At 67.7% G+C, this 56,770-nt stretch carries 54 protein-coding genes and 1 tRNA gene (2 of these 55 cut by a window edge); 32 read left to right on the top strand and 23 right to left on the bottom strand.

All coding sequences use genetic code 11. The annotated features are described in order from the left end of the window. The 3 genes from IRT45_RS17350 to IRT45_RS17340 all read left to right on the top strand — a co-directional run. Nucleotides 1–67: transfer RNA gene (locus tag IRT45_RS17350), tRNA-Leu, on the top strand (it extends 7 nt beyond the left edge of the window). Between the two features lie 150 nt (nt 68–217). Next, nucleotides 218–721: a DUF3558 family protein gene (locus IRT45_RS17345; protein WP_309241018.1), complete on the top strand. Its 504-nt coding sequence runs from the start codon at nt 218–220 to the stop codon at nt 719–721. 12 nt (nt 722–733) lie between these two features. After that, nucleotides 734–1,129 carry a hypothetical protein gene (locus tag IRT45_RS17340; RefSeq protein ID WP_194806875.1) on the top strand — a complete coding sequence of 132 codons (396 nt, stop codon included), beginning with the start codon at nt 734–736 and terminating at the stop codon, nt 1,127–1,129. A gap of 42 nt (nt 1,130–1,171) precedes the next feature. On the opposite strand, the gene IRT45_RS17335 is transcribed toward IRT45_RS17340, so the two are convergent. Both IRT45_RS17335 and IRT45_RS17330 read right to left on the bottom strand, forming a co-directional pair. Then, nucleotides 1,172–1,654: a DUF3558 domain-containing protein gene (locus IRT45_RS17335; protein WP_309241017.1), complete on the bottom strand. Its 483-nt coding sequence runs from the start codon at nt 1,652–1,654 to the stop codon at nt 1,172–1,174. Nucleotides 1,655–3,227: 1,573 nt separating this feature from the next. Beyond that, the gene (locus IRT45_RS17330) at nt 3,228–4,490 is read right to left on the bottom strand and encodes a helix-turn-helix domain-containing protein (RefSeq protein WP_194806873.1); all 1,263 of its coding nucleotides are present in this window, start codon (nt 4,488–4,490) and stop codon (nt 3,228–3,230) included. A 374-nt stretch (nt 4,491–4,864) separates the two neighbouring features. On the opposite strand from IRT45_RS17330, the gene IRT45_RS17325 reads away from it, so the two are divergent. Next, the gene (locus IRT45_RS17325) at nt 4,865–5,599 is read left to right on the top strand and encodes a DUF559 domain-containing protein (RefSeq protein ID WP_194806872.1); all 735 of its coding nucleotides are present in this window, start codon (nt 4,865–4,867) and stop codon (nt 5,597–5,599) included. 218 nt (nt 5,600–5,817) lie between these two features. Here the strand turns inward: IRT45_RS17325 and IRT45_RS17320 are convergent, their stop codons facing one another. Next, nucleotides 5,818–6,393: a DUF308 domain-containing protein gene (locus tag IRT45_RS17320; protein ID WP_194806871.1), complete on the bottom strand. Its 576-nt coding sequence runs from the start codon at nt 6,391–6,393 to the stop codon at nt 5,818–5,820. Nucleotides 6,394–6,602: 209 nt separating this feature from the next. Here IRT45_RS17320 and IRT45_RS17315 point away from each other — a divergent pair, with 209 nt between their 5' ends. After that, entirely contained in the window at nt 6,603–7,454 is an 852-nt protein-coding gene (locus tag IRT45_RS17315; protein ID WP_194806870.1) for an alpha/beta fold hydrolase, read from the top strand. 552 nt (nt 7,455–8,006) lie between these two features. Here the strand turns inward: IRT45_RS17315 and IRT45_RS17310 are convergent. Then, the gene (locus tag IRT45_RS17310; RefSeq protein ID WP_194806869.1) at nt 8,007–8,723 is read right to left on the bottom strand and encodes a class I SAM-dependent methyltransferase; all 717 of its coding nucleotides are present in this window, start codon (nt 8,721–8,723) and stop codon (nt 8,007–8,009) included. Nucleotides 8,724–8,851: 128 nt separating this feature from the next. On the opposite strand from IRT45_RS17310, the gene IRT45_RS17305 reads away from it, so the two are divergent. After that, the gene (locus tag IRT45_RS17305) at nt 8,852–9,232 is read left to right on the top strand and encodes a DoxX family protein (protein ID WP_194806868.1); all 381 of its coding nucleotides are present in this window, start codon (nt 8,852–8,854) and stop codon (nt 9,230–9,232) included. A gap of 38 nt (nt 9,233–9,270) precedes the next feature. Here IRT45_RS17305 and IRT45_RS17300 read toward each other — a convergent pair whose 3' ends face one another. Continuing rightward, nucleotides 9,271–10,488: an acyl-CoA dehydrogenase family protein gene (locus IRT45_RS17300; RefSeq protein WP_194806867.1), complete on the bottom strand. Its 1,218-nt coding sequence runs from the start codon at nt 10,486–10,488 to the stop codon at nt 9,271–9,273. Nucleotides 10,489–10,725: 237 nt separating this feature from the next. On the opposite strand from IRT45_RS17300, the gene IRT45_RS17295 reads away from it, so the two are divergent. Continuing rightward, complete coding sequence (locus IRT45_RS17295) at nt 10,726–11,943, top strand: cytochrome P450 (protein ID WP_194806866.1); 1,218 nt, start codon at nt 10,726–10,728, stop codon at nt 11,941–11,943. A gap of 51 nt (nt 11,944–11,994) precedes the next feature. Here the strand turns inward: IRT45_RS17295 and IRT45_RS17290 are convergent, their stop codons facing one another. Both IRT45_RS17290 and IRT45_RS17285 read right to left on the bottom strand, forming a co-directional pair. Beyond that, nucleotides 11,995–13,464, bottom strand: coding sequence for an MDR family MFS transporter (locus IRT45_RS17290; RefSeq protein ID WP_194806865.1), 1,470 nt, complete (start codon nt 13,462–13,464; stop codon nt 11,995–11,997). Between the two features lie 288 nt (nt 13,465–13,752). Continuing rightward, complete coding sequence (locus IRT45_RS17285) at nt 13,753–14,826, bottom strand: phosphatase PAP2 family protein (RefSeq protein ID WP_228534492.1); 1,074 nt, start codon at nt 14,824–14,826, stop codon at nt 13,753–13,755. Nucleotides 14,827–15,236: 410 nt separating this feature from the next. Between IRT45_RS17285 and IRT45_RS17280 the strand changes: the two genes are divergently transcribed. Further along, entirely contained in the window at nt 15,237–16,118 is an 882-nt protein-coding gene (locus IRT45_RS17280; protein WP_194806864.1) for a hypothetical protein, read from the top strand. Nucleotides 16,119–16,125: 7 nt separating this feature from the next. On the opposite strand, the gene IRT45_RS17275 is transcribed toward IRT45_RS17280, so the two are convergent. Next, nucleotides 16,126–16,986 carry a DUF1266 domain-containing protein gene (locus tag IRT45_RS17275; RefSeq protein WP_063064420.1) on the bottom strand — a complete coding sequence of 287 codons (861 nt, stop codon included), beginning with the start codon at nt 16,984–16,986 and terminating at the stop codon, nt 16,126–16,128. 117 nt (nt 16,987–17,103) lie between these two features. Between IRT45_RS17275 and IRT45_RS17270 the strand changes: the two genes are divergently transcribed. Continuing rightward, entirely contained in the window at nt 17,104–17,928 is an 825-nt protein-coding gene (locus tag IRT45_RS17270) for an alpha/beta fold hydrolase (RefSeq protein WP_194806863.1), read from the top strand. 30 nt (nt 17,929–17,958) lie between these two features. Here the strand turns inward: IRT45_RS17270 and IRT45_RS17265 are convergent, their stop codons facing one another. Beyond that, complete coding sequence (locus tag IRT45_RS17265) at nt 17,959–18,822, bottom strand: hypothetical protein (RefSeq protein WP_194806862.1); 864 nt, start codon at nt 18,820–18,822, stop codon at nt 17,959–17,961. A 136-nt stretch (nt 18,823–18,958) separates the two neighbouring features. Continuing rightward, the gene (locus IRT45_RS17260) at nt 18,959–20,263 is read right to left on the bottom strand and encodes a glycosyltransferase 87 family protein (protein ID WP_228534491.1); all 1,305 of its coding nucleotides are present in this window, start codon (nt 20,261–20,263) and stop codon (nt 18,959–18,961) included. An 84-nt stretch (nt 20,264–20,347) separates the two neighbouring features. Between IRT45_RS17260 and IRT45_RS17255 the strand changes: the two genes are divergently transcribed. The 3 genes from IRT45_RS17255 to IRT45_RS17245 all read left to right on the top strand — a co-directional run bounded on the left by IRT45_RS17255 (nt 20,348) and on the right by IRT45_RS17245 (nt 24,513). Beyond that, entirely contained in the window at nt 20,348–21,712 is a 1,365-nt protein-coding gene (locus tag IRT45_RS17255; RefSeq protein ID WP_228534490.1) for a cytosine permease, read from the top strand. 13 nt (nt 21,713–21,725) lie between these two features. Then, nucleotides 21,726–22,913: a phosphotransferase gene (locus IRT45_RS17250; protein ID WP_194806860.1), complete on the top strand. Its 1,188-nt coding sequence runs from the start codon at nt 21,726–21,728 to the stop codon at nt 22,911–22,913. Between the two features lie 88 nt (nt 22,914–23,001). Beyond that, on the top strand, nt 23,002–24,513 hold the full coding sequence (locus tag IRT45_RS17245; RefSeq protein WP_194806895.1) for an amino acid permease: 1,512 nt from the start codon (nt 23,002–23,004) through the stop codon (nt 24,511–24,513). On the opposite strand, the gene IRT45_RS17240 is transcribed toward IRT45_RS17245, so the two are convergent. Genes IRT45_RS17240 through IRT45_RS17230 form a run of 3 tightly spaced genes read right to left on the bottom strand, consistent with a single transcriptional unit; the run spans nt 24,426 to nt 27,533 of the window. After that, nucleotides 24,426–25,034, bottom strand: coding sequence for a hypothetical protein (locus tag IRT45_RS17240; protein WP_194806859.1), 609 nt, complete (start codon nt 25,032–25,034; stop codon nt 24,426–24,428). The genes IRT45_RS17245 and IRT45_RS17240 overlap by 88 nt on opposite strands. Before the next feature lie 11 nt (nt 25,035–25,045). Continuing rightward, nucleotides 25,046–26,281, bottom strand: a complete 1,236-nt coding sequence (locus IRT45_RS17235) for a CdaR family transcriptional regulator (RefSeq protein WP_194806858.1) — start codon at nt 26,279–26,281, stop codon at nt 25,046–25,048. A gap of 22 nt (nt 26,282–26,303) precedes the next feature. Beyond that, nucleotides 26,304–27,533 (bottom strand): CdaR family transcriptional regulator, encoded by a 1,230-nt coding sequence (locus tag IRT45_RS17230; RefSeq protein ID WP_194806857.1) that lies wholly within the window; start codon nt 27,531–27,533, stop codon nt 26,304–26,306. A 187-nt stretch (nt 27,534–27,720) separates the two neighbouring features. On the opposite strand from IRT45_RS17230, the gene IRT45_RS17225 reads away from it, so the two are divergent. The 3 genes from IRT45_RS17225 to IRT45_RS17215 all read left to right on the top strand — a co-directional run bounded on the left by IRT45_RS17225 (nt 27,721) and on the right by IRT45_RS17215 (nt 30,667). Then, on the top strand, nt 27,721–28,848 hold the full coding sequence (locus tag IRT45_RS17225; protein ID WP_194806856.1) for a triacylglycerol lipase: 1,128 nt from the start codon (nt 27,721–27,723) through the stop codon (nt 28,846–28,848). Next, entirely contained in the window at nt 28,845–30,179 is a 1,335-nt protein-coding gene (locus IRT45_RS17220) for a lipase family protein (RefSeq protein ID WP_194806855.1), read from the top strand. Before IRT45_RS17225 ends, IRT45_RS17220 begins: the two co-directional genes overlap by 4 nt. A gap of 200 nt (nt 30,180–30,379) precedes the next feature. Then, nucleotides 30,380–30,667 (top strand): hypothetical protein, encoded by a 288-nt coding sequence (locus tag IRT45_RS17215; RefSeq protein ID WP_194806894.1) that lies wholly within the window; start codon nt 30,380–30,382, stop codon nt 30,665–30,667. 127 nt (nt 30,668–30,794) lie between these two features. Here the strand turns inward: IRT45_RS17215 and IRT45_RS17210 are convergent, their stop codons facing one another. The 3 genes from IRT45_RS17210 to IRT45_RS17200 form a co-directional block, all read right to left on the bottom strand. Next, nucleotides 30,795–31,436, bottom strand: a complete 642-nt coding sequence (locus IRT45_RS17210) for a DUF305 domain-containing protein (RefSeq protein WP_194806854.1) — start codon at nt 31,434–31,436, stop codon at nt 30,795–30,797. 82 nt (nt 31,437–31,518) lie between these two features. Next, nucleotides 31,519–32,121 (bottom strand): hypothetical protein, encoded by a 603-nt coding sequence (locus tag IRT45_RS17205; protein WP_194806853.1) that lies wholly within the window; start codon nt 32,119–32,121, stop codon nt 31,519–31,521. Nucleotides 32,122–32,175: 54 nt separating this feature from the next. Beyond that, on the bottom strand, nt 32,176–32,766 hold the full coding sequence (locus IRT45_RS17200) for a hypothetical protein (RefSeq protein WP_194806852.1): 591 nt from the start codon (nt 32,764–32,766) through the stop codon (nt 32,176–32,178). 72 nt (nt 32,767–32,838) lie between these two features. Here IRT45_RS17200 and IRT45_RS17195 point away from each other — a divergent pair, with 72 nt between their 5' ends. Together IRT45_RS17195 and IRT45_RS17190 are read left to right on the top strand one after the other, a co-directional pair. Further along, entirely contained in the window at nt 32,839–33,990 is a 1,152-nt protein-coding gene (locus tag IRT45_RS17195; protein WP_194806851.1) for a class I SAM-dependent methyltransferase, read from the top strand. 129 nt (nt 33,991–34,119) lie between these two features. After that, nucleotides 34,120–34,971, top strand: coding sequence for a Bax inhibitor-1/YccA family protein (locus tag IRT45_RS17190; protein WP_039780633.1), 852 nt, complete (start codon nt 34,120–34,122; stop codon nt 34,969–34,971). Between the two features lie 117 nt (nt 34,972–35,088). On the opposite strand, the gene IRT45_RS17185 is transcribed toward IRT45_RS17190, so the two are convergent. The 4 genes from IRT45_RS17185 to IRT45_RS17170 form a co-directional block, all read right to left on the bottom strand. Further along, complete coding sequence (locus tag IRT45_RS17185; protein ID WP_194806850.1) at nt 35,089–35,424, bottom strand: DUF1330 domain-containing protein; 336 nt, start codon at nt 35,422–35,424, stop codon at nt 35,089–35,091. Nucleotides 35,425–35,707: 283 nt separating this feature from the next. Beyond that, nucleotides 35,708–36,928, bottom strand: a complete 1,221-nt coding sequence (locus IRT45_RS17180) for an acetyl-CoA C-acetyltransferase (protein ID WP_194806849.1) — start codon at nt 36,926–36,928, stop codon at nt 35,708–35,710. Nucleotides 36,929–37,006: 78 nt separating this feature from the next. Then, entirely contained in the window at nt 37,007–37,879 is an 873-nt protein-coding gene (locus IRT45_RS17175) for an SGNH/GDSL hydrolase family protein (RefSeq protein ID WP_194806848.1), read from the bottom strand. Between the two features lie 170 nt (nt 37,880–38,049). Continuing rightward, entirely contained in the window at nt 38,050–38,502 is a 453-nt protein-coding gene (locus tag IRT45_RS17170) for a hypothetical protein (RefSeq protein ID WP_228534489.1), read from the bottom strand. Between the two features lie 106 nt (nt 38,503–38,608). Here IRT45_RS17170 and IRT45_RS17165 point away from each other — a divergent pair, with 106 nt between their 5' ends. The 3 genes from IRT45_RS17165 to IRT45_RS17155 all read left to right on the top strand — a co-directional run bounded on the left by IRT45_RS17165 (nt 38,609) and on the right by IRT45_RS17155 (nt 42,485). Further along, the gene (locus IRT45_RS17165; protein WP_194806847.1) at nt 38,609–40,003 is read left to right on the top strand and encodes a cystathionine beta-synthase; all 1,395 of its coding nucleotides are present in this window, start codon (nt 38,609–38,611) and stop codon (nt 40,001–40,003) included. A 593-nt stretch (nt 40,004–40,596) separates the two neighbouring features. Then, nucleotides 40,597–41,232, top strand: a complete 636-nt coding sequence (locus tag IRT45_RS17160; RefSeq protein ID WP_194806846.1) for a transglycosylase SLT domain-containing protein — start codon at nt 40,597–40,599, stop codon at nt 41,230–41,232. Between the two features lie 104 nt (nt 41,233–41,336). Then, nucleotides 41,337–42,485, top strand: coding sequence for a cystathionine gamma-synthase (locus IRT45_RS17155; protein ID WP_194806845.1), 1,149 nt, complete (start codon nt 41,337–41,339; stop codon nt 42,483–42,485). Between the two features lie 195 nt (nt 42,486–42,680). Here IRT45_RS17155 and greA read toward each other — a convergent pair whose 3' ends face one another. Beyond that, nucleotides 42,681–43,175, bottom strand: coding sequence for a transcription elongation factor GreA (greA, locus tag IRT45_RS17150; protein ID WP_030518168.1), 495 nt, complete (start codon nt 43,173–43,175; stop codon nt 42,681–42,683). Between the two features lie 276 nt (nt 43,176–43,451). Next, nucleotides 43,452–43,949: a DUF4307 domain-containing protein gene (locus IRT45_RS17145; RefSeq protein WP_194806844.1), complete on the bottom strand. Its 498-nt coding sequence runs from the start codon at nt 43,947–43,949 to the stop codon at nt 43,452–43,454. Between the two features lie 184 nt (nt 43,950–44,133). On the opposite strand from IRT45_RS17145, the gene mca reads away from it, so the two are divergent. From mca to IRT45_RS17125, 4 genes are all read left to right on the top strand, one after another. Beyond that, nucleotides 44,134–45,066: a mycothiol conjugate amidase Mca gene (gene mca / locus IRT45_RS17140; protein ID WP_194806893.1), complete on the top strand. Its 933-nt coding sequence runs from the start codon at nt 44,134–44,136 to the stop codon at nt 45,064–45,066. Beyond that, nucleotides 45,063–45,431 carry a hypothetical protein gene (locus IRT45_RS17135; RefSeq protein WP_228534488.1) on the top strand — a complete coding sequence of 123 codons (369 nt, stop codon included), beginning with the start codon at nt 45,063–45,065 and terminating at the stop codon, nt 45,429–45,431. The genes mca and IRT45_RS17135 overlap by 4 nt, the downstream gene beginning before the upstream one ends. Nucleotides 45,432–45,755: 324 nt before the next feature. Then, nucleotides 45,756–51,209, top strand: coding sequence for a carboxyl transferase domain-containing protein (locus IRT45_RS17130; RefSeq protein WP_194806843.1), 5,454 nt, complete (start codon nt 45,756–45,758; stop codon nt 51,207–51,209). Between the two features lie 108 nt (nt 51,210–51,317). Next, the gene (locus IRT45_RS17125) at nt 51,318–52,229 is read left to right on the top strand and encodes an alpha/beta hydrolase family protein (protein WP_194806891.1); all 912 of its coding nucleotides are present in this window, start codon (nt 51,318–51,320) and stop codon (nt 52,227–52,229) included. Nucleotides 52,230–52,564: 335 nt separating this feature from the next. Here the strand turns inward: IRT45_RS17125 and IRT45_RS17120 are convergent, their stop codons facing one another. Beyond that, nucleotides 52,565–52,729 carry a hypothetical protein gene (locus IRT45_RS17120; RefSeq protein WP_194806842.1) on the bottom strand — a complete coding sequence of 55 codons (165 nt, stop codon included), beginning with the start codon at nt 52,727–52,729 and terminating at the stop codon, nt 52,565–52,567. Between the two features lie 51 nt (nt 52,730–52,780). Here IRT45_RS17120 and IRT45_RS17115 point away from each other — a divergent pair, with 51 nt between their 5' ends. The 8 genes from IRT45_RS17115 to gvpJ (IRT45_RS17080) all read left to right on the top strand — a co-directional run. Further along, nucleotides 52,781–53,116 (top strand): hypothetical protein, encoded by a 336-nt coding sequence (locus IRT45_RS17115; protein ID WP_228534487.1) that lies wholly within the window; start codon nt 52,781–52,783, stop codon nt 53,114–53,116. A gap of 172 nt (nt 53,117–53,288) precedes the next feature. After that, nucleotides 53,289–53,903 (top strand): hypothetical protein, encoded by a 615-nt coding sequence (locus IRT45_RS17110; protein WP_194806841.1) that lies wholly within the window; start codon nt 53,289–53,291, stop codon nt 53,901–53,903. Between the two features lie 5 nt (nt 53,904–53,908). Next, nucleotides 53,909–55,006: an SRPBCC family protein gene (locus IRT45_RS17105; RefSeq protein WP_194806840.1), complete on the top strand. Its 1,098-nt coding sequence runs from the start codon at nt 53,909–53,911 to the stop codon at nt 55,004–55,006. Continuing rightward, nucleotides 55,003–55,416 (top strand): gas vesicle protein GvpJ, encoded by a 414-nt coding sequence (gene gvpJ, locus IRT45_RS17100; RefSeq protein ID WP_194806839.1) that lies wholly within the window; start codon nt 55,003–55,005, stop codon nt 55,414–55,416. The genes IRT45_RS17105 and gvpJ (IRT45_RS17100) overlap by 4 nt, the downstream gene beginning before the upstream one ends. Beyond that, nucleotides 55,416–56,177 carry a GvpL/GvpF family gas vesicle protein gene (locus IRT45_RS17095; RefSeq protein ID WP_194806838.1) on the top strand — a complete coding sequence of 254 codons (762 nt, stop codon included), beginning with the start codon at nt 55,416–55,418 and terminating at the stop codon, nt 56,175–56,177. Before gvpJ (IRT45_RS17100) ends, IRT45_RS17095 begins: the two co-directional genes overlap by 1 nt. A gap of 3 nt (nt 56,178–56,180) precedes the next feature. Then, entirely contained in the window at nt 56,181–56,408 is a 228-nt protein-coding gene (locus IRT45_RS17090; RefSeq protein WP_194806837.1) for a gas vesicle protein GvpG, read from the top strand. A gap of 28 nt (nt 56,409–56,436) precedes the next feature. Continuing rightward, nucleotides 56,437–56,760, top strand: a complete 324-nt coding sequence (locus IRT45_RS17085; protein WP_309241015.1) for a gas vesicle protein — start codon at nt 56,437–56,439, stop codon at nt 56,758–56,760. Beyond that, on the top strand, nt 56,757–56,770 hold the start of the coding sequence (gvpJ, locus tag IRT45_RS17080; RefSeq protein ID WP_194806836.1) for a gas vesicle protein. It continues 376 nt past the right edge of the window; 14 of the gene's 390 nt are visible here — the first part of the coding sequence; it begins with the start codon at nt 56,757–56,759; its stop codon lies beyond the right edge, outside the window. The genes IRT45_RS17085 and gvpJ (IRT45_RS17080) overlap by 4 nt, the downstream gene beginning before the upstream one ends.

Below are 56,770 nucleotides of genomic sequence, written 5' to 3'. Positions count from 1 at the left end.
TAGCCCAATTGGCAGAGGCAGCGGACTTAAAATCCGCACAGTGTCGGTTCGAGTCCGACCGGGGGCACCGAGATGGTGCCCGGTGGTCCCACACGGCGCCCTGGTCAGGGCCCTGCGGCCGGATAGGGAACCCCGTCGCGTGTCGCCGCGTCCTATAGTCCGTAGCGAAGTTGTCTGTCGAGCGGGAGGACGTCGGGTGCAGCGACGAGTAGCAGGGGTGGCGGTCGCTATCGGGGCGGTGCTGGCGGTGATGACAGCTGGGTGTAGCTCGACTACGGACGGCGCGGCTACTACGGCGAGTAGCGATGCTGCTGCGGCGCTGTGGGATCCGTGTACGCAGATTCCCGATTCGGCATTGACGGCCGCGCAGGTAGACCCGAGCACAAAGGATTCCGGCGTCGCCGGCGTTCACCAGCACGGTTGGGAGATTTGCGGATGGAAGGGCTCAAAGTACGCTATTACCGTCTACTCCACCGGCAAATCCGCCTCGGAGATCGCCAACAAGACGGGCAATACCGGCCAACAAAGTGTGACGATTGCTGGTCGTGTGGGCACAGAGTTCAGGCAGGGTAGCGATACCGAGTGCGACGTGGCTTTCGATGCGCAGCAGGGCGCGGTGCAGCTCCAGGTGATCGGACGGCTCGCCGAAGACCATCCGATTGACCCGTGCCAAACCGTGGCCAGCGTCGGGGAGTCGCTCGTTCCGGTGTTTCCGAAGTAGCAGGGGGGCGGTATGGCAAGTAGTGATCTTTCGGCATGGCAGCAACGCGTAGCGGAGGCCAGGTCCGGTGATCTGTACCTCGACAACGAACAGGTGGCCCGTGAGTGCCTGGCTGCCTGCAACAAGCGGATTGAGGATTTGCAGGACCTCCACATTTACGCTTTGCGAGCTCAAAGCGTCTCCGGCTTTGGCGATTTCGATATGGGCCACATGCTCGAGGGGCAGTTCAAACTTCAGGCCACGGGTGATGACAACTCCATCGACAAGATCGTGGAGGACCACATCGAGACCGTAAAGAATATGCGCGAGGTCATGGCGATTTCGTTGGCCCGGCTGACCGGTCAGGACTATACGAACTCGTCCACGCTGAGCGGGATCATCGACCAGAATCCCGCGCCGAAGAAGTAGTCGGACCGAGCCATTCGGGCCGGAATGAGCCTGTAGCCCAAGCTATTCGGGAAACCACGGGACGAGGTTCTCGCCGATTCGTGCGAGCAGCCCGCACGGCTCTGGCGGATTGTCCAACGCTGTCCGGATCAGCAGCTGCAGCTGGATGACACCCTGCTGCGCAGGGAACACGACGTTGCAGTTGAGATGCTTCGACGCTCCAGCGACCCTGAACCGACGACCGCTGCGGCCGGCGATCGTTGCGTCGGCGAAATCGACATTGCCGGGTTTGTTTTCGAACTGATCGACCGTGCGCGCGGTCGAGTACACGGTGATCGCATACTCGGGACCGCGCCATCCGCCGATCTTCCAGCCGCTCTGCTCGATACCGGCGATGCCGGATTCTTTACTCGCCACGTCGACGTTCGATGCGCGCAACGCTTCATCGGGTATGCCGGTGCAGGGGTCCCACAGATCGGCGTGCAATGTTCTCGTTCTCCTTGGAAAGGTGGGTTCGGGCAGTGTCAGCCCGAGGCGAGTAGGCACAACGGAGCTGGTTGCGTGGAGCGTGGTAGCGGCGACGTTCCGCGTCGGATCGTCGACCGCCTACGCCCGACATTCGCTGCGGGGCAGAAGTTTCGGCTACCGCCTGGTCGCCCAGCGGGCGAAGGAGAGCCTGGGGTGGACGGTTTCTACGTCGGCGATCATCATCAGCGCGTTCAGGGTGAGGAAGTCGAAATGTTGGGTGGACGGGGCGATTACGGCTTCGGCGCCGGTGGCGCGGGACTTGGTCGGGCAGGGGGATGCGGCTGGTTTCCGGGGGCCAGACCAGGCGGTAGCCGAGGCGGGTGGCCAGGCGGCGTACTTGGGCGGTGTCCCAGTCCGGGGCGGTGGATTCGGGATGGACCCAGCCGAGCGCGATCGGGTGGGCGGGCGTCACCGGTGGGAGTCCTTGCGGCGGCGTTCACCTCGCAGGGGTAGGCGCGCTAAGGCGAAGGTCAGTCCGAGCAGTGCTGCGATGAGCAGCAAAAGGATCCAGTCACAGCCTTTCATGACGCACCCCTCCATCCCCTCGGTCGGCAAGAGCGCCCACCGCCGAGGAGCCGGGGTTCGGCCGGCTACGGACCCGGCGATGGGGCCGTAGCCCAAGGTATGAGAGGAGCCACGCGCGATCTGTCCTGAAAGGACAAGCGCGACAGAGGAATGCGCGCAGGCCCGCGCTCGCGGGCAGCGTTCGGCCTCGGGTGCTCGGATTCGGTGCTCGGGTAAGTCGCGCGAAGTAGGCGGATTCGCCGGCGTCCGGGCAATGCCGATCCCTCATGCGGGCCCGTAGGTCGGACCGCTGCCATCGCGGCGGCCGGTGCGAAGTGTCGGCTACCCCCTCCCGCATGACGACGTCTGCGTGGACGGGTTGTGGCGCAGAGTGTTCGCTTACACGTGAGTAATTCTCGGCGTGTGGGCTCGGCGCTCGAACTTGGCGTGTGGCTCGGCGCTCGAATTCGGCGTGTCGGGTCGGCGTACGGACTCGTCACTCGGACCAGGCATGCGGGCTCGGCGTTCGAGCTCGATGGGCGCGGTCGCGCGTGGACTCGGCGTGCGGGGCCGCTGTCGGGCTTGATGGTCGGCTTCGGCGGGCGGGGTCAGCGGCGGGCCTCGCCGGAGCGCTGGGCGATGCCGATCCGCTGTGCTAGCTGCGTAGTTCGCGGCCGGCGGCATCGCGGCGGGCGGCGCACCTCGGATCGGCGCGGCCTTCCGCACGAAGACGTCTGTGTGTACGAGTTGGGCACAGAGCGTTCCACTCTCATGAAGTGGGGCCCTCGGCACTCGAATTCGGTGTGTCGCGTCGGCGTGCGGACGCAGCACTCGCGGGCAGCGCTCGGGCTCGGTGCTCGCTCGCGTTGGGCGCGCGGCGATCGTGACGCGGTGGTTTCGAAGCCGCGGGCACCACGGCTCCGGTTGTCCGGTACTAGGTGGTGATTTTTTCGTGCAAACCGGCCTTGATTCGGCGGTTTTCTCGCACTCGTGCGGAGGTTTGCACGATCTGTTCACCCCATCGACGCTCGGACCCGCTGTACAGACATAATGCGCGGACTCAACGTGTGGGTTCAGCTGTACGAGGTCAGCGGCGGGTCTCGGCGGAGTCCGGGGCGATGCCGATTCGCCATGCCAGGCCGCGTAGTTCGCGGCCGCCGGCATCGCGGCGGGCGGCGCGGAGTTGGTCGGCTACTGCCTCCCGCACGAAGACGTCTGCGTGGACGCGTTGGGGTGCAAGGCGTTCCGCTCGCATCAGGGTGGCGATTCCCTCGTCACGCCGACGCCGATCGGTCAGTAGTGCTCGGCCTATCTCCATGTGGAATTCGGCCTGTCTCGAAGCGCTCGGCACGGCAGCTACGTTCACGCGGTGCGCTTGCTCGACCACCTTCGCGCCGTCACCGAATTCGTTCCCGATCGTGGCTTGCCAGATGCCGACATTCGCGCGGCCGAAGAACATGTGGCCGAACGAGCCGACCTCGGTATCGAGGCGTCGAGCGATATCGTCGGCCTCGCCGAGGTGGGTCCTGGAGGTGTCGCGGTCGCCCTGCACCGCTGCCGCCAGGGCCGCGGACAGGTGAAGCATCCCATACACCTGCACGACATCATCGTCATTCAGATGAGGACGCAATTTGTCGGCCACGCGCACCGCGCGCCGATACTGTTCCGGCCGTGACAGTCCGCCTGTTGCGTCTCCGCGCAGCCACGCCGTGAATCCTTGCCACGCAGGCGATTCCAGCGCCTCGGCACAGTGCTGTGCTTCTTTGGCTGCCAAGAGAGGGAGGCCGCGGCCACCGAGACGCTTACTCGTCCACATCGCCGCCGCATAGCACCAGATCATCCCGATCAACGTTTCGTGTCGATGTGCGGGAGAACGGACATAAACGGCATGCAGTTCACCGAGCAGCTGCGGCATCAACTCCGCCTGGGCGGCGTAATCCGCTGTGGTTTGCGACAGTTCGATCAACTGCTGGATGTCCGCAGCGATAGCCGGCCACTCGCGCACCGGTAGCCCCGGGTCTTCGCCGAGTTCGTAGATGTCGAGCACGTTCTCGATCGCGACCAGTCCGGCATAGGCCGCATCGTTGGCGCTCGGGTGCTCGGCTTGCCATGGCACCGGTGAGAACTCGCTCGGCGCCACGCGTAGTGCGGCCGCGATCGCTTCGAGGGTGCGCCGGTTCTCCAGCGACTTCTCGCCTCGCTCGAGTTTTCCGAGGTATCCGTAGGAGATTCCGGCTAGTCCGGCGGCGGCTTCGAGGCTCAGGCCGCGCCAGGCGCGGATTTCGCGTAGGCGGCGGCCGAGGTCGTTCGGCGGGATGCCGCTGTCGTCGTATTTCTGCCCCACACCCATGGTTACCACGCTACGACCAGCGGCTCGTTCGTGCAGCGAGACTGCTGGTATGCGCCGTGATCGTGAGGCGGTGGTTTCGAAGCCACACGCGCACAACGGCTCCGGTTGTCCTGTACTGGGAGGTGAATTTTTCGTGCAAACCGCCCTTGATTCTGCGGTTTTCTCGCATTCGTGCCGAGGTTTGCACGATCTGTTCACCCCATCCACAGGCCCGCACTGATCCACAGGTCTGTCGTTCGCCCAGGTGAGCTCCTGAGCTCGCTGCCGACCGCCCGGAATCATCGGTATCCGTGATTCGAACCAGGGCGGAGTTGATGCGCGAAGTTTCGGCGGCCGCGATTGCCGCTCGCTGTCGCCGCGGGCAATATACGCGTGTGCTGCCGGGAATCTATGCGGTCGGGACGGTTACCCAGCGCACCAGGTGCGAGGCCGTGCTCGCGTGGTTGCCCGAGGCGGTGTTGAGCCATCGCACCGCGGCGTGGCTGTGGGATATGTTGCCGGAACCCGAGTCGGTCGAAGCGACTGTGCCCCGGGGCCGGTATCGAGCTACACCGGAGTGGCTTCGGTTGAGCCGCCGCGAATTACGGCCCGATTCGATCGATGAGGTCTGGGGACTTCCCGTGACCACCCGGGCTCGCACGTTGCTCGATTGTGTGCCGATCCTGCCGGACGCCGAGGCGGGCCGCATGGTGGACAATCATGCCCGCGCGGTGGCACCCGCATTGCCGGGCCTGACCACCGGCAAGTACGGCTCGACAAAGTTGCGCGAACACTTGCGTTGCGCCGCATTCGATGCCGCCTCGGAACCGGAACGGTTGTTCGCTCGCGCGCTGGCACGGCGAGGTCTTCATCTGCTGCTGAATCAGCCGATCGGACAGTACGTGGGTGATCTCGTCGATGAACGGTCGCGAATGATCATCGAGATCGACGGTCGTGAATTCCACAGTGATTCGCTGACGTTCCGTCGTGATCGGCGGCGTCAGAACGCGCTGTTGGACGCCGGGTGGTTCGTGTTGCGGTATGCGGCCGCCGATGTGAACTCGTACCTCGATGCGTGCGTCGAGGAGGCCGCGCGGGTGATTCGACGCCGGCGCAGAAGCCGCAGATAGGAGCGTCGACCGCACTACGCCTGCGCGTCACTTCGATACCGCTGGTGATCGCGTCCTTGCCGACACCGGTGCCGAGGCTCGTTCGCGCGCCGGACCGCGCTCACGATCCGCGCCGCTGTGCAAGATCTTTCCGCCCGCACCCGAGCGCACCACTGCCCACGTATCCGGGGCGTCGGCTGCGGATACGTGGGCAAGGGTGTGGCCGCTGTCGCGGAGGATCATCCGGTGACAAGCGAAGTCGAACGTCCTTTCCAGGCGAGCAGTCCGGCCTGGACGATGAAGAAGACGCCTCCACCTGTCGCGTAGACCGACAGCACGTCCAAACTAGGTGCGCCACCGAGAGATTGGCCGATGTAGAACAGGCCCACAAGGAACGACAGGCCGCCGGCGATGAGCATCGGCCACTGTCTGCCGAGTTCGGGTCCGCGACGGTACAGGCCGACGGCTACCTGGGCCGCACCGGAGAGGACCGCCCACGCGCCGAAGGTGGCGAGGATTGCGGCTACGCCGCCGGCGATCGCTGCGGTCCCGGCCGCGACGGCGGCCAGCGTGCTCAGCGTGGCGTTGCAGGCAGTGACGCGGCGGTCGGGGCCGGCGTCGGTCGCCTTGTAATCGATCAGCGAGGAGACCGCGTCGATCAACGGGTAGGCGACCAGCAGGCCGACGGCGAGGGCGTCGAGGGTTTCATGTGCTGTGGCGAAGACGGCCGCCCATGCGACGGCGAGGACGCCGCGGCCGAGGTACAGCCGAATCAGGGCGGCGCGTTCGGATTTCGTGACGGCAAGGTTGCTCATCGGATTCTCCTCCGTGGGGAACGAACAGAACTTCACTGTCGTGCGGGAATCCGGTCGCGACATCCGTCGCATGACGCTGATGACGACGTAATCGCTCGCGTCGGCACCGATTACGTCGCCGACAGCGTCATCTGACGGATGCCTGGCTACGGGCCCGCCTCGCACAGTGGAACCCGTATCCGCACCACTTGTTCGAAGGGCGTAATCACATGGTCGTAGTCGGACGTGGCCGCACGCGGCGGCGCGTTGTCCGCACGGTTTCGGCGGTCGCGGCGGTTGCCGTCGCGGGGAGTGTGGCCGTTGCCTGCGCTGCCGAAACGACGTCCCAGGCAGGGCCCGGCGAGGATGCGCCGAAGCCGACGATCGTGCTGGAGCACGGCGCGTTCGCGGACGCCTCCAGCTGGGACGATGTCATCGAGAAGCTGCGCGGTGACCACTATCCGGTTGTCGCCGCGGCGAATCCGCTGCGCGGGCCTGCGGCGGACGCCACCGGTTTGCGTGGCTTGATCAGCCATATCAACGGGCCCGTGATTCTGGTCGGGCATTCCTATGGTGGATCGGTGATCAGCGCGGCGGGTGCCGGGAATGATCAGGTCAAGGGGCTGGTCTATGTGGCGGCGTTCCTGCCGGCGCCGGGGGAGACGGCACTCGGGCTGACCAATCAGTTTCCGGGATCCACTTTGCCGGGCACAGTGAATCCGGTGCCGGTCACGAACATCGACGGCGGCACCGGCACCGACCTCTACATCCAGCGGGACAAGTTCCGCGACCAGTTCGCCGCCGACGTCACCCAGAACCGCGCCGCCCTGATGGCGACGACCCAACGGCCGATCGCGCAGTCCGCACTCGAGGAGAAGGCCACGGTCGCAGCGTGGACCGAGAAGCCCAGCTGGGACGTGATCACGACCGAGGACAAGAACATCCCGGTCGCGGCCCAGCGCTTCATGGCCGAACGCGCCCACGCCCATGTCACCGAGGTAGCCGCATCGCACTCCGTCGCGGTCTCCCACCCCGATGTGGTGGCCGGGGTGATCGAACAGGCGGCCCGGGACGCTCACTGAGCGGGGGTTCGGCATGGCAGCGGGAGTCGTCTCGGCTGCCTCGGCCCGGCTCCGCTGCTCACGAGAGTCGCTGGAGAAGGGGATAATTCGTCGCCTCGGGCCCGATGGCCCTTCGACCATTGCGGTCTCCCACCTGAGGTGGTGGCCGGGTGATCGAACAGATGACTCGGGACTTCCACTGAGCGAGGGGCGACATGGCAGCCGGGAGTCATCTCGGCTGCCCCGACTGGATTCCGTTGCTCGCGAGAGTCGTTCGGCTCGCTGATGGTCCTCCGACCACTTCGGGCCTCCGGCGATGGCCCGCCGGGAAGCTGACCGAGCGCGCCCTGGTGGTGGGCGTGCATCGGCGATGCTCGCCGGTAACTCGATCGAGCGTGCCATAGGGGGCGGCCGGTGGCGGAGGTCGGTCGTTCGGTGAGGCCGTCGGGGCGCCGACCGGATGTGCCGTGGTGGGGGGTGAGTGGGCGTTCGACGATCCCGCACGCGATCCGATCCTGCGGCTGCCGGATCGTGGACTACGCCTTGGTGCCGTGGTGTCGGCGAACGGATCGGCTATACCCGCTGAGCCTCCAGTAGGTGGACGGGCAGTCGGAGCCCACCGGTCTCGTCCGTCTCCGGATGAAAACCACTGGAAGCGAACACTTTTCGAATCACCTCCGGCGGATTCACTGCTTCGATGAACTCCGGCCTCAGGGTCGTGATGTTCCACTCCGGTGTGGTGAATTCGCTGCGCAGTTCGGGTTCGGACAGCGGGTAGGGCGCGTACAGGTGCGCGTGTGCTGTTGCGGCGAAGCTGAATTGGATGAGGTGGCCGCCGGGCTTCGTTACTCGGGCGAGGGCGGCGATATGGGAGCGGCGCTGGGTGGGGGAGAGGCAGTGGAGGAGGGCGCTGCTCACCACCGTGTCGAAGTGGTTGTCGTAGCCCGCGAGGATGGTGGCGTCGGCGACGGCGAAGGTGACCGGCAGGTCGCGGCCCGCGGCGCGGGTGCGGGCCTGGTCGATCGCGGTGGGGGCGATGTCGACACCTGTCACTCGATAACCGCGTTCGGCCAGGTGGACGGCGGTGTCCCCCGGGCCGCACCCGATGTCGAGCACCTGGCCGGTGATCCGGCCGGCGCGTTCCACGGCGATGAGGAGTGGTTGGGGGCGGCCGATGTCCCACGGTGGTTTGTCCAGGCGGAGGCCGGGGGCCAGGGCGGCGCCGCTGTAGAGCTGCTCGAAATCGACCGTCGTGGGGTCGATTCCGGATACGGAGAGGTCATCGGACATGTGTGGTCCTCTGCTCGGATGAGAGCGTCGCCACGGCGACTGCTCGGATACGGATCCACTCTATCTCGTATCGTATGAAAACGATATAGTTGGGAAGTCGTAATACTTCTAGATCGAGCGAGGCTCTGATGTATGTCGCCTATCTGACCGTCATGCTCGTCACCATCGCCGCCAACACCTTCTCCGGGGCCGCTGCCGTCACCCGATTCGCCCCGGTCATGGCCACGTTGGCGCCTGCGATGGAAACCGCCGGAATTCCGCAGTCGTGGCTCACCTTCCCGATCGGCACCTTGAAACTCGCGGGGGCGGCCGGGCTGCTGCTGGGTGTGCTCGGGGTGCCGTATGTGGGTACGGCCGCCGCGATCGGCCTGGTGCTCTACTTCGTCTGCGCGGCCTATACCCACGTCCGCGTCGCCGACTACGCCCAGACCTTCTATCTGGCTGTGGGGCTGTTCCTGCCCCTGGCCGTCGCCTGCCTGGTATTGCAGCTCGCGGATCAGCGCATCTGAACCGGACGGATCGGCCGGCGCGGACAGGGGCCTGCGGCCTAACCGTTCAACAAACCCTTGGCGATATGCGTCACCTGGATCTCGTTGCTGCCCGCGTAGATCATCAGCGACTTCGCGTCGCGCGCAAGCTGTTCCACCTTGTACTCGGCCATGTAGCCGTTGCCGCCGAACAACTGGACGGCTTCCATGGCGACTTCGGTGGCGGCGCGGGAGGAGTAGAGCTTCATCGCGGATGCCTCGGCGAGGGAGACGGATTCGCCGGCGGCGGTGCGTTCGATGGCGTTGAAGACCATGTTCTGCACATTGATCCGGGCGATCTCCACTTCGGCGAGCTTGAGCTGGATGAGCTGGAAGTGGCCGATCTCCTTACCCCACAGGGTGCGCGATTTCGCGTAATCGACACAGAGCCGGTGACATTCGTTGATGATCCCCAGTGCCAGGGAGGCGATGCCGATGCGTTCGGCGGCGAAGGATTCCTTCGCGCTGTCCTTGCCGTCGCCTTTGGCGGGATTCTCGGTCTCGCCGAGCAGGCGGTCGGGCGTCAGGCGGACGTTGTCGAAGACCAGCTCGCCGGTGGGCGATGAATTCATGCCCATCTTCTTGAACGGCGCGCTCTGCACGAAACCGGGCATGCCCTTGTCGAGGACGAAGGTCAGCACCTTGCGGTCGCGCCGGTCGGTGCCGTCCTCCTCGTCGAGTTTGGCGTAGACGACGGTCACGTCGGCGTACGGGCCGTTGGTGATGAAGGTTTTGCGGCCGTTGAGGATGTAGTCCTCGCCGTTGCGGCGGACGTAGGACTTCATACCGCCGAATGCGTCGGAGCCGGAATCGGGTTCGGTGATCGCCCAGGCTCCGACCTTCTCGAACGTCACCAGCTCCGGCAGCCAGCGATTCTTCTGTGCGAGGGTGCCGCGGCTGCGAATGGTGCCGACGGCCAGGCCCAGGCTCACGCCCATCGATGCGACCAGGCCCAGGCTCACTCCGGCCAGCTCGCTGTTGAGGATGACGCCCATACTGCCGGAGCCGCTGAACCCGCCGGACTTGCCCGGCGTTCCGGCTTCCTCGCGGGCCAGGGATTTCGCGAGCCCCTCGCGCGCCATCTCGTCGAGGCCGAAGGTGGCGTACAGCTTGCGGATGATGTCGAACGGCGGCAGTGCGCCGCTCTCGAGCCGGTCGACATGCGGTTCGATTTCCTTCTTGATGAAGCCGCGCACGGCGTCGCGAAGCATCAGATCTTCGTCGGACCACTTGTACATGTCGTCAACTCCCGAGGATGGCCGGAACGGTCCCCTGGAATATAGAACACGTTCTAATTCGGGACGGCTGCCGCGTCGCCTTCGCGGCGAGGTGCGCGCCATCGCGCCGCGGCGCACACTCTCCCCACGGCTGGTGCTCGACCCGGTCCGTCCGCGGCGGGACTCTGAGATGATTTCGCGGGCAACAGGTCTCATCCCGCGCGTGCGCAGTCACGTCGACAGTCGAAGGGTTCCGTGATGACGAACCGACCTGCTTTTCCCGATGCGAACGAACGTCCCCTCGATACCTGCCTCCGCCTACGCAAGACCGCTCCCGTGGTCGAAGTCGACTTCCCGGGCGGCGTTCCGGCCTACCTCGCGCTCTCCCATCGGGCGGTCGAGGAAATCCTCGCGGGCGACAACAAGACCTTCGCCCGGGATCCGAAACACTGGCCCGCGCTCTACGACGGGTCGATCCCCGAGGACTGGCCGTTCCGGGCGATCGTGCAGGGCGACCATCTGTCGACCAAGGACGGCGCCGATCATCGGCGCTTGCGCGGCTTGGTCGGCAAGGGCTTCACGCCGGCCCGGGTCCGGGCTCTGGAACCGCGGATCCAGGCGATCATCGACGGCCTGCTCGACGGTGTGGCGGCCGCGGGTGATCGGGTCGATCTGGTGCCCGCGTTCTGCGACGCGCTGCCGATGGCGGTGATCAGCGAGCTGTTCGGCGTACCCGAATCGGAGCGGGCGCAGCTGCGGCAGTGGACGTTGACCTCACTGTCGCAAGAGATTTCGGCCGAGGAGGCGTTCTCGACGCAGGTGGCGCTGCGCGGCTACCTCTACGAGCTGGTCGAACGCAAACAACGCGAACCCGGTGACGATCTGACCTCCGATCTGGTCCGGGCGCGCGACGAGGGCGACCGGCTCACCACCGACGAACTGGTCGCCGTGCTGTGGCTGATGCTGATCGCCGGCCACGAAACCACCGTCTACCTGCTCGGAAACGCGGTGGTTGCGCTGGGCCGGCATCCCGACCAGCTGGCCCTGGTGAAGGCGGAGGATCGGTGGGCCGATGTGGTGGAGGAAACGCTGCGCTATCGGCACTCGGTGATGATGACGAGTTTCCGATTCACACTGCAGGATGTGACGATCGACGGGGTCCCGATTCCGAAGGGGAACGCGGTCGGCGTCGTCTACCAAGCCACCGGAGTGGACACCGCGCAGCACGGTGAGACCGCCGACGAATTCGACATCACCCGCCTGTCGCGGCCACACCTCGGATTCGGGCACGGACCGCGCTACTGCATCGGCGCACCGCTGGCCCGGCTCGAGGGCCGGCTGGGGCTGGCGAGCCTGTACCGGCGGTTCCCGGACCTGACGCTCGCCGTGGATCCCGCTGAAATCCCTTATACGCCTTCGTTCTTCACCGTGGGTCCGGTGTCGATACCGGTTCGTCCGGGCGCCGATCGCGGCTGAATACGACAACGCCCGCGAGACCGGTTGTCTCGCGGGCGTTTCGGTCCGTGGTCAGCCGCGGACCATCTCGGTGTCCTCGACATCCTCGGAATCGAGCACGACCGCTTCCGACGAGGCCGAGCGATTGGGCAGCAGCACCGCCATCACGATCACGATCACCGCCAGGCCGGCGGATATCGCGAAGGCCAGCCGCATACCCGACAGATGGGCGACGAGCGGTTCGATCCCGCGGTCGGTGAGCGTGGTGGCGCGGGCGGTCATCACCGTGACCACCAGGGCGGTGCCGAAGGCCGCGGCCACCTGCTGCAGGGTGCCGAGCATCGAGCTGCCGTGCGAGTACAGATGCTGCGGCAGCGCGCCCAGGCCGAGGGTGAAGACCGGGGTGAAGGCCGCCGCCAGCGACACCATCAGCAGAATGTGCAGTGCCAGCAGCTGCCAGTACGGCATGGTCAGCGAGATCCGGGTGAAACCGGCCAGGGCCGCGGTGATGCCGACCGCGCCGGGAATCACCAGCATGCGCCCGCCGAAGCGGTCGAACAGCCGCCCGATCGTGGGCCCCAGCAGGCCCATCGCCAACCCGCCCGGCATCACCAGCAGACCGGTTTCCAGCGGCGAGAGCGACCGTAGGTTCTGCAGGTACAGCGGCAGCAGGATCATCGAGCCCATCATCGCCAGGAAGGCGACCGCCATCAGCACGAGTGCCTTGGTGTAGGTGCCGGACAACAGGATTCGCAGATCGAGCAGGGGAGAGCCGGTGCGCTGCAGGCGAATCTGCCGGGCCGCGAACACCGCGATGAAGGCCACACCGGCCGCCACGATCAGCGCCGGGATCACGATGTTGCCGACCTCGAACCGGCTGAGGCCGTAGACCAGGCTGCCGAAGCCCAGGGCCGCGAAAACGACACTGGCCCAATCGATCGCACCGCTCTCGGGTTCGCCGACGTTCTCCAGTTTGCGCAGGCCGAAGAAGGTCACCGCACCGGCGATGGGCAACACCAGCAGGAAAAGCCAACGCCAGGAACCGATCTGGAGCACCAGGCCGGAGATGACCGGACCCATGGCGGGAGCGACCGAGATGGCGAGGGTGACGTTACCCATGACGCGGCCGCGGTCGTGTTCGGGCACCACGGTCATCAGGGTCGTCATGAGCAGCGGCATCATCACGGCGGTGCCGCCGGCCTGCACGACGCGCCCGACCAGCAGAATCGCGAACGACGGCGCCGCGGCCGACAAGAGCGTGCCGGCGAGGAAGATGCCCATCGCGAGCGCATAGGCGCGGCGCGTGGTGACCCGTTGCAGGAACCATCCGGTGACGGGGATGACGGCCGCCATCGTGAGCATGAACGCGGTCGACACCCACTGCGCGGACCGCTCGGTGACGTGCAGATCGGTCATCAGGCGCGGGATCGCGTTGATCATGATGGTCTCGTTGAGGATCACCACGAAGGTCGCGAGGACCAGCAGCCGGATCACCGCGGGGGTTCTTCGTCCGGCCGGGCGATGGACTGGTTCGGCGGGCATCTGTACCTCCGGGTGTCGCGAACGCGGAATGTCTGACCGACGCCGAGTCACCCCTGTAGTGCCTCGAACGCCACACCAGACCTGACGACCGTGACCCACTCAACTCATCGGTGCCGCGCAAGTATTCCGGTGCATCGCGCACGCGAGCACCCGATTTTCCGTCCCGAAGTGCACTGATAGCCGCGAGAAACGAGTGCTCACCTGCGGCGGTTCCGTGCGGTGCACAGCGGAGAGACGCTCGTCACACCCGGCTCGTCGCGGCCGCGCGGGTGCGGGCGGACCGGTTCGTCAGGTGCGGTCGGCCTTGCGGGGCGCGGCCGCGTTCAGTGGACCGGCCGGCACCGCCACGGCCGGTCCGGTTCCGTCCGCCTCGGATGTCGCGGGCACCGCCGCCTCCGGCCCCTCACCGCGACCGACCGCGGGGAGCGGACCGAGCAGTGCCCGGCCGGCCCGCCAGTTCTCCCACACGCGGGTGATCAGGATCGTGAACGCGGTGTACACGCCGCCGAGCAGCACATCGAAGACCCAGTGCTCGCCGCCGTAGACGAGGGTGAAGCCCATCGCGCACGGGTAGATCACCAGGATCGCGCGCAGCCACCACTGCCGCGTCAGCGGCCACAGCGTCGCGGCCACCAGCACCGAGAACGCCGTATGGAGCGAGGGCACGGCCGCGACGTAGTTGCCGTGATCCTCGAGCCATTGCGCGCTCACATTGGGATCGACCACGCCGAGCCCGAAACCGGATATGCGGCGGACGTGTTCCGGGATGGCCCCTTCGCGCCCGGCGAACCAGGGCGGCGCCGCGGGCACCAGCACATAGGTGACCAGCGCCAGATACGACAGCAGCAGAATCCGGCGCATGTACCGGACCCACAGCGGCCGGGAGTAGACGTAGAAGATCGCCGCGACGGCCCAGGGCAGGATGAAGTGGGTCGTGTAGACCACACCGATGATCGGCGTCCACCAGGGCTGACCGTCGCCGGCCAGATGGTCCTGCAACCAGATCGTCGGCAGGGTGCCGCCGAACATCCAGCGGTCGATGTCGACGAGTTCGTGCATGCGCAGCGGCATGCCGAGTTTGTCGGCGAGGTCGCGGGTGTAGTCGTAGACCATGAGCGCCGCGATCAGCGGCAGCCAGTCGGTCAGTACCCGGATGTGCTGGCGCCAGGGCCGGTCGATGGTGAAGGCGAGGACCCCGCCGATCATCCACGCCGCCTCCTGGACGCGGCCACCGGGAAGTGCTCCGGTGATCAAGGCCACGGCCAGGGCCGCCAGGTAGGCGAAGCGCACGGCATAGCGGATCACCCGCCGTGGGACGGTCGGCTCCGCGATTTCGGTGGTCTCCGGATGTACACCGAGCATTCGGCCAGTGTGCCATTCCAGTTCACGGGCCGGACACGCTCATCCGGTTCGCGTGTCGCGCCGGGGCCGCGATCCCGGGCGCCACACCGCAACGCCGGCCTTGCTGGCAATGTGCTGTCAATCGGCACGGAGGTTGCCGTGAATGCCGCCCGCACCCTGGTGAAGGCCCTTGGGTCGCAGTACGTTTCGAGCGTATGCACCATATCGAAAGGTCGGGACCGTGATCATCGCACTTCTCATCGCCGCACTCAGCACGGGCAGCGCCGCCGTCGCGACCGCCACCGGACTCGCGAGCATGTTCGCCGGTAACCTCTGATCGGCATTCCCCGGATACCCGGAACGAGGGGGGTCTCTCGGTAGAATCCGTCCCCGATGAGGTCTCACCGGGTCGGAGTGGGGAGGATGCGGCAGTGCTGGAGGTGTGGGGGCGTCGGACCGCGGTCAGATATGCCGACGGGCGGATCACCACCACACCGCTGGGGGTCGACGACGATGTCGCCATGGATGTGCGGGTCTGCGATCTGCGCGACGCTTGCCTCGCCGAAGCCGACAGCGGTGACCTGCTGATCCTGCTGTATTTCCGGGCGCCGGACTATGTGATCAAAGGCGTTGCGACCCGGCGCAATCCGGCGACGATCTTCCTCGAACCCGAGGTGTTCACACAGGCGGCCACACTCGTCCGCGCGATCGGCGACGATCTGCTCGAGATGCGGCGGATCGTGCGGCAGCGGCCGAATCTGGCTCCGCCTCGGCCGGTTCCGGGACAGTACGGCCCGATCCGCCCCGATGTGTCGCGTGCGGCCGAACGGATGCGCACACCGGGACTGTGCGCGCGGGAGCTGGCGGCCCTGCACGCCTACGCCCGCCCGGACGAATACGTCCTCGAATGCGCGCCGTGCGGCCATCGCGGTGCGCCGGGCCTGGTCGTGATCACCACCCTGCGGCTGCTGTTCGTCTCGGCCGGGGCTACCTACGAGTTCCCGGTGGCCGCGCTGGATCGCACGGATGTCGCGGCGCCGCCCGGATCGGTGGCGACGCTGCGCATTTCGGATGGCAATACGGATCTGGAATTCGTCTCCACCGAGGCCGAGGATCTGCTGCGCGTCGACGGCGCCGTGCGGCTGGCCTGCGAGATCGAACATGTCGACGGCTCGATCGTGATGGCGCGCCCGTCCTCGCTGGATCTGTTCGGCGAATGGCAGTTGCTGGTGGAGCGGCGCAAACTCGGCATGGTCGACACCGAGCAGTTCAAATGGGAGGGCGTCGGCATTCTGCGCGCGATGCCGCAGTAACCGCCCGTCAGTGGAACGGGGAGAGGCCGAACACCGGCGCGCCCGGATGCAGCGCCACCCGCCGCCACGGACTCGACGGGCGCATCAGCAGTCCGCGAATCATCCAGCGGCGCTCGTCGACCTGCTCCTTGGCCGCGGCGAGGTCCTGGGTGGCCGCCCAGAAGATGGCGCCGGTGAGGAAGCCGGCCGCGAACTGCCGCCAATTGCGGTAGTGCTGCTGGGCTTTGGCGAGCGCGCGGCCCAGCAGGGTCCACGCCTCGTCCTCGTCCAGATATCCGGCGGTGTGCGCGGCCCGGGCGATGAACACGATGCGGGAGAGGTCCCAGGCGGTGGCGTCGGTGTTCAGCGGTTGCGGCAGCCGGTCGACGATGCCGAATTTGATGGCCTGCAACCAGGCGTCGTAGTCGCGGTCGATGCCGTTGACACCGCGATAGCCGCGCACCTCGGACACGGTGTGCAGGAATTCGCGGTGGCTGTCGGCGAGGCCGGTGCGGTCGACGCGGGTGGTGTCCTGCGCGGCCGCGGTGGCCAGCGGATGCACCATCGCGAACAGCGGGGCATGCATCCCGCTCAGCAGCCGGCCGATGGTGTCGCGCGCATCCTCGGCGTTGTCGACACCCCACGACTCGTGCAGGCCCTCGATGGTGGATTCGCGCCGGGTCTCCGAACTTCCGGGATGTTCGGGCTGGAAGGCGACGGTGTCGTTGTAGGAGCTCCAGCTGCGGCCGTAGTACGCGCCGATGGCCAGCGCCCGGATGCGATCCTCGCCGATGGCGACACCCGACCACTTGTCCGAGCCGGGATCGAAATCCGAACTCGGAAATCCGCTGATGCGCGGCAGTCCGTGCGGTCCGGCGATGATCGTCACCACTGCACCCCCTCGCCCGTGAATACTGTCCGTGCGAGCCTACCGACCGGCCCCGGCGGTGCTCGCGAACCCATCGCGTACTTTCGAACCGAACCCCGGCCCGCGAAGGAGTAGGACATGCAGACCGTGACGTCGCAGGACGGCACCACCATCGCCTTCGACCGGATCGGTTCCGGCAGTGCGGGAACCGTCGTGCTGATCAGCGGCGCGTTCGGTTATCGGCAGGTCCCCAACACCGTCGAGCTGGCGCAGGCGCTGGCCGAGAACTACGGCCTGCGCGTGCTCAACTACGACCGGCGCGGACGCGGCGACAGCGCGGACTCCCCGGGTGTCTACGACAGCGCCAACGAGATCGCCGACATTCGCGCGCTGGTCGAGGCCGAGGGCGGATCGGCCGCGCTGTTCGGCTGGGGTTCGGGCGCGATACTGGCGCTGCTGGCCGCACGTTCGGGCGCGATCACCGGGGTCACCGACGTCGTCGCCTTCGAACCGCCGTTCGTGGTCGATCCGAAGGATCACGTGCCGCCCAAGGACGCGGAGGAGAAGCTGCGCCAGCGCATCGCGGCGGGTAAGCGCGGCGGTGCGGTCCGGTACTACATGACCAAGGTGATGGGCGTGCCGGGCCTGGTCGTCGCGGTGATGCGGATGTCGTCGGTGTGGAAGAAGCTGGTCGCCACCGCCGATTCGACGGCCCACGATTTCGCTGTGCTGAAACCGTTTTCGCGCGCTGAGACCATCCAGCCGGAGGATTGGGCCATGCTCACCCAGCCGACGTTGCTGCTGATCGGCGATCGTTCCGCGCCGGCGCTGACCAAGGGAGCCAAGAGGATGGCCGAGGTACTCCCGAATGCCGAATTGCGGGAGCTGCCCGGCGTGAGCAACGATCCGGTCGCCGCCGAACTCGCTCCGGCGATCGGTGAATTCCTCACGCGCGCACGGTGATCGACGCGGGCCGGTGATCGCGATGGCCGGCTAGGAAATGCTGGCGGGGGCCCGTACGACCCGCCCGCCCAGCCGTTCGGTCACCTCGAAACCCTGTTCGCGGAACCAGCGCGCCAGAATCGGGACCGCCGAATCGTCGTCGCGGAAGGTGGGCACCAGCTGCGCGACGATATGCATACCGTGCGCGTCGGCGGTCCGGCACAGATGGCGCAGCGTCGCGGTGCCCAGGCCCATCCGGCGCAGCGGTGGGATCACGTCGATGTGATCGAGTTTGATCGTGCTCGCATAGATGTCGAACTGGACCGCTGCCGGTCCCTGCTTCTCGGCCAGCGCCGCCGGATCCGCGGGCACCGGCCGCACCTCCCCGGGCAGGTGGACGGTGAGCCGGCGCCGGGCCTCGTCGTCGGGCGCCATGCGGACGGCTTGCACCACACGCTCGGTGAGGTCGCTGACGGCCGAACGGTCCCCGTCGGCGGCGAGCGGCCGGATGTCGGTGGTCCGGCGGGCCGTCTCGCGCAGTGCGCGCACCCAGTGCGAATCGGTCTTGCCGTAGAGCTCGGCCAGCTGACCGATGGTGTGCTCGAGTCCGAAACAGCCGCCGAAGGTTCCGGTGTCGCCGCCCGACAACACGCCCCACGCATGATCGTCGGCCCCGACGCAATGGCGGGCCAGTTCGGCGCGGATCTCGTCGCGGCGGCGTTCGGCCTGATCGACCGCCGCGCCCGGCAGGATGCGCAGCCAGCGTTTCCATCCGTCGAGATTGGCGCGGATCCGGGTACCGGCGAGTTCGGCGCAGGCCCGCTGGTAGTTGCTCCACGCTTGCTCTCGCCGCTGGATCAGCTGCCGATCCGGGCGGGTGGCGTCACCTTCCGCGGTCGGCGTGTTGTCGTCCATATTTATCTACGGTACGACGGAAATACGGCGTGACCGGGGTGTTGTGGAATCACCGATGGTGTGTCGCCGTCACCGGGTCGCAGCTGGCGGACGGTGCCCCGCAGATTTACCGATCGATTGCGCCTGGCGTGTCGGCTCAGGACTCGGTGGGCACCTTGGTCCGCAGCGAACGCAGCGACGCGGGCAACAGCGGTTCCTGCGTCGTGGGCCGCGGTCCCGTGGCGACGTACAGGGCGACCAGCAGCACGCTCAGCCACACATAGGTGTCGCCGACCAGATGCTGCCACGGCGTCCAGGCCAGTTCACGGTTGTCGTCGCCGGGTTCCCAATTCTGCGGGCCGATGGTGAACACGACCGCGGTCGCGAGGATGATCGCGTACCAGATCATCGCCGGCCGGCGCGGCAGCCGAGTCGCCACACCGACGGCGGCCAGCAGGCCCGGCGCGATCCAGACCCAGTGGTGCGACCATGAAATCGGCGAAACCAGCAGTGTGAACACGGCGTTGAAGGCCAGGGCCAGCGCCGGATCGGCGACCGCGCGCCGCATCGCCGCCACCACCAGCACCAGCAGCGCCAGACTCAACAGCGCCCACAGGGCGGTGAAGGCCGGTTCGGGGACCTGGAAGCGCGACAGCACGCCCTGGATCGATTGATTGGTCCGGAAGGCCGAACCGCTGAGCCCGGAGACGTTGCCCATCCCGCCGAACCAGTACTTCACCGATTCGTGCGGCATCACGGCGAAGGCGATACCGCTCGCGACGGCACCGGTGATCGCCGCGGTGATCGCCGAACGATAGTCACGCCGCACCAGGAAATAGAGGACGAACGCGGCCGGTGTCAGTTTGATCGCCGCGGCGATGCCGACCAGCATGCCGCGCGGCCAGCGGGTGCGTTTGGGCAGGCAGTCCGCCGCGACCAGCACCATCAGCAGCAGATTGACCTGTCCGAAATCCAGTGTCGAATGCACCGGTTCCAGCAGCATGCCCAGCGGAATCGCACAGGCGCTCGCCCACAGCACCACCTCGGTGCCGCCACTGCCCCAGACCCGGCGTGCCACCAGATAGAGCGTGATCGCCAGCGCCAGCGTGGAAACCACGAAAAAACTGATCGCCGCGGCATTCCACGGCAGCAGCGCGAACGGGCCCAGTGCCACCGCGGCGAAGGGCGGATAGATGAACGGCAGGCTGATCCCGAGCGTGGTCTTGGGCAGGCTGCCGTACATATCGGCGCCGTCCCACATCGCCTGCACGCCCAGGCGATACACCTGGAGGTCGATGAATTCGCGTTTGATCGGCAGCAGCGGCCAGCTGGGCCGCAACAGCCAGAACACGCTCAGGGCGACCAGCAGTACCGGAACCAGCCAGACGAGCCGACCGATGCGGTGGGCTCCCGGCATGCGAGGCTCCGGCAGCGGCCGGGCGGATGTGGAGACGCTAACCATCCGGGACGAGGTTACCGACTCCGCGCGCCGGAACGAAGCTGGGGGCGAATTTCCACCGGGGACACCGATAGCATGAATGCCGCTATGACGACTCTGCCCGAGCAGCCGGGAGACCGCTCGGCCGAGGCCCCGCTGCTGCTGACCACCGCGCCGCCACGCACCCTGTCCTTCGGGGACCAGGCCGCGTTCTGGGCCAATCTCGGGGTGAGCCTGATCGGGTTCACCGGTGCCTTCTACGTACTGCAGCCGACCGGCCATCCGCAGTTGCCGGTCGCGGCGGCCGTGCTCGCCACCGCGGTGGGCACCGTGCTGGGCACCGCGATGGTGGCGGCCGCCGGCGCGGTCGGCGCGCGCACGGGCGCGCCGGCGATGGCGAACTTCCGCGGATTGTTCGGCACCCGGCTGTCGTATGTGCCGACTGTCGCCAACATCGTGCAGTGCATCGGATGGGGTGTGTTCGAGCTGACCGTGATCGCGGGCGGGGTCGCGGCCCTCACGCACGGGAAGTTGCCGCACGGCGCGGTGATCATCGGCGCCGGTGTGCTGTGTACCGCGATGGCGATCTGGCCGTTGAACGTGCTGCACATTCTGCGCAAGTACGTGACGGTCGCGGTGGCGGTGGCCATGGGCTGGTTCACGATTCAGTTCCTGCGCCAACCGCTGCCACCGGTGACGGGCACCTCGTGGAGCGGATTCTTCCCCGGCGTGGACACCGCGCTGGCGGTGGCGGTGTCGTTCGTGCCGCTGGCCGCCGACTACACCCGGCACGCCCGCGGCGCCCGCGCCGCCACCGGGGCCACGATGGTCGGCTATTCGATCGCGCAGACCTGGTGTTATCTGCTCGGCATCGTCGCGCTGCTGCAGGCCGGCGGCGATCCGGACCGGATCTTCGACACCTTCCTCGGCGTCGCGGCCGGATGGCTGTTCTTCGCGGTGCTCGTGCTGCGGGAATCGGATCAGTCGTTCGCCAATGTGTATTCCACCGCGATGTCGCTGCAGAATCTGTTGCCGCGCGTGGATCGGCGCCTCCTGGCCGCGGCGGTGGGTGCGCTCGCGACCGTGCTGGCGATGGGCGTGCACGACTTCACCGGATTCTCGAATTTCCTGCTGCTGATCGGATCGGTGTTCGTACCGCTCTGTGCGGTGCTGGTGGTCGACTACTTCTTCGGTCGTGGCCGCCGCGGATGGGATCTGTCCGAAACCGCTCCGGCCCGACCGCTGCTGCTGCTGCCGTGGTTGCTGGGCTTCGTGGTGTACCAGGTTCTCAATCCGGGGTCGGTGAATTGGTGGGCGCGGATCTGGCTGCGGGTACAGGACATCGTCGGTGTGCACCCGGGCTGGTGGTCCTCCGCGTCGCTGTACTCGTTCCTGGCCGCGGCCGCGTGTACCGGTGTGCTGGCCCGTCTGGAGCGTGTGCCCGACCGGGCCGAGCGGGAGCGTACGTCCTGATCAGGGCGGCCGTGTGACCTCCCGGCCCGTGGCGCCCGCCGGGGGTTCGGACGATCCCGCGAGGGCGGGAGACGAGTCCGCGTCGGAGCAGGTCTTCGCGATGGGCGAAAGTGGGCTGACCGCACCGGCTTTCTCGCCGCTGACTCCCGGCGAACTGAAACCCCTGTTCGCGGGGGCGGCACCCGTGATCGAATGGCGCAGCCGGCGTCCGCTGTCGTCCACGGCTCGGGTGCGGCTGAGCGACGGAACGCGGGTCGTGGTGAAGCGGATGCCGTCTGCCCTGCGTGATCCGGCGACGCTCGCCCCCGAGCACGCCTTCATGAATCACCTTCGTGTACAAGGCATCCCGATCCCGCGGGTGCGCACGGCAGAGCACGGTGAGTTCACCTACGAAATCCAGGAACTCGGGGCGGGCGAGGACCGGTACCGCGACGACTTCTCGTGGAGTCCCTATCACTCGGTGGCCGATGCGGCCGCGGCCGGGGCGATGCTCGCGCGCCTGCATCTCGCCGCGGTGGGATTCGACGCACCGGAGCGCCCGCCGCATCCGCTGGTGGCCGGGTTGTGCACCGATCCGGACGCCGCCGTCGACCGTTACGTCGCCGCCCGTCCGGTGGTCGGCCGCTTCCTGGCCGGGCAACACCCGGACGCGACGCGGGCGCAGGCCGGACTGCCGCCGCGCTCGACAGATGCCGCATTTCCCGCCGGATCCAAGCCGGCCGCCGCGGTAGCGACCCTGCCCGCGCTGTGGACCCACAACGATTGGCACGGCACGAATCTGCTCTGGTCGGACGGTGGGATCACCAGCGTCCTGGATTTCGGTCTCGCGAACCGGACTGTGGCCGTCTTCGATATCGCCACCGCGATCGAACGCTTCGCGATCGACTGGCTCTCGGTCGCGGCGGGCGGCCCGGCCCGCGTGCAGGCAGCACAGCTCGCCGCGTTCCTGCGAGGTTACGGTGAGATCCGGCCGCTGCACCGGGTCGAGCGCGAGGTCCTGCCGGACCTCTTTCCACTCGTGCACATCGTCTACGAATTGTCCGAAATCGATTACTTTCTTACGATTCCGCCTCGTCGGCAGGTGCGCAATGCCCGGATCGCTTACCGTAACTATTTTCTCGGTCGCTCGGTTTGGGCCGCATCGGCCGAGGGCAAGGCCTTCACGACCATGTTGCGACGACTGACTGCCGAGTGCTGTTAGGTTGCTGTCTGCGGGTCACGGGGGAACGGTGACAACGGAGGAGACGGGTGTGGCTGAGCCGACGCCAACGCAGGACACGGCCGGATCGGTGCCGAACCCCCGGTGGGGTGGACTGCTACGAACCAAATCGGTCGAACAATCGATCCGGGATACCGATGAACCCGATTCCAAACTCCGCAAGGATCTGACCGCCTGGGATCTCACCGTCTTCGGCGTCGCCGTCGTCGTCGGCGCGGGCATCTTCACGCTGACCGCCCGCACGGCCGGCAATGTGGCGGGGCCGTCGGTCTCGCTGGCCTTCGTCTTCGCCGCCATCGCCTGCGGTCTCACCGCGCTGTGTTACGCCGAATTCGCCTCCACCGTCCCGGTCGCTGGCAGTGCCTACACCTTCTCGTACGCGACCTTCGGTGAGCTGGCGGCATGGATCATCGGCTGGGACCTGATCCTCGAATTCGCCCTCGCCGCATCGGTTGTCGCGAAGGGCTGGTCCCAGTATCTGGGCGAGGTGATGGGTTCGCGCTCACCGATCCTGCATATCGGCTCCGTCGAATTCGATTGGGGCGCAGCCCTGTTGATCGTCGTCCTGATGGTGCTGCTCGTGGTGGGCACCAAGGTGTCGTCGCGGGTGTCCGCGATCGCGGTCGCGATCAAACTGTCGGTGATCGCCGTGGTGATCGTGGTGGGGCTGGCCTATTTCAAGCCGTCGAATCTGAAGCCCTACATTCCGCCGTCTCAGCCCAGCAGCACCGGGGAGGGCCTGCACCAGACGCTGTTCCAATGGCTGACCGGCGCCGGTGACAGCAACTTCGGGTGGTACGGACTGCTGGCCGCGGCCAGCCTGGTGTTCTTCGCGTTCATCGGATTCGATGTCGTGGCCACCACCGCGGAGGAGACGAAGAATCCACAGCGCAATGTGCCGCGCGGAATCCTCGGCTCGCTGTTGATCTGCACCATCCTGTATGTGGCCGTGACGCTGGTGCTGACCGGCATGGTGCCCTACACCGACCTCGCCGGCAACGACGCCACCCTCGCCACCGCGTTCAAACTGCACGGGGTCACCTGGGCCAAGAACATCATCTCCGTCGGCGCGCTGGCCGGTCTGACCACCGTGGTGATGGTGCTGTATCTGGGCCAAACCCGCGTGTTGTTCGCGATGTCGCGCGATGGCTTGCTCCCGCGTCGTCTGGCCCGGACCGGGCGCTTCGGCACTCCGGCCGCGCTCACCATCGGCGTCGGCACGGTCTGTGCCGTACTGGCCGGATTCGTGCAGTTCGGCACGCTCGAGGAAATGGTCAACATCGGCACGCTGTTCGCCTTCGTGCTGGTGTCGATCGGCGTGCTGATCCTGCGGCGCACCCGCCCCGATCTGCCGCGCGGATTCCGCGTTCCGCTGGTGCCGTTGCTCCCGATTCTCGGCGTGCTCGCATGCCTGTGGCTGATGCTGAATCTGTCGGTGGAGACCTGGCTGCGATTCGTGATCTGGATGGTGATCGGGTTGGTCGTCTACTTCACCTACGGTGTGCGGCATTCGGTGCTGCGGTCGACACCGGTCTCCGACACTTCCGCGCCGGCGTCCGAGGGCCACGCGTCGGAAGGCTGAGTGTCCGCATATGCAGCCGAGGCCAGGGCGCGGGCTCGATCGAGCTGATCGATCACCACCTCCCAGGCCGGGTGCCCGGCGTCCGGCGCGTGCAGCAGATCGCGATGGATGCGCAGCAGCGTGCGGGTGGCCTCGGCGGTGTGTGCGGCCGCCTGCAATGCCGGGGCTGAGGGCACGGTGGTGAAGTGCAGGCCGGCGATCCGATGGGCGAGCCAGTACGCCTCGAAATGTGCCTGGGCGCACTGCTGTTCGCGGTGTTCCAGGTCGTCGGTGGCGTCGGTGACGGTGCCCGGCCCGGCGGCGCGGGCCCGTTCCTCGAGTGCGGTGAGATCGGGGGCGCCGGTCAGGGAGAGCCGCAGATCATCGCCCATCATGCGGTACAGCAAACCGGCGAGCAGGGCATGTTCTACCCCGGCCGAATCTGTTCCGGACATTTCCGAAATACGGGCCTGCTCGGCGGCTTCGTCGGTATCGGCGTGCAGTACCGCCAGCGCGGCCCGCAGTTGCGCAGTGGTAGCCATCGGGACACAGGCTACCTACTAGCAAACGCTTTGCCCATACCGTCCGGTGAATGATGTGCGACCTCGGCCACCGGCGGTCCCTCGGCGTCGCGATAGGTGCGCGCCACCAGCGCGGCCCGCAGATACCAGAGGCCGCTCGGTTGCGAGGGGTCCAGCCCGGTGAGCTGTCCGATGCGTTTGAGCCGATAGTCGACGGTGTTGGTATGCACCTGCAGCTGCCGGGCGGTGCGGCGGCGGGAGAGTCCGGTGGCCATATGCCGCCGTAACGTCTCGAGCAGATCCGGATGGTCGTCGAGCGGATCCAGTAGCGTGCCCAGGCGCTCCAGACCCGGTCCGGGACGGGTCAATTGGTATTCCATCGCCAGATCCGCGAACCGGTACAGCCCGGGCGGGCTGGCCAGCCGCAGCACCGTGTCGAGCAGTTCGTGCACGCGGTCGGCGGCCGCGGAGATCTCCTCGGTGGGCGTCGCGAGCGCGGTGGCGGTGAGTCCGACCTGGGCCGCCTCGGACAGTTCGGCGATCAGCTCGTCGAGTTCGTTCTCGCCGAACATCGCCTCCGGGACGAGGATCGTGCCGCCGTCCACGCTGAGCAACGACAGCACCCGTCCACCACTGCGATTGGCCAGGGCGGTCTGCAACCGGCGCAGTTTGCGGCGCGCCACCACTTTCCCGTCCACGTTCGGATGGGATTCGTCGGGGTGCGGCGGAATGCTCATCGCCACCACGACATATGCCGGTTCGATCTCGATCCCGCTCGCGCGGGCCATGGTCGAGGTGGGGTGCCCGGCCAGCAGTGCCGAGACCAGCGTGTGCACCGCGGTGTGGTGTTCGGTGACCGCGGCCTGATGTTCGCGCACATAGGCGAGCGCGACCGCGGGGGTGATGGTGTCGAGAATCCGCAACAGCAGCTGCGCCGGATTCTCGGGCCGCTGCTTCGGATCGGTCTGGGTGAGCAGCAGATCGAAGGCCAGCCGGAATCCCTCGTGCACCGCGTGGTGCACGGTGTCGATCGGGATACCCTCGCGTGCCCAGTTGGCGGCCGCGCGCTGCAGGCGCCCGACCTTCTCGTCCGGTTCGCGGCCCTCGAGGATGTCGACGGTCAGTTCCAGGCAGACCCTGGTCACCGCGGTGATGTCACCGTGCAGGGCGTCACCGGGCAGCGTGGAGCACGGTGCCACATGTTCGGCGAAATGCCCGACCAGTTGGCGGGAGAGCACCCGGACGTCATGGCGGGGGCGGGCGTTCATCGTCGTACTACCTTCTCACTGCTCAGGATCTGACCGGCCGGCCGGGCGCCGGACACAATCGATGGGCGACCAGCGCCGCGGACAGCAATCGCGATCCGTTCGGATCGCTCGGGTCGGCGCCGGTCAGTTCGCCGATGCGGCGCAGCCGATAACTGAACGTGTTGGGATGCACGTGAATTTCGGCGGCGGCCGCCTTTCGATCGGAGCCGTGGCGCAGATGGGCGTCGAGCGTCTCCAGCAGATGCGGTGCCTGGCGCAGCGGTTCGATCCGCTCGGCCAGCCGGTCGCGGGCCACGCCGGGCCGCGTGAGCTGATACTCCAGCAGCAGGTCGTCGAGCCGGTACACCCCCGTCGGCCGCCCGGACATGTGTGCCAGCTGCGCCACTTCCGCGGCCTGGTGCGCGGCCTCGGGCACGGATTCGCGCCTGGTGCCCGGGGTTTCGGCGACGATCACATCGGCGCCGAACTGTTCGGCGAGTTCGGTGGCCAACTCCGCACCGGCGCCCTCGGGCCATCCGAGGGCGCCGGGGAGCAGCACGACCGCGGTCTCGCCGTCGAAGGTGTGCAGCGCGGTCGGCCCCACCACCCGGTCCAGAACGCGCTGCAGGATGCGAATGCGGCGGCGGACAACCAGATTCGCGGCCGCAGCGGGTTGTGGATCGGTGCGCACCTGGACGGCGAGCACCGAATACCGTTCGGCCAGGGCGGTATCGGCGCGTGCGGCCTGCTCCTCGGCGGCCTGCCCGCCCACCAGCGCCGCGCACAGGGCGCGCCTGGCCTCCCGTTCCGGATGGTAGATCGAGTGCTCGACCGACGCATACCCCTCGACCGTGATCAGATTGATGTGCATGAGCAATTCGAGTGTGCGCGAACCGAACTCGATCAGCTGTTCGACATCTGCGGGGCCGCTCACCGCCACCGCCTCCTGCAGGACCTGCTGGGCTGAGTGGTGGACCGCTTCCATCAGCAGCGGCAGCGGCAGCCGATCCTCCGCATGCCGCTCGATCACCGGCTGCACGAAGGCCGCGACCTCGGCACGGGTGAATTCCCGCTGCTGCGCCATGGCGTTCAGGAAGGCGTGCGCACATCCGTAGATGGCCGGAAGCACCTCGACGAAATGGTCCGCGGGCAGATCGGCGGCCGATGCGGAGGTACCCAGACCGGAGGCCAGGACGCGTTCGGCGAACTGCGGCAGGCGGTCGAGGATGCGCGCGGCGAGACTCGAGGGTGCGGAATTGACGGCAACCGGCATGCGCCGATTGTCGCGGGCCACATGGGCGGCGGCAAGAGGTCGCGGCGCCGCGACAAGAATTCGTTTCCGGCGACAAATCCCGCCACCGGATCTGTGTATCCGAGTGCAGTGACTTTCCCGCCCCTGCCGATGACGCTGAATGCGGCCGCCGAAAACGTTTGTCGGCGTGCCGGTAGGGAAGGTTGCAATGAAGCTTCGTCATCGAATCCCGGCGCTCGCCGCCCTGATCTGCGCGGCCGTCATCGGCTCCGGAACAGCGACCGCATCGCCGCCCGACACCCCGGAAACACAGCTGGCCGAACTGATCGCGGCGGGTCTGCATCCCGTGGACGGTGCTGTGCCGCAGCCGATTCTGGACACCGGCAGCAGTTCCGGTTCCGGTGGCCGGGCCGGCAGCCACGCCAGCGACGCAGTCGGTGAAGGGCCCGAAATGACCTCCTACCTGGCCGCATTCGGTTACGGCCTCACCCGTCCGGATGCCGCCCCGCCGGGCGCGAACCGCTGGGATTGTGTGCCGAGCGCGGACCATCCGAAACCGATCGTGCTGGTGCACGGCACATGGCTCAACGCCTACGACAGTTTCGCCTATATGGCCCCGAAACTCGTTCGGGCGGGCTTTTGTGTTTTCGCTTTCAATTACGGACGGTCCGGTCTTCTCGACGGTGGTGGTCTCGGCGCGGTACTTCCCGGACGTTATGCGGTCGGGCCGATCGAGGATTCGGCGCGGCAACTGGCGGCCTTCGTCGATCGGGTGCGCGCTACCACACATTCCGATCGCGTCGACATCGTCGCGCATTCCCAGGGGGCACCGGTAGCCGATCAATATCTGAAATTCGACGGCGGCGCCGAAAAGGTCGGACAGCTGGTCAGTTTCGGCGGCACCCACCACGGAACGACATTGCTGGGCATGGCCACGCTGGGCCGGATCATCACGAATCTGGGTATCGATATCCTCGGTTTCTACCGTCCGCTGATCGGCCCGGCGAATATTCAGCAGGCCGTCGGCTCCCCATTTCTGAACCAGCTCAACGGCGCCGGCGACACGGTGGCCGGGGTGGCGTACACCGTGGTGGCCTCCCGCTACGACGAGGTGATGAATCCGGTGGAGTTGGCGTATCTGCGGGCCGGCCCGGATGCCACGGTCGACGACATCACCCTGCAGGACGGCTGCGAGCAGGATCTCTCCGATCACCTGACGATGATGTACTCCCCGCGGGCGCTCTCGATCGCGCTGCACGCGCTCGACCCGCAGCGGTATCCGACGCTGAGCTGCAGCTTCAACCCGTGGCTCGTCGGTGGCGGGGGCGGACTGTGAGCGGCCGGCGGCCGCTGCCGCCGCGCCCGGACGCCGATCCCTTCCATCGGGCACCGGAAGGCTTCGAAGCGCAGCCGGCGGGTGCCATCCTGCGCAGCCGGGTCGTGGAGCTGGCCGCCTTCGGTGTTGTGCCGCTGCGGATTTCGGCCTGGCAGTTGCTCTATCGCACCAGTGATCTGAACGGTACGGCCGAGGCGGCGGTCACGACGGTGCTGCTGCCCCGGGACTGCGCGCCCGGGCGGCCGCTGGTCTCCTTTCACTGCGCGATCGATGCCGTTGCACCGCAATGCTTTCCGTCCTACGCGCTGCGCCGCGGCGCCCGGGCGATCGGTGCGATCCCGCAACTCGAACTGCCGTTGATCGCGGCGGCGCTGGATCGGGGCTGGGTGGTCTCGGTACCCGACCACGGTGGCAGTGAAGGCAGATTCGGAGTGGCGCGGGAGCCGGGACACCGCGCCTTGGACGGCATCCGGGCGGCACTGAATTTCGTTCCGCTGGGGTTGAATTCGCGCACTCCGATCGCCCTGTGGGGCTACTCCGGTGGCGGCCTGGCCACCGCCTGGGCCGCCGAACTCGCGGAAACCCATGCGCCCGAACTGAATATCGTCGGCGCCGTGGCCGGCTCGCCGGTGGGCGACCCCGGTGCGGCGTTCGAGCGCCTGAACGGCACGGTGTTCGCCGGATTCGCGATGGTCTTCACCGCGGGGCTGCGCCGCGGCTATCCGGACCTGGATACCGCACTGCGGGCGACCCTGCAGCCCCGCTATCTGGCGATGCTGGCCGAAGCCGAAGTGTCGGCGACCTTTCCGTTGCTGGCCCGGCTCGCCCGCCGTGATGTCGGGCGCTACGTCGCGGGCGGTCTGCCCGGCCTGCTGGACACCGCCGAATTGCGCGCGGTACTCGCCGACATCCTGCCCGGTCGCCGGGCGCCGCGCATGCCGATGCTGATCGTGCAGGGCGTCCACGACGAGGTGATCGCCGTCGACGACGTGGATGCTCTCGTGCGGCGCTACGAAGCGGCGGGTGCGGATATCGGCTATCTGCGCGATCGGCTCAGCGCGCACCTGCCGCTGGAATTCCTGGCCGTCCCCGTGATGGTCGACTGGCTCGCCGACCGATTCGCCGGACGGCCGACGACTCCCGGGACACGCACGGTGTGGTCGGTGGCGGTGACCCGGCGCGCGCTCGCGGCGCACCTCCGGCTGGCCGCGTTGAGCGTGCGGCTGCTGACCGGACGCCGAATCCGGGGTGCGCCGCCGAGAGATGTCGACGCCGGTGTGGCGCGCTCCCGGCACGACTCGATCGCCGAGAGCGGCCGGTCGCGCGCATGATCGTCGGCGGACCGGTCAGTTGACCTGGAACCGCAGGTAGTGGCCGCTTTCGTGAATGCGGTGTGTCCGGCTGCGGGCGAGGCGCCGGTGCGGTTCAATTGGTTCTGTTTGACGAGTTGTCACTGCATGCTCTGCGCTCCAACCGGCATCACCTCAGTACCGGCATCACCTCAGCATCCGAGAGGACAACGAACGTGAGCATGGTTCTCGCCGTACACGATATGTACACCACCGTGCTGGCTCAGGTCGGCAACCCCACGCCGGAAACTCCGCCGGCCGCGGACAAACTGATGAAGCTGGTCCGCTACTTCACCTGGTTCGTCCTGCTTTCCGGCGTCACCGCCATCACCTACGGCGGCGGCCGCTTCGCCTGGGAGAAGTGGAGCGGCGGCGCGCTGGAGTCGCCGAAGATGGTGGCCGGCGCGATGATCGGCGGTGGTGTCGCGACCAGTGCGGGCACCATCATGAACGCCGTCATCGGGAGCTGACCGACCCACGCGCGCGGGTGTGCCGGATATCCGGCACACCCGCATGCGTGTGGTTTCCGGGCTCGTCCGCGAGCCGCGGTCGACACCGTGCGAGCCGACAGCCCGGCAACGGTGCGACCGCGGGCGTTCAGTTTTGCCCGAGCATGCCGCGCATCTGCTGAATCTCGGCCTGCTGCGCGGTGAGGATGTTGTGCGCCAGCGCCTTCGCGTCGGCGTTCGTGCCGTCGGCGATCTCGGTATTCGCCATATCGACCGCGCCCTGGTGGTGCGCGATCATCATCTGCAGCCACATCCGGTCGAAGTCGGCGCCGGACGCGTCCCGCAGCTGCGTCATCTGCTCCGGCGTCATCACACCGTCCATCGGATGGTTCATGGTCGCCTGCGGCGCGGGCTTGCCGAAACTGTGCAGCAGCGCGGCGAACTGCTCCATCTCCGGGGCCTGCGCCTTCTCCACGTTCGCGGCGAGGGTGATCAATTCCTGATTCTGCGACCGGCCGGGTACCAGCTTCGCCATCTCCACCGCCTGCGCGTGATGGGGATACATCATCGTCAGGAAGCTGACGTCGGCGTCGTTGTAGTCGGTGCGGGTCGCGGTGGACGGTGCGCCGGTGTGATTCATCCCGGGCATATCGGCCATCGGCGAATGCGACGACGAGGCCGGTGCGGAGGTGTTCGAACTGCCGGAGTCGTCGTTGCCGCAACCGGCGACGAGCAGGGCGGCGGCGGCGAGGGCGGCGCTCGAGAGCATGCGGATACGAGAAGTGAACATGACTGTGCTCCTGGGGTAATGCGATGGGTGATGACCTGTCGGGCCGGTATCCGCGCGTTCGCACGCCGATCCGGCGGGCCGGTCAGATCCGCAGAATCGCCAAGTCGGCCAGGGAGAGCACGGTCCACGGAGGTGGCCGGGTGCGCCGGCGCAGTCCGACGCGCGCGAGGTGCCCGGCGCCCAGAATCCGATCCGCGCCGAGGCAGGCGATCACCGCGAGTCCGAGGGCCAGTGCCAGGGTCACCAGCACGAAGACGCAGGCGTGCATACCGGCGTGGCTGGTGCAGCCGTCGCAGTCCGGGCCGTCGGCGACCGTGGGGGTCCGCAGGGGCGCGGCCCGCGATAGATCTGTGGCAGCGGCTCGCTCGTCTCGGACTGCCGCCGCTGCGATCGATCCGGCGGGCACTGTGGCCGGAGGGGAGTGGCTGTGCCTGCTCGGCGACATGTCCAGAGCGGCAAGCGCATTCGCCGCTCGGTCCCCATCGTCGGATGGCGGTGTCGAGCGGCTGGCCGGCCCCGGCGTTGCGGCGGCGGGCGAAGACACAGCCGGTTCGGCGGTAACGCCCATGGCGTGCCCGGTGGAGAAGACCACCGCGTGCATGACGGCGACGCCGATCAGCAGGGTCAGCACACCGAGCACCCGGACGAATCCGGGCGCGCGACGGAGACGACCCACTGCGAGCACGGCTGCCAGTCTACGCACCGTTCGCTTACCCCCGGGCGGTATGGGTGGCGACGATCACCCGGTGGCTATGTCGATCACCAGCCGTACGGGCCGGTCCAGCGTGGTCACCGAGAACGGTGGCCGATCCGCGTTCACGCCGATGAACGATTGCGTCGTGCCCTCGTAATCCTGGGTGCCGTAGACCCCGGCGATATTCGGCGCGCTCGGATCGGTGGCCGGGTCCGGGCCACTGTAGGGCGTCACCCCGCTGTCCCACGGGTAGGCGGTGCCCAGGATCTGGACCTCGAGAATGGAGGCGCCGGCGATCTGCAGTTCCCGGCCGCTGCCGTTCTGCACCGCGCGATCGGTGTAGCGCACAGTCCATCCGGGCGCCCCGCCGGTGCCGCCGAACTCGTACACCACCCGGTCGAAACCGTCGTGGTGCCCGATGCGCACATCGGTCACGGTGAGCCGGGTGTCGGTGGCCGGGGTGGCCTGCTGCGGTGAGGTTCCCGAGGGCGGCGCCTGGTTCGGCTCGGGCGTCGCCGTCACGGCCCCGGTCGCGGGCGGCACCGGCGTGCGGCCGGTCTGATTCGATCCGCCGTCCGAGCAACCCGCCAGCAGTACGAGTCCGGCGACCACCGTCAATGCCAGCCTGTTACGCATGGGGCCGATGGTATGCCGTCGGACGCCAGGGGCCGTGGTGACGACACGGCAACGGTCTAGCACACTGTAGGAATGCTGGAGGTCGACGACATACTGAGCCGATTGCGGCGCTATCCGGATGTGGAAGCAGTGAACCTCTACGCCGTCGATGCCGCCGATCGCCTGATCCTCGATACCGCCGCGGACCTGCTCGCGGCGGCCGGCCCGGGCCGGGTAGCGGTGATCGACGACTGTTACGGCGCACTGACTCTCGGCGCGGCCGCCGCCCACGGCCTGCGCGATATCCGGGTCCACCAGGATCTGCTGACCGGGGAGCAGGCGCTGGCCAACAATGCCCGCGCCATCGATCTGGCCGATCGCTATTCCGCGCACGATCTGGGTCCGGACCTGCTCGACGGGGTCACCGTCGTGTTGTTGCGATTACCCCGCATGCTGTCCGGTCTGGCCGAAATCGCCGAGACCGTCGCCCGTTTCGCCGACCCGCAGGTGACCGTGATCGCCGGCGGCCGCGACAAGTACCTGACCCCGGCGATGAACGACGTACTGGCGGACTACTTTTCGGGTGTCCAGGCGAGCCGGGGCCGGCAGAAGTCGCGGACGATCACGGCGACCGGGCCGAAAATGCCGGGGACGCCGCAATTTCCGCTGCGCGAGCAACTGGACGACATCGCTGTGCAGGTGGTGGCGCACGGAGCGGCCTTCTCCGGGCCGCGGCTCGACATCGGCACCCGCTTCCTGCTCGAACACCTCGATCGGATGAAGCCCGACGCGCGCGAGGCGATCGACCTCGGCTGCGGCACCGGCATACTCGCCACCGCCCTCGCCAAGGCGCGCCCGCACATCACCGTGGTCGGGACCGACCAGTCCGCCGCGGCGGTCGCCTCGGCCCGGGCCACCGCCGCCGCGAACGGGGTCGGTGAACGGGTCACCGTGGTCCGCGACGACGCGATGGCGGCGGTGGGCGACCACAGCGCCGATCTGGTGCTGTGCAACCCCCCTTTCCACGTCGGCGCCGCCGTGCACACCGGCTCGGCGATCAAGATGTTCGCCGAAACCGGGCGGGTCCTGCGCCCCGGAGGAGAGCTGTGGACCGTCTACAACAGCCACCTCAACTATCGCGGCGTCATGGACCGCTTGGTCGGCAAGACCGACGTGGTCGGCCGTAATCGCAAATTCACCGTGACTCGGTCCGTGTGTGGCCTGCACACCGCCCGGCGAGAGTAGATTACGGGCAGTACAGTCTGATATGTCCGATTTGATGTCCGGTTCGGGAACTTGCTCCCGGAGCGGATCGTTGGATACTCAGAACGGACACGACGGACGTGGACCGCTACTTCGGAAAGGCACGGGACCTTGCGCACCACAAGTAACCCGATCTTCAAAAATTTGCCGCAACAACAGGGCGGTGGATACGCGGGATTCGGTTCGGCGGCAGCGGGCGCCGGGCAGTTCGCGCAGTACGGACAGCAGAGCCCGTACGGTGTCCAGCAGCCGTATCAGCAGGCGCCGGCCACCCGGCCGATGACGATCGACGATGTCGTCACCAAGACCGGCATCACCCTCGGCGTGGTCACCCTCGCCGCGATCATCGCCTACGGCGCGACCGCGGCCAACCACGCGCTGGCTCCGCTGTTCGTGATCGTCGGTGGTCTGGTCGGCTTCGTGCTGGTCATGGTCGCCACCTTCGGCCGCAAGCAGGACAACAAGGCCATCGTGCTGAGCTACGCGGCCGCCGAAGGCTTCTTCCTCGGCGCGCTGTCGTTCATGTTCACCAATGTGGAATTCGGTGGCGTCGGCGGTGGCGGGCTGATCGCGCAGGCCGTGCTGGGCACCTTCGGTGTGTTCTTCGGCATGCTCGTGGTCTACAAGACCGGAGCCATCCGGGTCACCCCGCGCTTCACCCGCATGCTCGTCGGCGCCATGATCGGCGTGATCGTGCTGATGCTGGGCAACCTGATCGCCGCCTTCTTCACCCCCGGCGGCTTCGGCCTGCGCGACGGCGGCACCGTGGCGATCATCTTCAGCCTGGTCTGCATCGCGATCGCGGCCTTCAGCTTCCTGCTGGACTTCGACGCCGCCGACCAGCTGATCCGCGCCGGTGCGCCGGAGAAGGCGGCATGGGGTGTCGCCCTGGGCCTGACCGTCACCCTGGTCTGGCTGTACCTGGAAATCCTGCGCCTGCTGAGTTATCTGCAGAACGACTGATCCCGCGCCCGACAGCGGGCCCGAACACCGCGAAGAGGTGGCTGCCACACCGGCAGCCACCTCTTCGCGTTTCGAAGGTTTCGGAGGTCGCAGCGCGGGGGCCGTGCGCGGCGACATTCAGGCGAGCAGTTCGGCCGGGAGCACATCGGTGGCGACGTGGTCGTCACCGCAGTGATCGGCCAGAATCGCGACTCCGCCCGCATTGTTCAGGCGCAGCGGCAGGATCTCCAGATACTCCGGCGAGGCGTACCACGCTTGTGCCGCTTCGTAATCCGGGAATTCGATGACGATCGCGACGGCATCCGTGGGCCCTTCGGCGACCAGCTGCCGTCCGCCGTGCACGATGAACTTCCCGCTGAACGGCGCCAGCGTGCCGTCGATCCGGCGCAAATACGCCACGATCTCGGCGTTGACATCCACATCGTGCAGATGGGCCACAGCGTAGGCAGGCATCTCGACCTCCTCGAACCGAGTTGTGTTGACGCCTTTGATACTTCCGCGCCGGAGGCCGGAGAACGATTACCCGCCAGGTAATGCGCGCTGAACCCGGACCGCCGGGCCGCAACGCGAATCGGCCGGTCCTCACCTTTCGATGCGGACCGGCCGACTGATTTCGCGAGCACATGGGTACCTCATCGGGCACGCCCAGAGGCCACCTCGGCACTCACCGCCGCCCCGCAACGCAAGTCTCGCGGCACCCACTCGTCCGCTGAATTGTCGCCAGAGGCGGGGGAGCTCAGCTCAAGCGCTCGATGACCATGGCCATGCCCTGGCCACCGCCGACACACATGGTCTCCAGACCGAACTGCTTGTCGTGGGTCTGCAGGTTGTTGATCAGGGTGGCGGTGATGCGGGCGCCGGTCATGCCGAACGGGTGGCCGAGGGCGATGGCGCCGCCGGAGACGTTCAGCTTGTCCAGGTCCATCTTCAGCTCCCGAGCCGAGCCCAGCACCTGCACGGCGAAGGCCTCGTTGATCTCGTAGAGGTCGATGTCGTCGATGGTCTTGCCGGCGATCTTCAGCGCCTTGCGCACGGCCTCGATCGGGCCCAGGCCCATGATCTCCGGCGACAGACCGGACACGCCGGTGGACACGACGCGCGCGAGCGGGGTCAGGCCCAGTTCCTTGGCCTTGGTGTCGCTCATGATGACCAGCGCGGCGGCGCCGTCGTTGAGCGGGCACGCGTTACCGGCGGTGATGGTGCCGTCCGGACGGAAGACCGGCTTGAGCTGCGAGATCTTCTCGTAGGTGGTGCCGGGGCGCGGGCCGTCGTCGGTGGAGACGACGGTGCCGTCGGGCAGCGTCACCGGGGTGATCTCACGCTCGAAGAAGCCGGCCTTGATGGCCTCCTCGGCACGGTTCTGCGACCGCACGCCCCAGTGGTCCTGGTCCTCGCGCGAGATGCCGGTGAACTGCGCCACGTTCTCGGCGGTCTGGCCCATCGCGATGTAGATGTCGGGCAGGTCGCCGCCCTCGCGCGGGTCGGCCCAGCCGTCGGAGCCGCCCTCGGCGCGCTTGGCGGTGCGGGCCTCGGCCTCGGCGAACTTCTCGTTGTGGGTGTCCGGCCAGCCGTCGGAGGTGCCCTTCGGGAACCGCGACACGGTCTCGACACCGGCGGAGATGAACACATCGCCCTCACCGGCCTTGATGGCGTGCAGCGCCATGCGGGTGGTCTGCAGCGACGACGAGCAGTACCGGTTCAGGGTCACGCCGGGCAGGAAATCGTAGCCGAGCTGGGTGGCGACCACCTTGGCCATGTTGAATCCGGCCTCGCCGCCGGGCTGTCCGCAGCCGAGCATCAGATCGTCGATGTCGGCGGGGTTCAGCGCCGGAACCTTGTCGAGGGCGGCGCGGACCATCTGGGTGGCGAGGTCGTCGGGACGCATGGTCACCAGCGAACCCTTGCCTGCGCGGCCGATGGGGGAGCGGGCGAACGAAACGATGACGGCCTCTGGCATGAGGACTCCTTATATCGGGGTCGCCGAATCGGTCAGCCGACCGTTTCGGTACAGGGGTACGACAATTCAACCCCGAATCTACGTCGCCGCGGAGTGGCTCGAAACACCCGGTCGAGATGGATCCCGTTCATCGAGCTCACGCAGCAGCGCCGGGAGCAGGTGCCGGGCCGCTAACGCGTATCCGGCGGGTGACGGATGGAACCCGTCGGCGGAGAAGAGCACCTCCGGGGTGCTGCGGAAGTCGTGGCCGAGCAGATCGCCCATCGCCACGGGCGTGCCGCCGGCCGAACGGACCGCACCGACCTGGGCCCGGGCCAGCCGCGCGCTCCAGCGGTGCACGACCGTGCTCAGCGGTTGCGGGATCGCGGCCACGGTGCCGAGATCCGGGCAGGTGCCGACCACCACGACGGCGCCCGCCTCGTGCAGGCGCCCGACCGCGTGCCGCAGCCGCTGCGCCGATCGCCAGATCGAATGTTTCTTGGTGACATCGTTGGCGCCGACCAGGATCACCGCGGCGTCCGGCGGCGGGCCGGCGATGAACATGGCGTCGACCTGACCGGCCAGGCCCTTCGAGGTGGCGCCCGATATCGCCTTGGTACTCAAGCGAATTCGCCATCCGGTGGCATCGGCCAGACCGCGGGCCACCAGGACGCCGGGCACCTGCTCGGCATCGGCGCAGCCCACTCCGGCGGCGGTCGAATCGCCGAAGATCATCAGATGCAGGTCGAACGGCACACCCGCGCGCCACGGTTCCGGGGCCGCGCAGTCACGGGTGTACACGCCGTCGGCCTCCGGCGGCTTGGAGGTGTCGCGGCCGATGACGGTGCGCGCCGCGCGCGCCTGCGACATCAGCAGGCGGTAGGTCGCCCAGCCCGCGGTGCCCGCCCCGGAGCCGACCGCCACCGCGGCGGCCGCGCTCGCCGCGACCGTCCGCCACGTCCTGGAAGCCACGCGCCAACCTCCCGTCTCACTCCGACGCTGCCACCGACCGGACCTCCCGCGGCGGGCCCGGTGCCCGCGACGGTGCGAATCCGGTGCGGCCACGAGGGGGCGCTCCCGGTCCGGTCCTACCGATTATGCGATGCGTGCGACGCGCCGACCAGGGACGAGGCCGGTGCGCGTCAGGAAACGTCGAATGCGCCGTGCGCGGGAATGTTGAGGTTGTTCGTGGTGACCGTGACCTCGATATGACCCGGCCCGGTGTTCTGGAACTCCGCGTACAGGATGCTGCCGTAGATCCCGGAGACGACGTTGAGGCGGTACTCGCCGGCGGCACCGGTATTGGTGTTGCGCCACGCGACGGTGGTGTCGACGTTGCACAGCGGGGCCAGCGGATACTGTCCCGGGCCCACACCCTGAATCGCCAGCGCCTGCACGTTGAACACCGCCCGGCCCGGCCAGTCGGGACTGGTATCCACCCAGGTCCGGATATTGCCCCCGCACAGTCCGCCGTAGAACACACTCGGCGTTTGCGGGAACTCGACGGTCTGTGCGCTGGCCGAGGCGGACGCGATGGCGGTCACGGCCCCGACGGTCGCGGCCACCGCTGCGGCGGCGCGAGCTGTCTTCGGCATCCTCACGCCCCGCATAGTAACCGCACGGCCATGTCCTCGCCGGATCAAACGCAGCGCTCGCCGTACCAAACGCAAGTCGCCCGCGCGGCTCTGCGACGATGTAGCTATGCGTATCGCGAACCACGTCGTCGACCTGATCGGAAATACCCCGCTCGTTCGGTTGAACTCTGTGGTGGGCCCGAACTCCGGGGTGGTGGCCGCGAAGATCGAATATCTCAACCCCGGTGGCAGCTCGAAGGACCGCATCGCGGTCAGGATGATCGACGCCGCCGAGGAGCAGGGATTGCTGAAGCCGGGCGGGACCATCGTGGAACCGACCTCCGGAAACACCGGAGTGGGTCTGGCGCTGGTCGCCCAGCAGCGCGGTTACAAATGCGTCTTCGTGTGCCCGGACAAGGTCAGCGAGGACAAGCGCAACGTATTGCGCGCCTACGGTGCCGAGGTGGTCGTCTGCCCGACCGCGGTGCCGCCGGAGCATCCGGACAGCTACTACAGCGTCTCGGACCGGCTCACCCGGGAGATCCCGGGCGCGTGGAAGCCCGACCAGTACTCCAACCCGGGCGGCCCGGCCAGCCACTACGAGACCACCGGTCCCGAGATCTGGCGCGACACCGAGGGCAAGGTCACCCATTTCGTGGCCGGTGTGGGCACCGGCGGCACCATCACGGGCGCGGGCCGGTATTTGAAGGAGGTGTCCGGCGGCAAGGTCAAGGTCGTCGGCGCCGATCCGGAGGGTTCGGTCTATTCCGGCGGCACCGGCCGGCCGTATCTGGTCGAGGGTGTCGGCGAGGACTTCTGGCCCTCGGCCTACGACCCGTCGGTGCCGGACGAGATCATCGCCGTCTCCGACGCCGACAGCTTCGAGATGACCCGCCGCCTCGCGCGCGAGGAGGGGCTGCTGGTCGGCGGCTCCTGCGGTATGGCGGTGGTCGCCGCGCTGCGGGTGGCCGAGCGCGATCCGGAGGCGGTCGTCGTGGTGCTGCTGCCCGACGGCGGCCGCGGTTATCTGTCGAAGATCTTCAACGACAACTGGATGAGCTCCTACGGCTTCCTGCAGGCCCGCCTCGACGGCAGCACCGCCGAGCCGACGGTCGGTGACGTCCTGCGCGGCAAGTCCGGTGCGCTGCCGGATCTGGTGCACACCCACCCGCAGGAGACCCTGCGCGACGCCATCGAGATCCTGCGCGAGTACGGGGTCTCCCAGATGCCGGTGGTCGGCGCCGAACCGCCGGTGATGGCCGGCGAGGTGGCCGGCAGCGTCACCGAGCGCGATCTGCTGTCGGCGGTGTTCGAGGGCCGGGCGCATCTGACCGATCCGGTGTCGAAGCATATGAGCCCGTCGTTCCCGCTGATCGGGTCCGGCGAGCCGGTGTCGGCGGCGACGAAGGAGCTGGAATCGACCGATGCGCTGATGGTCGTCGAGGACGGTAAGCCGATCGGCGTCATCACCCGCCACGATCTGCTCGGATTCCTCAGCGGATCGGGTTTGCCCACGCACTGAGCCCGTTCGGCGCACAACAGCACATCTCGCCCCTTCGATCACCCGGCCGCGCACATGCGGCCGGGTGATCGCGTTTCCGGGTTCCTGTGGCCGATCTGCCGGACGTTCACCGTGTCGCCGCTCGCGGCGTGCCGGCAGGCCTTCCCGGCCGAATCCGGGCAGTCCGCAAACCTTCTCTATCGAGCACATCTCGGCGGGGGTTACCGAGCGTTATCGATCGTTACCGAACAGTTGCCGAACGGGCGAAAAAGCGGACAAAACGCCCTCATTTGCAGCGACACGCGTTATTTTTCTGTGATGCGCAGCACTGTCTCCGGAGAGGGAGATCCCCAGGTCAGCGCTATATAGCGAGTGGCAATCGATGCGAAATGCGAGTAGCCGCACCGCTTGTTCATTTTCAGTTAAGTTTACGTTCACCTACCGCAACCATCCTGTGACCTCGTTGGTTGTCAGACGCGAGTCTGAGTCAGTAGCCGGATCGTCATCCGAAAAAAGCATGCAGTACGCGAGGTGAGTCCCACAGGGGCCCGCCCTGGTCCAGTGCTGCCTGCCGCAGGCCACCGAGGCCGACACACAGTAGGGAAGAACATCGAATGTCGAAGACCACGACGAGCAGTAGAGCCAAGGCGGTCGCGCGTACCGCCGGATCAGCCACCCTGGCCCTTGCCGCCTTCGCCGCCATCACCTCCGCCGGTGGCCACAAGACCGACGATGTGAAGCCGGTCGCGCTGGCGTCCACGTTGATCGCCGCCGCCGAGAAGACCCAGCCCACCGCTGCCGCCGAGCCCATCGCCGCGGCCACCCCGGCGCCGGCCGCCCCTGCCGCCGCCATCCCGGCCCCGATGCCGGCTCCCGCTCCCGCGCCCGCGCCGGTGCTCCCCCCGCCGCCCCCGCCGGCGCCGGTCTACCCGGACAACCTGGACGGCTGGATCCACAACGCGCTCGACATCATGGCCGCGCACGGCATCCCGGGCAGCTACGACGGCATCTACCGCAACATCATGCGGGAGTCCTCGGGTAACACCCAGGCCATCAACCTGTACGACATCAATGCCATGAACGGCATCCCGTCCAAGGGCCTGCTGCAGGTCATCGACCCGACCTTCGCGGCGTACCACGTCGAGGGCACCTCCTGGGACATCTGGGATCCGGTCGCCAACATCGTGGCCGCCTGCAACTACGCAGCGCACCGCTACGGCTCCATGGACAACGTCAACTCCGCGTACTGAGCCGGAGATGTTCGTGCCGGGTGGGCATGACCCCGCTCACATCGATCCACGGCCGGGGGTTCCCGGCTCGAGTGCCGCGACGGCACGGATCTAGGCTGGTCGCCATGACCGACGATCAGCTGGGGTTCTCCACACGAGCCGTGCACGCCGGGTTCGATCCCGACCCGCAGACCGGTGCGGTGAATGTGCCGATCTACGCCAGTTCGACCTTCGCCCAGGACGGCGTGGGCGGACTGCGTGGCGGCTACGAGTACGCCCGCACCGGTAACCCGACCCGCGCCGCGCTGGAAGCGAATCTGGCCGCGCTGGAATCCGGGAGTTACGGGCGGGCATTCTCCTCGGGGATGGCGGCCACCGACTGTGTGCTGCGGGCGACGCTGCGCCCGGGTGATCACCTGGTGATTCCGAACGACGCCTACGGCGGGACGTTCCGGCTCATCGACAAGGTGTTCACGCAGTGGGGTATCGAATACTCGGTAGCCCCGGTGTCGGACCCGGACGCGGTCGCACACGCCTTGCGTCCCAACACCAAACTGGTGTGGCTGGAGACGCCGACCAACCCGCTGCTCAACGTCGGCGATATCGCGGCGTTGGCCGATGTCGCGCACGGTGGCGGCGCGAAACTGGTGGTGGACAACACCTTCGCCTCCCCGTACCTGCAGCAGCCGCTGCTGCTCGGCGCCGATATCGTGCTGCATTCGACCACCAAATATCTGGGTGGACACTCGGATGTGGTCGGCGGCGCACTGATCACCGACGACGCCGAACTCGACGCGGCCTTCGCCTTCCTGCAGAACGGCGCCGGCGCGGTCCCCGGACCCACCGACGCCTTCCTCACCATGCGCGGCATCAAAACCCTTGCGCTGCGGATGGATCGGCATTGCGACAACGCCGAGACCCTCGCCGCATTCCTCGCCGACCACTCGGCCATCTCGCAGGTGATCTATCCCGGTCTGCCGGAACACCCGGGAAACCCGGTGGCGCAGAAGCAGATGCGCCGTTTCGGCGGCATGATCTCGGTGCGGCTGAGCGGCGGTAAGCAGGCCGCGCACGACTTCTGCGCGCGGACGAAGATCTTCACGCTCGCCGAATCGCTCGGTGGAGTGGAATCGCTGATCGAACACCCCGGTGCGATGACCCATGCCTCGACCGAGGGCTCCGAACTGGAGGTGCCCGCGGATCTCGTGCGGCTGTCGGTCGGTATCGAGGACATCGGCGATCTGCTCGCCGACGTGGAGCGGGCGCTGGGCTGACCCGAACCCGCTGAACGAGCTCGGAAGCACGAACGGCCGCACCGAAATCGGTGCGGCCGTTCGTGTCGGTGGAGCTATGTCAGGTGTTCGGCCGGGCTGCTGCCGACCCGGCCGGATCTGCCGAGGAGCGCGCGCGGCGTCACCGCGGTGGTCTCACCGCTGCTGCTCGCGTCCATCGACGACACCTTCCCCGCGTCAGCTGTGGTACGGCTCCGCGCTGACCAGGGTGACCTTCATCATGTTGCCGTTGGGCAGGCGGTATTCGCGCGTCTCGCCGACCTTCGCGTCGATCAGGGCGCCGCCGAGCGGGGAGCTCGGCGAGTAGGTCTCCAGGTCCGACCGGCCCAGGCCCTCTTCGCGGGTCGCGATCAGGAAGGTTTCGGTATCGGTCTCGTCGCCGTCGTAGTAGACCTTGACCACCGAGCCGGGCAGCGCCACACCGGATTTGGTCGGCGCGACGCCGACCTTGGCGTTGTTCAGCAGCTCCTGCAGCTGACGGATCCGGGCCTCCTGCTGACCCTGCTCCTCGCGGGCGGCGTGGTAGCCGCCGTTCTCCTTCAGGTCGCCTTCTTCGCGGCGTTCGTTGATCTCGGCCGCGATGACCGGACGGTTGGCAATGAGCGCGTCGAGTTCGCTCTTGAGCCTCTCATGCGACTCCGGTGTCAGCCAGGTCACTTGCGTCTCAGTCATCTCGATCACTCCCTAGTAGTTGTTCCCGGCGTGCCGGGGTCCGTGATACCTGTCGCACATGCGCGAGCAGGTGTCCGCGCACAGCAACAGTCGACGGCTAGAGCGATCCGGGGGGATGTTCCTCGAACCCCTACGGTGTCGCGGGCATTGTGTGCCCGGGACCCGGCAGCGCTGGCCGTCAATGCAGCAAACACGGCTCCGAGCGTTCGGAACCGTGTTCGCGCCATTCTAGCACGAATTGGATATGTGCAGGTAGAAGGCTTGAATGTGGGGCTGTCAGCCGGCCTTCAGATAGGCCGGTACCTGATCGCTGCACCCGTAGATATTGCCGTTGGCGGGCCGGGCGGTGGTCCGCACGGTGGTGGTGAGTTCGACGGTTCCGCTGTCCGAGCCCGGGATCAGCACCTCGCGTCGGCCGATCTCACTGCCCTCGGTGTCCATGCCCCGCACCAGGCACACCACCGGCTGCTCCGGGTGCTTGCGGGTCAGCTTGAAGTGCACGGTCAGCGTGGAATCGTCGACGACGTCGTAGCCGAGTTGGTCGGGCTCGATATCCTTGGGGCCGTACTGCCGATAACCCACATAGGCGACGATCAGCCCGAGTATCACCACCACGATGCCGAGTGCGATCGGAACCCAACGGCGGTTGCGCGCGGGACCGGTTCCGTAACGATTCGACACCCGATCGCTGCCCGCTCCCGTCGCCCCGGTGGCGGCATCGGCGGTGCGCCCGTCCGGATCGGTCCGGTCGGACTGCGGTGCCGCCTCGCTCATGGTGTGGTTGCTCCCGTGGTCGATCAGGGGGTAGGTCGGAACAAAAGACCGTCGGATGGAACTATAGGGAATGCAGTTCGGACACCCGCGTGCCGCTCGGGCACGGCGGACGGCTATGAGGTGAAACGGTGAGCAACGAGGTGAACGAGAAGTGAGCGGCAGCTTCGATCGGCCGCTGCGCCTCATGGCGGTCCACGCCCACCCCGACGACGAGTCGAGCAAGGGCGCCGCCACCACCGCGAAATACGCCGCGGAGGGTGGCGACGTGCTGGTCGTGAGCCTGACCGGAGGTGAGCGCGGCTCCATCCTCAACCCGGCGATGGATGTGCCGGGCATTCTCGACCGCATCGATGACGTCCGCCGCGAGGAGATGGCGGCCGCGGCGAAGGCGCTGGGCGTGCGGCACCGCTGGCTCGGATTCGTGGATTCCGGTCTGCCCGAAGGGGATCCGCTGCCGCCGGTGCCCGAGGGCAGCTTCGCGCTGGTGCCGCTCGAGGAGGCCACCGAGGCCCTGGTGCGGGTGGTACGCGAGTTCAGGCCCCATGTGATGACCACCTACGACGAGAACGGTGGCTATCCGCATCCGGACCACATCATGTGCCACAAGGTGTCGATGGCGGCCTTCGAGGCGGCCGGAGACCCCGAGCGCTTCCCCGACGCGGGCGAGCCGTGGACGCCGCTGAAGCTCTACTACAACCACGGTTTCAGCCTGCAGCGCCTCGAAACCTTCGCCGACGAGTACGACCGGATCGACGAGCCGTTCCCGATGCGCGACTGGATGGAACGCATCCGCAAGGCCGCTCAGGAACACGGCGATGTGATGTCGCGGGTCACCACCCAGATCGACTGCGGCAAATACTTCCCGCAGCGTGACGAGGCCCTGCGCGCCCACGCCACGCAGATCGACCCCAACGGCATGTTCTTCGCCATCCCGCTGGAGATGCAGCAGCGGTTGTGGCCGACGGAGGAATTCGAACTGGCCAGGACCCGGGTGCGCACCGCGATCCCGGAGACCGACCTGTTCGCCGGCATCCGGGACGCCGCCGATGTGGACGGCCGAGATGCGGACGCCGACGAGATGGTCGCCGACCGGGCTGTCGAAGGCACGGTTCGATGATGTCGACGTTGTTCGCGCAGACTGCGCTGCTGGCCCAGAACACCACCACGAACCCGACCGGTCCGGAATTCGGCAAGGCCTCGCCGCTGGGGCTGGTGATCATCCTCGTGCTGCTGGCCGGCACGGTGCTGTTGATCCGCTCGATGAACAAGCACATCAAGCGGCTGCCCGCCGACTTCTCCCGCGAACATCCGGAACCGGACCAGGAGGCCGACGAGGGCACCGAACACGGTGTCGCCGGAGAAGGTGGCGATGCGGCCGACGGCGATGCGCCGCACCAGTCGCGCGGCGGCGCGGCCAACGGATCCGGCCGCGGCGATTCGGGACCGTCCACCCCGCCGCCGGCCTCCGGTAAGGCTTCCTGAATCCGCTGATTCGCCGCGCCGTCGCCGATTCGCCGCCCAATCGCAATCCGGGAGCGGTGACGGCGTCGGGCCGCGCCTTCGATTGATGCTCTGATCTGCTTCGATGTTGTTCGGGTCATAGGATCCGGCGGTCTGTCGCCCATGTCTCGTTACCGCGCGTCGGCGGGAATCGGCCGGACGACTCCTATGGGATCCCACACGATACGTGCGGGTAACCCTGCACGGCGTACACACTCGTGCAATAAAAGGTGCACACTACGCGGAGCCGCGATACCTCGAATTCCGCCCATGCACCGGGCCTACGCTGTGGAAAGGAGTCGGCGAGTGTTCAGCCGCATCGCCATCGTGAACCGGGGTGAGGCCGCAATGCGCCTCATCCACGCCGTCCGAGATTTGGCCGCGGCGACCGCGCGACAGATCGAAACCGTCGCTCTGTACACCGATGTCGACCGGAACGCGACGTTCGTGCGCGAGGCCGATATCGCCTACGACCTCGGTCCGGCCTCCGCCCGCCCCTACCTGGATCTGAAGGCGCTGGAAAAGGCGCTGGTGACGACGAAGGCCGACGCCGCCTGGGTCGGCTGGGGTTTCGTCGCCGAGGATCCCGCCTTCGCGGAACTGTGCGAGCAGATCGGCATCACGTTCATCGGTCCGAGCCCGGACGCCATGCGCAAACTCGGTGACAAGATCGGCGCGAAGCTGATCGCCGAGGAGGTCGGGGTGCCGGTGGCGCCCTGGAGCCGCGGTGCGGTCGAGACGCTGGACGCCGCCGTCGCGGCCGCCGGTGACATCGGCTATCCGCTCATGCTGAAGGCGACCGCCGGTGGTGGCGGTCGCGGTATCCGCGTCATCACCAACGAAGCCGAACTCGTCGATGCCTACGAGCGCACCAGCCAGGAAGCGGCTCGCGCCTTCGGTAGCGGTGTCGTCTTCCTGGAGCGGCTGGTCACCGGCGCTCGCCACGTCGAGGTTCAGGTGATCGCCGACGGGCAGGGCACCGCGTGGGCGCTGGGCGTGCGCGACTGCTCGGTGCAGCGCCGCAATCAGAAGGTCATCGAGGAGTCCGCCTCGCCGGTACTGCGTCCCGAGCAGGTCGCCGAACTGAAGGCCTCGGCCGAGCGGCTCGCGGTGGCGGTCGGTTACCGCGGTGCGGCGACCGTCGAATTCCTCTACCACCCCGGCGACGAGCTGTTCGCCTTCCTGGAGGTCAACACCCGCCTGCAGGTCGAGCACCCGATCACCGAGTACACCACCGGGTTCGACCTGGTCCGGGCCCAGTTGCACGTGGCCTCCGGCGGACGGCTCGAGGGTGAGCCGCCGGCCGAACGCGGGCACGCCATCGAGGCCCGCCTCAACGCCGAGGATCCCGACCGCGACTTCGCTCCGGCGCCGGGCCGCATCGCCCTGCTGGATCTGCCGGCCGGACCGGGTATCCGCGTCGACACCGGTGTCAGCGAAGGTGACACCATCCCCGCCGACTTCGACTCCATGATCGCCAAGATCATCGCCTACGGCCGCGATCGCGAGGAGGCCCTGGGCCGGCTGCGCCGTGCGGTCGGCGAGACCCGCGTGATCATCGAGGGCGGCGCGACCAACAAGAGTTTCGTCCTGGACCTGCTCGACCAGCCCGAGGTCATCGACGCCAGCGCCGACACCGGCTGGATCGATCGCGTGCGCGGCGAGGGCCGGTTGGTGGCCCAGCGGCACACCGCGGTCGCTCTGGCCGCCGCGGCCATCGACGCCTACGAGGAAGAGGAGCGGGCCGAGCGGCATCGGCTGCTGTCCACCGCCGCCGGTGGCCGCCCGCAGGTGCAGCACGAGAGCGGCCGCCCGCTGGATCTGAAGCTGCGCGGCGCGAGCTACCGCCTGCGGGTCGCGCGGGTCGGTGCGCACCGATTCCGGATCGGCATCGAGGCGGCCGGTGAGGTCGCCACCGCGGACGTCGATCTCGAGCGCTTCGACCGGCACACCGGTCAGATCGTGGTCAACGGCACCCGGTACCGGCTGGTCACCGGCACGCACGGTCCCACCCACGTGGTGGATGTCGACGGCGTGACGCATCGGGTGAGCCGTGACGAGGGCGGTGTGGTGCGCTCGCCGGCGCCCGCGCTGGTCGTCGCCAAGCCGCTCGAGGTCGGCGACGAGGTCGAGGCGGGTGCGCCCGTACTGGTCCTCGAGTCGATGAAGATGGAGACCGTGCTGCGCTCGCCGTTCAAGGCGCGCCTCAAGGAATGCGGAGTGTCGGTCGGCTCGCAGGTCGAGGCCGGTGCGCCGCTGCTGCGCCTGGAACCGATCGTCGACGAGGAGCAGGCCGACGAGTCCGCCGCGGTCGAGTCGGTCGAGCTGGACCTGCCCGCCGCGCCCACCGAGGTACTGGCGCACGAGCGCACGGTTCGCGGCCAGGAGGATCTGCGCGGGCTGCTGCTCGGTTTCGACGTCGATCCGCACGACGGCGGACGTGTCCTGGCGGACTACATGGCCGCGCGCCGCGCCGCGATCGCGGACAACCGTCGCCCGCTCGCCGAGGAGCTGGACCTGATCGAGGTCTTCACCGACCTCGCCGAGCTGAGCCAGTTCTGGGGTGAGGACGCCGGTCACGGCCACCTCCACAGCGCCCGCGAGTACTTCCACACCTACCTGCAGAGCCTCGACGTCGAGCGGGCCGGACTGCCGGAGTCGTACCAGGCCAAGCTGTCGAAGGCGCTGGCGCACTACGGCGTCACCGACCTGGAACGCACCCCGGAACTCGAGGCCGCGGTCTTCCGGATCTTCCTCGCCCAGCAGCGGCCGTCCGACACGGTCACCGTCGTCACCACGCTGCTGCGCGAATGGCTGGGCGAGCCGGTGCCGGATCGGGTGCTGCGCGAACCGGTGGGCCTGGCGCTGGAGCGGCTGGTGGCCGCCACCCAGGTGCGCTTCCCGGTGATCGCCGACATCACCCGTGGCGTGGTCTACGCCTGGTACGGCCAGCCGCTGCTGCGCCGCAACCGCGCCCGCGTGTACACCACGGTCCGCAAGCATCTGAGCCATCTGGACGCGCATCCGGATGCCGCCGACCGCACCGATCGCATCGCCGAGATGGTGCGCAGCACCGAACCGCTGGTGCGGTTGCTGGCCCAGCGGCTGGTGCGGGGCAATCCGGACAACACCGTCATGCTCGAGGTGCTGACCCGGCGTTACTACGGCAACAAGGGCCTGACCGACGTTCGCACCCAGAACGTGGACGGCTGCACGTTCGTGGTCGCCGAACGCCGCGGTGTGAATCTGGTCTCCGCGGCTGTCAGTTTCGACGCGCTCGACACGGTGCTGAGCGGGCTCACCGAACTGGCCGGTGGCGCCGCCTCCATCGAGGCCGACATCTACGTCGGCTGGGAGAACCAGCCGGAGGACTTCGACGCGATGGCCGCCGCCCTGCAGGAAGTGCTCGGCGCCCGGTCGCTGCCGAACCAGGTGAATCGGATCACGGCCACCGTCGCGGGCAGCAACGGCGCGGTGATGCACCACCACTTCACCTTCCGCCCGTCGGCGACCGGTCTGGCCGAGGAGCGGCTGATCCGCGGCCTGCACCCCTACATCGCCGAGCGGATGCAGATGCGCCGCCTGCGCAAATTCGATCTCACCCGGCTGCCGTCCTCCGACGAGGAGGTCTATCTGTTCCGCGGTGTCGCGAAGGAGAACCCCGCCGACGAGCGGCTGGTCGCCTTCGCGCAGGTCCGCGACCTGACCGCGCTGCGCGATCACGAGGGCCGGCTGCTGTCCCTGCCGACCGCCGAGAGCACGGTCGCGACCTGTGTCGACTCGATCCGCCGGGCACAGTCGCTGCGGCCGTCGGCCAAGCGCCTGCACACCAACCGGATCGTCCTCTACATCTGGCCGCCGCTGGATGTGAACCGCGCCGAACTGGACACCATCGTCGGCCGTGTCGAACCGGCCACCGCGGGCGCCGGGCTGGAGGAGGTCCTGATCATCGCCCGCCAGCCCGACGCGAAGACCGGTGAGCTGGTCAAGATCGTCGTGCGTATCCACTTCGATGCCACCGGCGGCACCGAGGTGTCCGTCGGCGAGCGCACCGACGATCCGGTCGAACCGCTCGACGAGTACCGCCAGAAGGTGCTGCGGGCGGCCAGTCGCGGCACCGTCTACCCGTACGAATTGACCGGTCTGCTCGGCACTTTCGCCGAATACGACCTCGACGCCGAGCACGCCCTCGTCCCGGTCGACCGGCCCAAGGGCCGCAACACCGCGGCGATGGTCGCCGGTGTGGTGACCACGCCGACCGACCGGCATCCCGACGGCATCACCCGCGTGGTGCTGCTCGGCGATCCGACCAAGTCGCTGGGCGCACTGTCGGAGCCGGAATGCCGACGCGTGATCGCGGCGCTGGATCTGGCCGAGCAGATGCAGGTGCCGCTGGAGTGGTACGCGCTGTCCTCCGGTGCCCGGATCTCGATGAAGTCCGGTACGGAGAACATGGACTGGGTGGCGGCGGCGCTCAAGCGCATCGTCGAATTCACCCAGGACGGCGGCGAGATCAACATCGTGGTCTCCGGTATCAACGTCGGCGCGCAGCCGTACTGGAACGCCGAGGCGACGATGCTCATGCACACCAAGGGCATTCTGGTGATGACCCCGGATTCGGCGATGGTGCTGACCGGTAAGCAGGCGCTGGACTTCTCCGGTGGTGTGTCGGCCGAGGACAACTTCGGCATCGGCGGATACGACCGCGTGATGGGCCCGAACGGTCAGGCGCAGTATTGGGCGCCGAATCTGGCCGGCGCTCGCGATGTGCTGATGTCGCACTACGACCACACCTACATCGCCCCCGGGGAGCATGGCCCGCGCCGCGCGCAGACCACCGACCCGATCGACCGCGATGTGTGCACCTTCCCGCACAACGTGCCCGACAGCGATTTCACCACCGTCGGCGAGATCTTCTCCGCGACCGCGAACCCGGATCGCAAGAAGCCCTTCGATATTCGCACCGTGATGCGGGCGCTGGCCGATCAGGACCACGCCGTGCTGGAGCGCTGGGCGGGGATGGCCGACGCAGAGACCGCCGTCGTCCAGGACGCGCATCTGGGTGGTATTCCGGTTTGCCTGCTGGGCATCGAATCGCGGGGTGTGCCGCGGCGCGGCTTCCCGTCCACCGACGGACCCGACACCTACACCGCGGGCACGCTGTTCCCGCGGTCGTCGAAGAAGGCGGCTCGCGCGATCAACGCGGCCAGTGGCAACCGTCCGCTGGTGGTGCTGGCGAATCTGTCCGGTTTCGACGGCTCGCCGGAGTCGATGCGCAAGTTGCAGCTCGAATACGGTGCCGAAATCGGCCGCGCGATCGTGAACTTCCGCGGGCCCATCGTGTTCTGCGTGATCTCGCGGTACCACGGCGGTGCGTTCGTGGTGTTCTCGAAGGCGCTGAACCCGAATATGACCGTGCTCGCGCTCGAGGGTTCGTTCGCCTCGGTGCTCGGTGGCGCCCCGGCCGCGGCCGTGGTGTTCGCCGGGGACGTCAACACCCGCACCGCCTCGGATTCGCGGGTGCGCGACCTGGAGTCGCGGGTCGCGAACGCGTCCGGTACCGAGCGTGCGGAGCTGTCGGCCGAACTCGACGAGGTCCGCTCGCAGGTGCGCGCCGAGAAGCTGGGTGAGGTCGCCGCCGAGTTCGACCGGGTGCACAACATCCACCGTGCCGTCGAGGTCGGCTCGGTGGACGCGGTGATCAGCGCCCGGGAGCTGCGGCCGCGCATCATCGAGGCGATCGAGGCGCGTCTCGACTGAGTCCATGCCCGTGACCGGCCGTCCACGGCCGGTCACGGGTTCGTCCGCATTGTGATGATCATGATGGGGTAGTCCCTTGTCGTGACGGTAATCACGCGAGTTCTCGTAATGGTGTGCGCGGTCGTCGCCGGGGGTGTTTTCGCGGCGGGTTCGGCCGCGGCGGCGCCGGCGGCGCATGTGGTGGACGAACATCCGCTGGGCCCGGCGGCGGTCGAGATGGATGTGTATTCGCCGTCGATGGACCGGGTGATCACCAATCGGGTGATCCGCGCGGCCGGCGGCGGACCGGCGCCCACGCTCTATCTGCTCACCGGCATCGGCGGCGGTGTCGACAACATCTCCTGGTGGGACGACACCGATGTGCGGGCGTTCTTCGCCGACAAGCATGTCAATGTGGTGATGCCGGTCGGCGGGCCCAACAGTATGTACACCGACTGGATCGCCGACGATCCGCTGATGGGACGCAATCGCTGGCAGAGCTACCTCACCCGGGAACTGCCCGATGTCGTCGACGCGCAGCTGGGTACCACCGGCCGCAATGCGATCGCCGGGGTGTCGATGAGCGCGGCGTCGGCGGTGGACCTCGCGATCCAGGCGCCGGAGCGCTTCGGCGCGGTGGCCTCCTACAGCGGGTGTCCGTGGTCGAACGATCCGGCCGGGATCGCGATGGTGAGTGCGCAGGTCGTGCGGGGCGGCGGTAATCCGGGCAATATGTGGGGCCTGCCGGGCACCGCGGCGTGGCCCGCGCACGACGCGTTCGCGCGGGCCGGTGCGCTGGCTGGGAAGGCCATCTATCTGTCGGCGGCGTCCGGCATCCCGGGCGGTATCGACCGGGGATTGCCGTTCCCGCCGGTGGAGGCCGTCGCGAGTGCGTGCACCGGAGCCTTCGCCGGTCGGCTCGGACAACTCGGCGTTCCGGCGGTGTACGTGGACCGGCCCGAGGGTTCCCACACCTGGGGACTGTTCGAGGCCGATCTTCACGATTCCTGGCCGGTGCTGGCCGCGGGTATCGGCGCCTGAACCGCCCGGATCCCGGCCCGGCCGGTGGTGCCCCGGCCGGGATTCCGCTCAGAACGGCCAGTCCGCCCTCGAACGGTCGACGCCTCGAGCGTCGGGCCTGGAGCAGGCGCAGAGATCGTGCCGTCCACTCCGGATCGAGCAAGACGACTCGCGTACGGGTGTGGCCAGGCGAACGTCGCGAATTCGTAGAAGCTGTTCTCGCCCAACGTATTCGACATCGCGAGCAGGAACCGTTCGTATCGGCGCGGTCCGCACGCGCGCATCCCGGTTTTCCGCGGACGGCGAAAGTTCAACGGCGCGAGCTACTTACCCGAACCCGCGACCGGCCGAGGGTCTCAGACCGCTGCGGGCCGGAACCGCCGGTGGCAGATCTCGCAATCGCAGTCGAAGTAGCCGAGCCCGGCATTGCCGTGGGCGCCACGTCGTTCGGCTTCTTCCAGATCCGCGAACCAGGGCCGCCGCCGCATCGGTACCGGTCGAATCTGCGCGCTGTCGTTCATGGCCGGGGAGTACCCATTTCGGACAGTGCGTACGGTCACGGTTTCGGCGCGATGGATGTGGTGATACTGGAGGGGATGGCGAGCAGAGATCCCGAACCGATCCGGGAGGCGCGGACGCCGACGGCGCGCGCCGGATGGTCGGCGGCCGACCGCGCGGCCTACCGCCGGTTCGTGCGCACCCAGCACCCCGATGTCGGCGGTGACCCGGTCGCGTTCCGGGAGGGGCTGGCTCGCTACGAGGTCGCCCGCCGGGCCGGCACCGCTGCCTCCGAGTTCGACCCGACGGACCGATTCGACGGGCCGGTGCGATTCGTCGCCACACCGCGCGGCTGGCGGCGGGCGGTGCGAGTGCTGCGCCCGCGCCGGCGCACCCGGCGACTGCGTTGATCCATATGCCGGAAGTCCCTCCGGCTAATAGCCGACAGCGGGGATAGCTGGGTATACGCTGATATAAGGCCATTCTGTGATGTGGCTTACTCCAAACATCGGGGTCTCATCGCTCGACCCATCCCGCGGCAGTGCGGCCGTGCAGGCGTGTCGAGCATACGAGGAGAAGGCCATGAAAGGTGGCACAAGTATCGCGGTAGGGGTGGGCATAGGTTATTTGCTGGGGCGCACGCGGAAGATGCGCTTCGCGTTGGGGGTGGCGGGGGCGATGATGGCCAAACGGTCGTCGGACATTCCCGGTGAGTTGCTCGAACGGGGGACGTCGCTGCTCAAATCGTCGGCGGACCTGACGCAGCTCACAGACACCGTTCGCGACGAATTGCTGGGCGCGGCCCGATCCGCCGCGGTGACCGCCGCGAGCAACCAGCTCGACTCGCTCAACACCCGGCTGCAGCATGGCTCGTCGCTGCTGACAGGCGACTCCCTGCTGTCGGGCAAGGACCGCGACCGAGCATCGGACGCGGAGTCGGACGACGAGGACGAACAGGAGAACGTCCGGGACGCGGCGCCCTCCGACGACGATCGCGAGGACGTGGATTCCGGCGCGGAGGAAGAAGAGCGCAAGCCGGCCGCCCCACGGGCACGCAAACCCGCAGCCTCGCGCGCGAGGAAGACGACCGCTCGGACCTCGTCTCGCAAATCCGCGGACCGCAAACCTGTTTCGGTCAGCCGACGCCGTAGCGGCTCCGATTCCGACGAACCGCCCGTGCGCCGCACGAGGAGGTGAGCGCGATGGCGAAAACGGCTCAGCCGGCCGGCCCGCTCCAGCAGTCGGTGCAGAACCTCGCGGGGACGCTGGCCGAACGCGCGGTGGAAGGGCTGTCGGCTCGGGTCTCCAAAACCGCCGGCCGGTTGAACGACTATGCGGGTGGCGAAGGAAATCTGATCGCGGCGGTGACCGGCGTCGACAAGCTGGCCGGCGGCGGCTCACCGCTGCAGGCCGTCATGAGCGGAGGTATGAGCAAACTCAAGCACTCGGCCGGGGAGAAGTTCGAATCGCTCAAGAATTCGCTGACCGGCGGTGGTGGCAAAGGCGGCGGAGGGAAGAAGCTCAAGCTGACCAATATCGTCGAGGAGATCGATGTCGGCGTGCCGATCGATCTGGCCTACGACCAGTGGACGCAATTCGCCGACTTCCCGAAATTCACCAAGAAGCTCGAGCAGGTCGAGCAGGTGTCCGACGAGAAACTCAGCTGGACCGGCAAGGTGTTCTGGTCGAGGCGAACCTGGGAGTCCACGATCATCGAACAGATTCCGTTCGAGCGGATCGTGTGGCGTTCCAAGGGCGCCAAGGGCTATATCGACGGCGCCGTCGGCTTCTACGAGCTCACCCCGAACCTCACGCGGATTCTGGTGGTGCTCGAGTATCACCCGCAGGGGGTGTTCGAGAAGACCGCCAATATGTGGCGTGCCGCCGGTCGCCGATGCCGGTTGGAGCTCAAGCACTTTCAGCGCCATGTCATGACCGATGCGGTCCTGCACAGCGACGACATCGTCGGCTGGCACGGCGAGATCCGCGACGGCGAGGTCGTGGAAGACGACGAGACGGCGCGACAGCGCGAAGAGGAAGAGCACGCCGCCGAGGAAGAGCACGACGAGGAAGACCACGACGAGGAAGAGCAGGACGAGGACAACGCCGACGAGGAAGCGTTCGACGACGAAGAACCGGATGAGGCAGAAGAAGACGAGGAAGACGAGGACGACGAGCAGGACCGGGAGCGCAGCGATCGGGACGAGGAGGACGAACCGGAGCCACCTCGCCGCCGCACGGCCGCCCGCAAGAGCTCGGTCACTCGCCGGCCACGTGTGAGCGGAGGAGCAAGAAGATGACGATCGAACCCGCGGGAGGCGGGGGCGGAGGTGGAGCCGGCACCATGGCCCGGCCGAACTCGTCCAGCCTGGCCGATGTAATCGACACAATCCTCGACAAAGGGTTGGTGATCGACGCGTTCGCCCGGGTGTCGCTGGTGGGCATCGAATTGGTGACCATCGACGCGCGCGTCGTGGTCGCCAGTGTCGACACATATCTGCGGTTCGCCGAAGCGGTGAACCGGCTCGAGATCTCGACCAGTGAGCCGAAGGGCATCACCGACATCGTCGGCGAGGTCACCGAGGGCGCGGCCGAACACAAGACGAAGGGCGCACTCGACGCGGCCGGCAAGAAGGTCGCGGACTTCCTCGGCGATGTGCAGGACAAACGGCAGACGGTGCACCGGCCCTCCAAGCGAGAGGAGCGGTGATGGCTGCCGAGGCAACCGCCGTATACGTCTACGGCATTGTGCCCGCCGACGTGGAGCCGCAGCCCCACGCCACCGGAGTCGGCGATCCGCCGGGTGAAGTGACGGTCGTGCGGCACGGCGATATCGCCGCGCTGGTCAGTCCGCTCGCCTCCGATCGGCCCCTGGGCACACCCCAGGACCTCACCGCCCACGAGAAACTTCTCGACGGGTCTGCGGCGGTGGCCCCCGTGTTGCCGTTGCGGTTCGGCGCGGTCATGACCGACACCGATGCGGTGGAAAATGAACTGCTCGAGGCGAACGAAGACGAATTCCACGCGGCACTGGTGGAACTCGAGGGGCGGGTGCAGTTCGTCATCAGAGGGCGTTACGTCGAGGATGCGATCCTGCGCGAACTGCTCGACGAGAATTCCGACGCCGCCCGTCTCCGAGACGAGATCCGTGGGAAGTCGGAGGATGCGACCCGCAACGAGCGAATCATGCTGGGCGAGATGATCAATCAGGCCATCGAGACCAAGCGAGCCGAGGACACCCGCACAGTGGCTTCCGAACTCGAGAAACTCGACGCGATGGTCAATCTGCGCGACCCCACCCACGAAGAGGATGCCGTTCACCTCGCGGCGCTGGTCGAAACGGCCCGGCAGGACGAACTGGAGGAGTTGCTGCGCCGGCTCATGTCGGAATGGGACGGCCGGGTCGAGTTGAGTCTGCTCGGACCGATGGCGGCCTACGACTTCGTGACGAAGCGAGCACCGGAGGGGTGAGGCATGGGTCTGATCTCATCGATCCTCCTGCTCCCCGCCGCGCCGGTTCGTGGCGTGATCTGGCTGAGTGAATTGATCCAGGAACAGGTCGAACAGCAAATGCACGATCCGGTGCGGTTGCGGCGCGAGCTCGAGGACATCGACCGTGCCGCGGCCGCCGGCGAGATATCCGCGGAGGAGGCCGAGCAAGCGCAACAAGAGATCCTGAATCGGATGACCGGTCCGAAGTAGGTTCGACCGACCGGAAGAAGTGACTCCCGTGGCCCGCGACACCATCCCCGACGATGCCCAGACATCGGACGAACAACCGCCCCTGACCGCGGCGCAGGCCGCCGGGGTGGCGGTCGAATGCCTCGGGGAACTGACGTCGAACGCCCTCCAGGGCGTCACGAGCGTGGAGCCGACCGACGACGGCTGGCTCGTGGAGATCGAGGTGCTCGAGGATCGCCGCATCCCCTCCTCGGCGGACATCATGGCGCTCTATCAGGTCGAGATCGATTTCGACGAGAACCTGCTGGCCTATCGCCGAACCAAGCGCTACATCCGCGGTAGCACCGATATCGGCACGAGGGGACAGCAATGACGGTGGTCGG

The organism is Nocardia sp. BSTN01, from assembly GCF_015354405.1.
Taxonomy (GTDB): domain Bacteria; phylum Actinomycetota; class Actinomycetes; order Mycobacteriales; family Mycobacteriaceae; genus Nocardia.
This window is presented reverse-complemented; position numbering and strand designations above follow the sequence as displayed.

Coding starts and splice junctions, on each gene's coding strand:
- IRT45_RS17340 (WP_194806875.1), top strand. CDS start 734: ATGGCAAGTAGTGATCTTTCGGCATGGCAGCAACGCGTAGCGGAGGCC.
- IRT45_RS17330 (WP_194806873.1), bottom strand. CDS start 4,490: ATGGGTGTGGGGCAGAAATACGACGACAGCGGCATCCCGCCGAACGAC.
- IRT45_RS17320 (WP_194806871.1), bottom strand. CDS start 6,393: ATGAGCAACCTTGCCGTCACGAAATCCGAACGCGCCGCCCTGATTCGG.
- IRT45_RS17315 (WP_194806870.1), top strand. CDS start 6,603: ATGGTCGTAGTCGGACGTGGCCGCACGCGGCGGCGCGTTGTCCGCACG.
- IRT45_RS17310 (WP_194806869.1), bottom strand. CDS start 8,723: ATGTCCGATGACCTCTCCGTATCCGGAATCGACCCCACGACGGTCGAT.
- IRT45_RS17305 (WP_194806868.1), top strand. CDS start 8,852: ATGTATGTCGCCTATCTGACCGTCATGCTCGTCACCATCGCCGCCAAC.
- IRT45_RS17300 (WP_194806867.1), bottom strand. CDS start 10,488: ATGTACAAGTGGTCCGACGAAGATCTGATGCTTCGCGACGCCGTGCGC.
- IRT45_RS17295 (WP_194806866.1), top strand. CDS start 10,726: ATGACGAACCGACCTGCTTTTCCCGATGCGAACGAACGTCCCCTCGAT.
- IRT45_RS17290 (WP_194806865.1), bottom strand. CDS start 13,464: ATGCCCGCCGAACCAGTCCATCGCCCGGCCGGACGAAGAACCCCCGCG.
- IRT45_RS17285 (WP_228534492.1), bottom strand. CDS start 14,826: ATGCTCGGTGTACATCCGGAGACCACCGAAATCGCGGAGCCGACCGTC.
- IRT45_RS17270 (WP_194806863.1), top strand. CDS start 17,104: ATGCAGACCGTGACGTCGCAGGACGGCACCACCATCGCCTTCGACCGG.
- IRT45_RS17265 (WP_194806862.1), bottom strand. CDS start 18,822: ATGGACGACAACACGCCGACCGCGGAAGGTGACGCCACCCGCCCGGAT.
- IRT45_RS17260 (WP_228534491.1), bottom strand. CDS start 20,263: ATGGTTAGCGTCTCCACATCCGCCCGGCCGCTGCCGGAGCCTCGCATG.
- IRT45_RS17255 (WP_228534490.1), top strand. CDS start 20,348: ATGACGACTCTGCCCGAGCAGCCGGGAGACCGCTCGGCCGAGGCCCCG.
- IRT45_RS17240 (WP_194806859.1), bottom strand. CDS start 25,034: ATGGCTACCACTGCGCAACTGCGGGCCGCGCTGGCGGTACTGCACGCC.
- IRT45_RS17235 (WP_194806858.1), bottom strand. CDS start 26,281: ATGAACGCCCGCCCCCGCCATGACGTCCGGGTGCTCTCCCGCCAACTG.
- IRT45_RS17230 (WP_194806857.1), bottom strand. CDS start 27,533: ATGCCGGTTGCCGTCAATTCCGCACCCTCGAGTCTCGCCGCGCGCATC.
- IRT45_RS17225 (WP_194806856.1), top strand. CDS start 27,721: ATGAAGCTTCGTCATCGAATCCCGGCGCTCGCCGCCCTGATCTGCGCG.
- IRT45_RS17215 (WP_194806894.1), top strand. CDS start 30,380: ATGGTTCTCGCCGTACACGATATGTACACCACCGTGCTGGCTCAGGTC.
- IRT45_RS17210 (WP_194806854.1), bottom strand. CDS start 31,436: ATGTTCACTTCTCGTATCCGCATGCTCTCGAGCGCCGCCCTCGCCGCC.
- IRT45_RS17200 (WP_194806852.1), bottom strand. CDS start 32,766: ATGCGTAACAGGCTGGCATTGACGGTGGTCGCCGGACTCGTACTGCTG.
- IRT45_RS17195 (WP_194806851.1), top strand. CDS start 32,839: ATGCTGGAGGTCGACGACATACTGAGCCGATTGCGGCGCTATCCGGAT.
- IRT45_RS17185 (WP_194806850.1), bottom strand. CDS start 35,424: ATGCCTGCCTACGCTGTGGCCCATCTGCACGATGTGGATGTCAACGCC.
- IRT45_RS17180 (WP_194806849.1), bottom strand. CDS start 36,928: ATGCCAGAGGCCGTCATCGTTTCGTTCGCCCGCTCCCCCATCGGCCGC.
- IRT45_RS17170 (WP_228534489.1), bottom strand. CDS start 38,502: ATGCCGAAGACAGCTCGCGCCGCCGCAGCGGTGGCCGCGACCGTCGGG.
- IRT45_RS17165 (WP_194806847.1), top strand. CDS start 38,609: ATGCGTATCGCGAACCACGTCGTCGACCTGATCGGAAATACCCCGCTC.
- IRT45_RS17160 (WP_194806846.1), top strand. CDS start 40,597: ATGTCGAAGACCACGACGAGCAGTAGAGCCAAGGCGGTCGCGCGTACC.
- IRT45_RS17155 (WP_194806845.1), top strand. CDS start 41,337: ATGACCGACGATCAGCTGGGGTTCTCCACACGAGCCGTGCACGCCGGG.
- greA (WP_030518168.1), bottom strand. CDS start 43,175: ATGACTGAGACGCAAGTGACCTGGCTGACACCGGAGTCGCATGAGAGG.
- IRT45_RS17145 (WP_194806844.1), bottom strand. CDS start 43,949: ATGAGCGAGGCGGCACCGCAGTCCGACCGGACCGATCCGGACGGGCGC.
- mca (WP_194806893.1), top strand. CDS start 44,134: ATGGCGGTCCACGCCCACCCCGACGACGAGTCGAGCAAGGGCGCCGCC.
- IRT45_RS17135 (WP_228534488.1), top strand. CDS start 45,063: ATGATGTCGACGTTGTTCGCGCAGACTGCGCTGCTGGCCCAGAACACC.
- IRT45_RS17125 (WP_194806891.1), top strand. CDS start 51,318: ATGGTGTGCGCGGTCGTCGCCGGGGGTGTTTTCGCGGCGGGTTCGGCC.
- IRT45_RS17120 (WP_194806842.1), bottom strand. CDS start 52,729: ATGAACGACAGCGCGCAGATTCGACCGGTACCGATGCGGCGGCGGCCC.
- IRT45_RS17115 (WP_228534487.1), top strand. CDS start 52,781: ATGGATGTGGTGATACTGGAGGGGATGGCGAGCAGAGATCCCGAACCG.
- IRT45_RS17110 (WP_194806841.1), top strand. CDS start 53,289: ATGAAAGGTGGCACAAGTATCGCGGTAGGGGTGGGCATAGGTTATTTG.
- IRT45_RS17105 (WP_194806840.1), top strand. CDS start 53,909: ATGGCGAAAACGGCTCAGCCGGCCGGCCCGCTCCAGCAGTCGGTGCAG.
- gvpJ (WP_194806839.1), top strand. CDS start 55,003: ATGACGATCGAACCCGCGGGAGGCGGGGGCGGAGGTGGAGCCGGCACC.
- IRT45_RS17095 (WP_194806838.1), top strand. CDS start 55,416: ATGGCTGCCGAGGCAACCGCCGTATACGTCTACGGCATTGTGCCCGCC.
- IRT45_RS17090 (WP_194806837.1), top strand. CDS start 56,181: ATGGGTCTGATCTCATCGATCCTCCTGCTCCCCGCCGCGCCGGTTCGT.